51 protein-coding genes (1 of these 51 running past the window's edge) are annotated in these 57,671 nt (G+C 60.2%); 21 read left to right on the top strand and 30 right to left on the bottom strand.

The genetic code is table 11. The features are described 5' to 3' along the window. The first annotated feature begins 280 nt into the window (after nucleotides 1-280). From purC to GQF03_RS00790, 7 genes are read left to right on the top strand one after another with little or no spacing between them, the layout of a single operon-like run. Entirely contained in the window at nucleotides 281-1,045 is a 765-nt protein-coding gene (gene purC, locus GQF03_RS00820; RefSeq protein ID WP_161337292.1) for a phosphoribosylaminoimidazolesuccinocarboxamide synthase, read from the top strand. A 43-nt stretch (nucleotides 1,046-1,088) separates the two neighbouring features. Next, complete coding sequence (purS, locus tag GQF03_RS00815) at nucleotides 1,089-1,331, top strand: phosphoribosylformylglycinamidine synthase subunit PurS (RefSeq protein ID WP_161337291.1); 243 nt, start codon at nucleotides 1,089-1,091, stop codon at nucleotides 1,329-1,331. 21 nt (nucleotides 1,332-1,352) lie between these two features. After that, nucleotides 1,353-2,042 (top strand): phosphoribosylformylglycinamidine synthase subunit PurQ, encoded by a 690-nt coding sequence (gene purQ / locus GQF03_RS00810; RefSeq protein WP_161337290.1) that lies wholly within the window; start codon nucleotides 1,353-1,355, stop codon nucleotides 2,040-2,042. A gap of 4 nt (nucleotides 2,043-2,046) precedes the next feature. After that, nucleotides 2,047-4,248, top strand: coding sequence for a phosphoribosylformylglycinamidine synthase subunit PurL (gene purL / locus GQF03_RS00805; RefSeq protein ID WP_161337289.1), 2,202 nt, complete (start codon nucleotides 2,047-2,049; stop codon nucleotides 4,246-4,248). A gap of 12 nt (nucleotides 4,249-4,260) precedes the next feature. Beyond that, nucleotides 4,261-4,500, top strand: coding sequence for a BolA family protein (locus GQF03_RS00800; protein WP_161337288.1), 240 nt, complete (start codon nucleotides 4,261-4,263; stop codon nucleotides 4,498-4,500). A 29-nt stretch (nucleotides 4,501-4,529) separates the two neighbouring features. Continuing rightward, on the top strand, nucleotides 4,530-4,868 hold the full coding sequence (gene grxD, locus GQF03_RS00795; protein WP_161337287.1) for a Grx4 family monothiol glutaredoxin: 339 nt from the start codon (nucleotides 4,530-4,532) through the stop codon (nucleotides 4,866-4,868). 40 nt (nucleotides 4,869-4,908) lie between these two features. Further along, nucleotides 4,909-5,937, top strand: a complete 1,029-nt coding sequence (locus GQF03_RS00790) for an alpha/beta hydrolase (protein ID WP_161337286.1) — start codon at nucleotides 4,909-4,911, stop codon at nucleotides 5,935-5,937. A 4-nt stretch (nucleotides 5,938-5,941) separates the two neighbouring features. On the opposite strand, the gene prfB is transcribed toward GQF03_RS00790, so the two are convergent. The 3 genes from prfB to GQF03_RS00775 form a co-directional block, all read right to left on the bottom strand. After that, a protein-coding gene (prfB, locus tag GQF03_RS00785) for a peptide chain release factor 2 (protein WP_161337285.1) occupies nucleotides 5,942-7,058 on the bottom strand; the annotation gives its coding sequence in 2 pieces (ribosomal slippage) (nucleotides 5,942-6,988 and nucleotides 6,990-7,058; 1,116 coding nt in all). A gap of 55 nt (nucleotides 7,059-7,113) precedes the next feature. Beyond that, nucleotides 7,114-9,552 carry a penicillin-binding protein 1A gene (locus GQF03_RS00780; RefSeq protein ID WP_161337284.1) on the bottom strand — a complete coding sequence of 813 codons (2,439 nt, stop codon included), beginning with the start codon at nucleotides 9,550-9,552 and terminating at the stop codon, nucleotides 7,114-7,116. A 111-nt stretch (nucleotides 9,553-9,663) separates the two neighbouring features. Further along, nucleotides 9,664-10,863 carry an N-acetylmuramoyl-L-alanine amidase gene (locus GQF03_RS00775; RefSeq protein ID WP_161337283.1) on the bottom strand — a complete coding sequence of 400 codons (1,200 nt, stop codon included), beginning with the start codon at nucleotides 10,861-10,863 and terminating at the stop codon, nucleotides 9,664-9,666. A 507-nt stretch (nucleotides 10,864-11,370) separates the two neighbouring features. On the opposite strand from GQF03_RS00775, the gene GQF03_RS00770 reads away from it, so the two are divergent. After that, nucleotides 11,371-14,040 (top strand): Rne/Rng family ribonuclease, encoded by a 2,670-nt coding sequence (locus GQF03_RS00770; protein ID WP_161337282.1) that lies wholly within the window; start codon nucleotides 11,371-11,373, stop codon nucleotides 14,038-14,040. Between the two features lie 35 nt (nucleotides 14,041-14,075). Here GQF03_RS00770 and GQF03_RS00765 read toward each other — a convergent pair whose 3' ends face one another. Both GQF03_RS00765 and GQF03_RS00760 read right to left on the bottom strand, forming a co-directional pair. Then, entirely contained in the window at nucleotides 14,076-15,236 is a 1,161-nt protein-coding gene (locus tag GQF03_RS00765) for a pyridoxal phosphate-dependent aminotransferase (RefSeq protein WP_161337281.1), read from the bottom strand. A 24-nt stretch (nucleotides 15,237-15,260) separates the two neighbouring features. After that, nucleotides 15,261-16,640 (bottom strand): gamma-glutamyltransferase, encoded by a 1,380-nt coding sequence (locus GQF03_RS00760; protein ID WP_161337280.1) that lies wholly within the window; start codon nucleotides 16,638-16,640, stop codon nucleotides 15,261-15,263. A gap of 124 nt (nucleotides 16,641-16,764) precedes the next feature. Between GQF03_RS00760 and GQF03_RS00755 the strand changes: the two genes are divergently transcribed. Next, on the top strand, nucleotides 16,765-18,123 hold the full coding sequence (locus tag GQF03_RS00755) for a M48 family metalloprotease (RefSeq protein ID WP_161337279.1): 1,359 nt from the start codon (nucleotides 16,765-16,767) through the stop codon (nucleotides 18,121-18,123). Nucleotides 18,124-18,153: 30 nt separating this feature from the next. Here GQF03_RS00755 and mscL read toward each other — a convergent pair whose 3' ends face one another. After that, nucleotides 18,154-18,573, bottom strand: coding sequence for a large-conductance mechanosensitive channel protein MscL (gene mscL, locus GQF03_RS00750; RefSeq protein ID WP_161337278.1), 420 nt, complete (start codon nucleotides 18,571-18,573; stop codon nucleotides 18,154-18,156). Nucleotides 18,574-18,804: 231 nt separating this feature from the next. Here mscL and GQF03_RS00745 point away from each other — a divergent pair, with 231 nt between their 5' ends. Continuing rightward, nucleotides 18,805-19,590: a DsbA family protein gene (locus GQF03_RS00745; protein ID WP_161337277.1), complete on the top strand. Its 786-nt coding sequence runs from the start codon at nucleotides 18,805-18,807 to the stop codon at nucleotides 19,588-19,590. A gap of 12 nt (nucleotides 19,591-19,602) precedes the next feature. On the opposite strand, the gene hppD is transcribed toward GQF03_RS00745, so the two are convergent. Continuing rightward, on the bottom strand, nucleotides 19,603-20,661 hold the full coding sequence (gene hppD / locus GQF03_RS00740) for a 4-hydroxyphenylpyruvate dioxygenase (RefSeq protein WP_161337276.1): 1,059 nt from the start codon (nucleotides 20,659-20,661) through the stop codon (nucleotides 19,603-19,605). 87 nt (nucleotides 20,662-20,748) lie between these two features. Here hppD and GQF03_RS00735 point away from each other — a divergent pair, with 87 nt between their 5' ends. Next, nucleotides 20,749-21,201 (top strand): MarR family winged helix-turn-helix transcriptional regulator, encoded by a 453-nt coding sequence (locus GQF03_RS00735; RefSeq protein ID WP_161337275.1) that lies wholly within the window; start codon nucleotides 20,749-20,751, stop codon nucleotides 21,199-21,201. A 13-nt stretch (nucleotides 21,202-21,214) separates the two neighbouring features. Here the strand turns inward: GQF03_RS00735 and GQF03_RS00730 are convergent, their stop codons facing one another. Continuing rightward, nucleotides 21,215-21,970: a DUF3750 domain-containing protein gene (locus tag GQF03_RS00730; protein WP_161337274.1), complete on the bottom strand. Its 756-nt coding sequence runs from the start codon at nucleotides 21,968-21,970 to the stop codon at nucleotides 21,215-21,217. A gap of 230 nt (nucleotides 21,971-22,200) precedes the next feature. Between GQF03_RS00730 and aroQ the strand changes: the two genes are divergently transcribed. The 4 genes from aroQ to aat are packed head-to-tail and all read left to right on the top strand — an operon-like array spanning nucleotide 22,201 to nucleotide 25,128. Next, nucleotides 22,201-22,638, top strand: a complete 438-nt coding sequence (gene aroQ, locus GQF03_RS00725) for a type II 3-dehydroquinate dehydratase (RefSeq protein WP_161337273.1) — start codon at nucleotides 22,201-22,203, stop codon at nucleotides 22,636-22,638. A gap of 21 nt (nucleotides 22,639-22,659) precedes the next feature. Beyond that, complete coding sequence (gene accB / locus GQF03_RS00720; RefSeq protein WP_161337272.1) at nucleotides 22,660-23,115, top strand: acetyl-CoA carboxylase biotin carboxyl carrier protein; 456 nt, start codon at nucleotides 22,660-22,662, stop codon at nucleotides 23,113-23,115. Nucleotides 23,116-23,130: 15 nt separating this feature from the next. Next, nucleotides 23,131-24,471 (top strand): acetyl-CoA carboxylase biotin carboxylase subunit, encoded by a 1,341-nt coding sequence (accC, locus tag GQF03_RS00715; protein WP_161337271.1) that lies wholly within the window; start codon nucleotides 23,131-23,133, stop codon nucleotides 24,469-24,471. A 6-nt stretch (nucleotides 24,472-24,477) separates the two neighbouring features. Further along, complete coding sequence (aat, locus tag GQF03_RS00710) at nucleotides 24,478-25,128, top strand: leucyl/phenylalanyl-tRNA--protein transferase (RefSeq protein ID WP_161337270.1); 651 nt, start codon at nucleotides 24,478-24,480, stop codon at nucleotides 25,126-25,128. Here aat and GQF03_RS00705 read toward each other — a convergent pair. From GQF03_RS00705 to GQF03_RS00695, 3 genes are read right to left on the bottom strand one after another with little or no spacing between them, the layout of a single operon-like run. Next, nucleotides 25,065-25,505 carry a DUF2155 domain-containing protein gene (locus tag GQF03_RS00705; RefSeq protein WP_206376057.1) on the bottom strand — a complete coding sequence of 147 codons (441 nt, stop codon included), beginning with the start codon at nucleotides 25,503-25,505 and terminating at the stop codon, nucleotides 25,065-25,067. The genes aat and GQF03_RS00705 overlap by 64 nt on opposite strands. A gap of 15 nt (nucleotides 25,506-25,520) precedes the next feature. After that, nucleotides 25,521-25,979 carry an outer membrane lipid asymmetry maintenance protein MlaD gene (gene mlaD / locus GQF03_RS00700; RefSeq protein ID WP_161337269.1) on the bottom strand — a complete coding sequence of 153 codons (459 nt, stop codon included), beginning with the start codon at nucleotides 25,977-25,979 and terminating at the stop codon, nucleotides 25,521-25,523. A 51-nt stretch (nucleotides 25,980-26,030) separates the two neighbouring features. Continuing rightward, nucleotides 26,031-26,393: an NADH:ubiquinone oxidoreductase subunit NDUFA12 gene (locus tag GQF03_RS00695; protein WP_161337268.1), complete on the bottom strand. Its 363-nt coding sequence runs from the start codon at nucleotides 26,391-26,393 to the stop codon at nucleotides 26,031-26,033. Between the two features lie 458 nt (nucleotides 26,394-26,851). On the opposite strand from GQF03_RS00695, the gene GQF03_RS00690 reads away from it, so the two are divergent. Further along, nucleotides 26,852-30,511 (top strand): vitamin B12-dependent ribonucleotide reductase, encoded by a 3,660-nt coding sequence (locus GQF03_RS00690; RefSeq protein WP_161337267.1) that lies wholly within the window; start codon nucleotides 26,852-26,854, stop codon nucleotides 30,509-30,511. A gap of 235 nt (nucleotides 30,512-30,746) precedes the next feature. Here GQF03_RS00690 and GQF03_RS19075 read toward each other — a convergent pair whose 3' ends face one another. Next, nucleotides 30,747-32,426 (bottom strand): EAL domain-containing protein, encoded by a 1,680-nt coding sequence (locus tag GQF03_RS19075; protein ID WP_161337266.1) that lies wholly within the window; start codon nucleotides 32,424-32,426, stop codon nucleotides 30,747-30,749. Between the two features lie 131 nt (nucleotides 32,427-32,557). Next, nucleotides 32,558-34,342, bottom strand: a complete 1,785-nt coding sequence (gene aspS / locus GQF03_RS00680) for an aspartate--tRNA ligase (RefSeq protein ID WP_161337265.1) — start codon at nucleotides 34,340-34,342, stop codon at nucleotides 32,558-32,560. A 202-nt stretch (nucleotides 34,343-34,544) separates the two neighbouring features. Between aspS and rnd the strand changes: the two genes are divergently transcribed. Further along, nucleotides 34,545-35,696 (top strand): ribonuclease D, encoded by a 1,152-nt coding sequence (gene rnd, locus GQF03_RS00675; RefSeq protein ID WP_161337264.1) that lies wholly within the window; start codon nucleotides 34,545-34,547, stop codon nucleotides 35,694-35,696. Here the strand turns inward: rnd and GQF03_RS00670 are convergent. The 8 genes from GQF03_RS00670 to GQF03_RS00635 form a co-directional block, all read right to left on the bottom strand. After that, entirely contained in the window at nucleotides 35,674-37,194 is a 1,521-nt protein-coding gene (locus tag GQF03_RS00670; RefSeq protein ID WP_161337263.1) for a Ppx/GppA family phosphatase, read from the bottom strand. The genes rnd and GQF03_RS00670 overlap by 23 nt on opposite strands. Nucleotides 37,195-37,230: 36 nt before the next feature. After that, nucleotides 37,231-39,378, bottom strand: coding sequence for an RNA degradosome polyphosphate kinase (locus GQF03_RS00665; RefSeq protein WP_161337262.1), 2,148 nt, complete (start codon nucleotides 39,376-39,378; stop codon nucleotides 37,231-37,233). Between the two features lie 128 nt (nucleotides 39,379-39,506). Beyond that, entirely contained in the window at nucleotides 39,507-39,938 is a 432-nt protein-coding gene (locus tag GQF03_RS00660) for a DUF2147 domain-containing protein (RefSeq protein ID WP_161337261.1), read from the bottom strand. Nucleotides 39,939-39,962: 24 nt separating this feature from the next. Beyond that, a complete protein-coding gene (locus GQF03_RS00655) occupies nucleotides 39,963-40,742 on the bottom strand; it encodes an SDR family oxidoreductase (RefSeq protein WP_161337260.1) in 780 nt (259 codons plus the stop codon). A 3-nt stretch (nucleotides 40,743-40,745) separates the two neighbouring features. Next, a complete protein-coding gene (locus GQF03_RS00650) occupies nucleotides 40,746-41,354 on the bottom strand; it encodes an HdaA/DnaA family protein (RefSeq protein WP_206376055.1) in 609 nt (202 codons plus the stop codon). A gap of 67 nt (nucleotides 41,355-41,421) precedes the next feature. Then, on the bottom strand, nucleotides 41,422-42,513 hold the full coding sequence (locus tag GQF03_RS00645; protein WP_161337258.1) for an AI-2E family transporter: 1,092 nt from the start codon (nucleotides 42,511-42,513) through the stop codon (nucleotides 41,422-41,424). 15 nt (nucleotides 42,514-42,528) lie between these two features. Then, nucleotides 42,529-43,056 carry a CDP-alcohol phosphatidyltransferase family protein gene (locus tag GQF03_RS00640; protein ID WP_161337257.1) on the bottom strand — a complete coding sequence of 176 codons (528 nt, stop codon included), beginning with the start codon at nucleotides 43,054-43,056 and terminating at the stop codon, nucleotides 42,529-42,531. 50 nt (nucleotides 43,057-43,106) lie between these two features. Further along, on the bottom strand, nucleotides 43,107-44,252 hold the full coding sequence (locus tag GQF03_RS00635) for a DUF2066 domain-containing protein (RefSeq protein ID WP_161337256.1): 1,146 nt from the start codon (nucleotides 44,250-44,252) through the stop codon (nucleotides 43,107-43,109). Nucleotides 44,253-44,318: 66 nt separating this feature from the next. On the opposite strand from GQF03_RS00635, the gene purM reads away from it, so the two are divergent. Genes purM through GQF03_RS00615 form a run of 4 tightly spaced genes read left to right on the top strand, consistent with a single transcriptional unit; the run spans nucleotide 44,319 to nucleotide 47,585 of the window. Continuing rightward, nucleotides 44,319-45,401 (top strand): phosphoribosylformylglycinamidine cyclo-ligase, encoded by a 1,083-nt coding sequence (purM, locus tag GQF03_RS00630; protein WP_161337255.1) that lies wholly within the window; start codon nucleotides 44,319-44,321, stop codon nucleotides 45,399-45,401. Beyond that, nucleotides 45,389-46,048 (top strand): phosphoribosylglycinamide formyltransferase, encoded by a 660-nt coding sequence (purN, locus tag GQF03_RS00625; RefSeq protein WP_161337254.1) that lies wholly within the window; start codon nucleotides 45,389-45,391, stop codon nucleotides 46,046-46,048. Before purM ends, purN begins: the two co-directional genes overlap by 13 nt. 13 nt (nucleotides 46,049-46,061) lie before the next feature. Then, on the top strand, nucleotides 46,062-47,228 hold the full coding sequence (locus tag GQF03_RS00620; RefSeq protein ID WP_161337253.1) for an ABC transporter substrate-binding protein: 1,167 nt from the start codon (nucleotides 46,062-46,064) through the stop codon (nucleotides 47,226-47,228). A 42-nt stretch (nucleotides 47,229-47,270) separates the two neighbouring features. Next, the gene (locus GQF03_RS00615) at nucleotides 47,271-47,585 is read left to right on the top strand and encodes a DUF202 domain-containing protein (RefSeq protein WP_161337252.1); all 315 of its coding nucleotides are present in this window, start codon (nucleotides 47,271-47,273) and stop codon (nucleotides 47,583-47,585) included. Between the two features lie 72 nt (nucleotides 47,586-47,657). Here GQF03_RS00615 and rpsD read toward each other — a convergent pair whose 3' ends face one another. From rpsD to GQF03_RS00570, 9 genes are all read right to left on the bottom strand, one after another. Further along, nucleotides 47,658-48,275, bottom strand: coding sequence for a 30S ribosomal protein S4 (gene rpsD / locus GQF03_RS00610; RefSeq protein WP_161337251.1), 618 nt, complete (start codon nucleotides 48,273-48,275; stop codon nucleotides 47,658-47,660). 94 nt (nucleotides 48,276-48,369) lie between these two features. Continuing rightward, nucleotides 48,370-49,278: an alpha/beta fold hydrolase gene (locus GQF03_RS00605; RefSeq protein ID WP_161337250.1), complete on the bottom strand. Its 909-nt coding sequence runs from the start codon at nucleotides 49,276-49,278 to the stop codon at nucleotides 48,370-48,372. After that, nucleotides 49,259-50,020, bottom strand: a complete 762-nt coding sequence (locus GQF03_RS00600; protein ID WP_161337249.1) for an RNA methyltransferase — start codon at nucleotides 50,018-50,020, stop codon at nucleotides 49,259-49,261. The genes GQF03_RS00605 and GQF03_RS00600 overlap by 20 nt, the downstream gene beginning before the upstream one ends. A gap of 6 nt (nucleotides 50,021-50,026) precedes the next feature. Further along, nucleotides 50,027-51,634, bottom strand: a complete 1,608-nt coding sequence (gene cimA / locus GQF03_RS00595; protein WP_161337248.1) for a citramalate synthase — start codon at nucleotides 51,632-51,634, stop codon at nucleotides 50,027-50,029. Continuing rightward, complete coding sequence (cysS, locus tag GQF03_RS00590; protein WP_161337247.1) at nucleotides 51,634-53,064, bottom strand: cysteine--tRNA ligase; 1,431 nt, start codon at nucleotides 53,062-53,064, stop codon at nucleotides 51,634-51,636. The genes cimA and cysS overlap by 1 nt, the downstream gene beginning before the upstream one ends. Before the next feature lie 16 nt (nucleotides 53,065-53,080). Further along, a complete protein-coding gene (gltX, locus tag GQF03_RS00585) occupies nucleotides 53,081-54,412 on the bottom strand; it encodes a glutamate--tRNA ligase (protein WP_161337246.1) in 1,332 nt (443 codons plus the stop codon). Continuing rightward, nucleotides 54,409-56,073 (bottom strand): NAD+ synthase, encoded by a 1,665-nt coding sequence (locus GQF03_RS00580; protein WP_161337245.1) that lies wholly within the window; start codon nucleotides 56,071-56,073, stop codon nucleotides 54,409-54,411. The genes gltX and GQF03_RS00580 overlap by 4 nt, the downstream gene beginning before the upstream one ends. An 82-nt stretch (nucleotides 56,074-56,155) precedes the next feature. Further along, a complete protein-coding gene (locus tag GQF03_RS00575; RefSeq protein WP_161337244.1) occupies nucleotides 56,156-57,493 on the bottom strand; it encodes an MFS transporter in 1,338 nt (445 codons plus the stop codon). A gap of 101 nt (nucleotides 57,494-57,594) precedes the next feature. Then, nucleotides 57,595-57,671, bottom strand: partial view of a nicotinate phosphoribosyltransferase gene (locus tag GQF03_RS00570; RefSeq protein ID WP_161337243.1) — the final stretch only. The gene runs 1,078 nt beyond the window's last position; the window shows 77 of its 1,155 coding nt (coding positions 1,079-1,155); the start codon falls outside the window, past its right edge; its stop codon occupies nucleotides 57,595-57,597.

Here is a 57,671-nt window from a genome sequence, read left to right as displayed (position 1 = left end):
AGTCCCTAATCTTGTTTCCAATCACCAATCCGAACACCGGCAATGCCTTATACCTAAGATGGTGTGCGTCGCCTAGCCTCGCAAGTGATTTTCTCGAGAATATACAACAAAAGCGTGACAGGAAATGTTGTCTTTACAGGATTTCTGCATTATGTTCCGCTTGCTTTTGCGGCGACGCTCTGGCAATAGGCCCTGACAGCACTTTCGATATCCGAACTGCGGCTGTTTAGATATTTTTCTCTGGCGGCTGGCCGCCTTTTCGACGAGTTGGAGTTTATCCATGACCCGACGTAGACGAGTCTACGAAGGCAAGGCAAAAGTTCTCTTTGAAGGTCCGGAACCGGGCACTCTCGTGCAGTATTTCAAGGATGACGCCACCGCATTCAATGGCGAGAAGAAAGCAACAGTCACCGGCAAGGGCGTTCTGAACAACCGGATCTCGGAACATCTGATGCTCAAGCTCGCGGAAATCGGCATCCAGAACCATTTCATCCGCCGCCTCAACATGCGCGAGCAGCTGATCAAGGAAGTCGAGATCATCCCGGTCGAGGTGATTATCCGCAATATCGCCGCGGGCTCGATCTGCAAGCGACTTGGCATATCGGAGGGAACGCCCCTGCCCCGGCCGATCATCGAATATTGCTTCAAGTCCGACGAGCTGAACGACCCGCTGGTCTCGGAAGAACATATCACCGCCTTCGGCTGGGCCAACCCGCTCGAGCTTGATGACATCATGAGCCAGTCGCTGCGCGTCAACGACTTCCTGCTCGGTCTCTTCTCCGGGATCGGCATCCGGCTGGTTGATTTCAAGCTGGAATTCGGCCGCTATTATGAGGGCGACGAGATGCAGATCATTCTCGCCGACGAGATCAGCCCGGATAATTGCCGGCTGTGGGATGCGGCGACCAACAAGAAGCTCGACAAGGACCGTTTCCGCCGGGATCTCGGCGGCGTCGAGGATGCCTATCAGGAAGTCGCGCGGCGGCTTGGCATTATTCCCGAAGGTGGCCCGGGCGACTTGCAGGGGACAAACGCGATTCAGTAAAGGCGCATTGGCGCCTTTTTTTTACGTAGGTAAAGAGGATTAGATGAAAGCACGTGTCTATATTTCCCTGAAAAACGGGGTCCTCGACCCGCAGGGCAAGGCGATTTCCCATTCGCTTCAGGGTCTGGGATTCAAGAATGTTCTCGACGCCCGGCAGGGCAAGACCATCGATCTCGACCTCAAGGACATGGATCGCGCGGCGGCCGAGGCGGAAGTCGAGAAAATGTGTCAGCAGCTTCTCGCCAACACGGTGATCGAAAACTATACCATCGAAATGCTGGATTGACCGGACAGGGAGTTTTGGACAATGAAGGCCGCTGTTATCGTATTTCCCGCCTCCAATTGTGACCGTGACCTGAAGGTCGCCCTGGCCCAGGCCATGGGACGTGATCCGGATATGGTCTGGCATGGCGATAGCGAGCTTCCCGAGACGGACCTGATTGCCATTCCGGGCGGCTTCTCCTATGGCGACTATCTTCGCGCCGGCGCCATGGCCGCCAATTCGCCGATCATGCGCGAGGTGGTGAAAAAGGCGCAGGCCGGCACGCCGGTCCTCGCAATCTGCAACGGCTTTCAGATCGCCACGGAAACCGGCATGCTTCCCGGCGCGCTGCTGCGCAATGCCGGTCAGAAATTCGTCTGCAGGGATGTCGATCTTCTCATCACCGCGCGGAATGAACGCTTCGTCGGCGGGTTCGAGCAGGGCGAAGTCGTCCGCTTTCCCGTCGCCCATCATGACGGCAATTATTATGCCGATGAGGAGACCCTTCACGAACTGGAGGGTGAAGGCCAGGTGGCGTTCAAATATGCCAGCGCGGAGGGCGAGCTAACCGACGCCGCCAATCCCAACGGCTCGCTCAACAATATCGCCGGGATCTACAACAAGGCGGGCAATGTCCTCGGCCTGATGCCGCATCCCGAGCGGCTGATCTCCGAAGAGCTCGGCGGCACCGACGGCAAGCGCTTTTTCGATCATCTCGTAAATTCCATCGTTTGAAAATATGACTGAAATTACCAAAGAAATCGTTGCCGAGCATGGCCTGACCGAAGGCGAGTATGAAGAGGTCCTCAGGATTCTCGGCCGGACGCCGAACCTGACGGAACTCGGAATCTTCTCCGTGATGTGGAGTGAGCATTGCTCCTATAAATCCTCCAAAAAATGGCTGAAAACCCTGCCCACAGAGGCACCCTGGGTGATTTGCGGGCCCGGCGAGAATGCCGGCGTCATCGATATCGGTGATGGGCAGGCAGCGATTTTCAAGATGGAAAGCCATAACCACCCCTCCTTCATCGAGCCCTACCAGGGCGCGGCGACCGGGGTTGGCGGGATCATGCGCGATGTCTTCACCATGGGCGCGCGCCCCATCGCCAATATGAACGCGCTGCGCTTCGGGCGGCCGGATCATCCGAAAACCGGGCATCTTGTCTCCGGCGTTATTGCCGGGATCGCGGGGTATGGGAACTGCATGGGTGTGCCGACGGTCGGCGGCGAGACGAATTTCCATGCCGCCTATGATGGCAATATCCTCGTGAACGCGATGACGGTGGGCCTTGCCGAGACGAAAAAGATCTTCTATTCCGCCGCCGCCGGTGTCGGCAATCCGGTTGTCTATGTCGGCTCCAAGACCGGGCGGGACGGTATCCACGGCGCGACCATGGCCTCCGCCGAGTTTGACGATGACAGCGAGGAAAAGCGCCCCACGGTTCAGGTGGGCGATCCGTTCACGGAAAAGCTCCTGCTCGAGGCCTGTCTCGAGCTCATGGCGACCGATGCGATCGTCGCGATCCAGGATATGGGCGCGGCGGGCCTCACCTCCTCATCCTTCGAGATGGCGGACAAGGGCGGCGTCGGCATCGAGCTCAACCTCGATCATGTGCCGATGCGCGAGGAAGGCATGACTCCCTATGAAATCATGCTCTCCGAAAGCCAGGAGCGGATGCTGATGGTCCTGAAACCGGGCCGCGAAGAGGAAGCGCGCAAGATTTTCGAGAAATGGGAGCTCGATTTCGCGGTCATCGGCAAGGTGACCGATACGGGCCGGATGGTGCTCACCATGAACGGTGAAGTGGCCGCCGATCTTCCCGTCGCGCCGCTTGCCGATGCGGCGCCGGAATATGACCGGCCCTGGACAAAAACCGAGCCGCCCGCCGTCATCAGGGCAGAGGATGTCGCCGCGCCCAATGATCTTGGCGAGGTTCTGCTCAAGCTCATGGGCTCCTCCGAGATTGCCAGCCGCAAATGGATCTGGGAGCAGTATGACCATATGGTCATGGGCGATACCATCCAGCGGCCCGGCGGCGATGCGGCCGTGGTCCGTGTCCATGGCACCAAGAAGGCACTTGCCATCACCACCGACTGTACCCCGCGCTATTGCTATGCCGATCCGGAGACCGGCGGCGCGCAGGCCGTGGCGGAGGCCTGGCGGAATATCACGGCGACCGGCGGACAGCCGCTTGCCATCACCGACTGCATGAATTTCGGCAACCCGCAGCGGCCCGAGATCATGGGCCAGTTCGTCGGCTGCATCAACGGCATGCGCCGCGCCTGCACGACGCTCGATTTCCCGGTGATTTCCGGCAATGTCTCGCTCTATAACGAGACCAACGGCACCGGCATTCATCCGACCCCGGCCATCGGCGGCGTCGGCATCCTCGCGGATTATGCGAAGATGACCACCCTCGCCTTCAAGTCGGAGGGGGATGTGGTGCTGCTGCTCGGCGATCTTTCCGGCGAGATGGGCCAGTCGCTGTATCTTCGGGAAATCGAGGGGCGTGAGGAAGGGGCGCCGCCACGGGTCGACCTTGAAAAGGAACGCAAGCATGGCGACTATCTCCGCGAGATGATTAACCGCGGGCATGTGACCGCCGCCCATGATATGTCCGACGGCGGCCTTGGCGTTGCGCTTGCCGAAATGGCGATTGCCGGCAATATCGGCGCGTCGATCCGGCTCGAGACAGCCATTCCGCCACACGCGGCCCTGTTCGCCGAGGATCAGGCCTGTTATGTCATCACCGTCAAACCGGAGAATGTCGAACTGGTCCGGGGATTGGCCCTTGCCGACGATATTCCCCTACACATTATTGGAACGATCGGTCATACTGAATTGAAAATCGAGGGCTGCCTTACCATATCCGTAAATGACTTACGGGATGTACATGCAGGATGGCTGCCTGCCCTCATGTCTCGTCCGGGCAGCGAATAGGAGTTTTGGTCCATGGCAATGGATGCGAGTGAAATTGAACGGCTCATCAAGGAAGGCATTCCTGATGCAACAGTGGAAATCACGGATTTGCGCGGCGATGGCGATCATTACGCGGCCATGGTGACCTCCGCGAGTTTTGCCGGTCTGCCACGGGTCCGCCAGCACCAGATGGTCTATGACGCGCTGAAAGGGAATATGGGCGGGAAGCTGCATGCGCTCGCCCTGCAAACCTCCGTGCCGGACGGCCAATAGTCAGTTCTAACATTAAAAAGGATCGATAAATGCTTGATCAAGTAACCAAAGATCGAATTTCCCAGGAAATCGGCGGCAATGATGTCGTCCTGTTCATGAAGGGATCGGCCATCTTCCCGCAATGCGGATTCTCCGCAACGGCGGTTCAGATCCTCTCCCATCTCGATGTCAAATTCAAAGGCATCGATGTATTGAGCGATCCCGCCATCCGCGAAGGCATCAAGGAATACAGCCAGTGGCCGACCATTCCGCAGCTTTATGTCAAGGGTGAGTTCGTTGGCGGTTGCGACATCATGCGCGAAATGTTCGAAACCGGCGAATTGCAGGGAATTCTCGACGAGAAGCAGGTCGCCCGCGCCTCCGCGTGAGCGGTCGCCCGGTTCACCTTCCGGCTTGTTGTGAGGCCTGATGATGCAGCGGTTGCTAATCGCGCTCATCGCCCTGTTGCCCGAATCCTTTTTCCGCCTCTGCTACGGATTGAAACCCGTGGTCATCGACGGGCAGCGGCTCGACAGCAAGGCCCGGCTGCTCTGCGATATCGATCGCAAGACGGCGACGCCGGTCCGCGACACCCCGGTCGAGACTACCCGCGCCAATATGGAGCGTCTGGCGGGCGCCCTCGCGGGCAAGCAACCCCCGCTCCAGTCCACTGAGGATATTGAAATTCCGACCGCCGCAGGCCCTCTTCCCGCGCGGCTCTACCGGCCCACGGCGGACCCGTCCCTTCCCGTTCTTGTCTATTATCACGGCGGTGGCTATATCCGCGGCTCGATCGCCAGCCATGACGGGCTCTGTGCGCGGCTGGCGCGGTATGGCGGCTTTGCGGTCCTCTCCGTTGATTACCGGTTGGCACCGGAACATAAGTTTCCTGCCGCCGTTGACGACGCGATAACGGCTTTTGACTGGGCCGTCCAGTATGGCGCGGACCATGGCCTTGATCCCGAAAAGGTTGCTGTGGGCGGCGATAGCTCGGGCGGATGTCTCGCGGCGGCGGTGGCGCAGCAGGCCAAGGCGCGGGGCGGCGCCCTGCCCGTCTTCCAGATGCTGCTCTATCCGACGCTGGATGCGCATTTGTCCGCCGACAGCTACAAGCTGTTCGAAGAGGGCTATTTCCTGACCTACGACCGTATTCGCGATTACCGGGACATGTATCTCAATACTGCGGCGGAACGGGATGATGTTCGTGCCTCCCCGCTCCTTAATCCGGACCTGGCGGGATTGCCGCCGTCCCTGATCATCACCGCCGGCTTCGATCCCTTGCGCGACGAGGCCGAAAGCTATGGCCGGGCGTTGCAGGCGGCGGGCGTGCGCGTCGGCGCCGTCCGGTACCCGAGCATGGTGCATGGCTTCATGTCGATGACGGCGCTGCTGCCGCAGGCCGACAAGGCGCTGCGTCAGGCGGCGGAGGCATTGCGTCACGCCGTCAGCGGCGAGTAATTAATCAGGCCGCATCCTCTTCGCCGCCGACCCGCTGGGCCAGCGCCGCCGCGAGATAGTCATCAAGATCGCCATCGAGCACGCCCTGCGCATTGCCCTTCTCGACCCCGGTGCGGAGGTCCTTCACCATCTGGTAGGGATGCAGCACATAGGAGCGGATCTGGTGGCCCCAGCCGATATCCGTCTGGCTGTCGCGGGTTTCCTGCGCCTCGGCCTCGCGCTTTTGCAGCTCCAGCTCATAGAGGCGCGATTTCAGCATCTTCATCGCCTCCGCCTTGTTCTTGTGCTGGGAACGGTCGTTCTGGCACTGGACGACGACATTCGTCGGGATATGGGTGATGCGGACCGCCGATTCCGTCCGGTTGACATGCTGTCCGCCGGCGCCGGAAGCGCGATAGACATCGATGCGGAGGTCCTTGTCGTCAATCTCGATATCGATATCGTCATCGATCACCGGATAGACGCCGACGGAGCAGAAGCTGGTATGTCGGCGGGCGTTGGAATCAAACGGCGAGATGCGCACGAGGCGGTGCACGCCGCTTTCCGTCTTGAGCCAGCCATAGGCATTTTCGCCCGCCACCTCGATGGTGACGGACTTGATCCCTGCCTCTTCCCCGGCGCTTTCCTCCAGCACCTTGACCTTGTAGCCATGCTGGTCGGCCCAGCGCATATACATGCGCAGCAGCATTTGCGCCCAGTCCTGCGATTCCGTGCCGCCCGCGCCGGAATGGATTTCGAGATAGCAATCATTGGCATCCACCTCGCCCGAAAGCATGCTCTCCAGGCGGCGGCGGTTCACTTCAGTGAGTAAGGATTTGAGCGCGGCTTCGGCATCGGCGAGGGTTTCCTCATCCTCCTCCTCCTCGGCGAGGTCGATAAGGTCGCAATTATCGGTCAGTTCCTGCTCGATCCGGTTATAGGCCGCGAGCGCGCCGTCAAGGCTGGTCCGCTCGCGCATCATCGCCTGCGCCTTGGCGGCGTTGTTCCACAGATCAGGATCCTCGACGAGGGCGTTCAGCTCCTCCAGGCGGCGGGTTGCGTTGTCCCAGTCAAAGATACCTCCTCAGCAAGGCCATGCCCTGCTTGATCTCATCAACTAACGACTGGTGTTCTGCACGCATTCTTCGCTCCAACGACTGTAAAAATTCTGGCGGGAAGGTAATCCGAAAAAGCCGATCAGTAAAGACCGCCCGTGCCGGAGCGGATCGTCTTGTCGGGAACGGTGCCGGTGGCGGCCGGCGCGAAGCTGCTGTCGGATCCGTCCAGCACGCCATTGCTGGTCAGGCGGCTGGTCGAGGTCTTGAAGGCCTCGAGGATGACATTCCTGTCGCCCCGCTGGGCCGGCTCGCCCGTTTGCTGGTTGACACGGACAAGGCGGATGCCCTCGGGCACACGGAACGGGGTCGCCGGCTGATCCTTCAGGGCCTCCATCATGAAGTCGCGGAAGATCGGAACGGCGACGGAAGAGCCGGTTTCCTTCTTGCCGAGGCTGCGCGGCGTATCGAAACCGACATAGACACCGACGGCAAGGTCCGGCGAGAAGCCCATGAACCAGGTGTCCTGGCTGTCGTTGGTCGTGCCCGTCTTGCCGCCGATGGGCTTGCCGATCGCATTGATGCGCACGCCGGTGCCGCGCTTGACGACCCCTTCCAGCATTGAGACGATCTGGTAGGCGGTGGTCGCCGGCAGGATCTGCTCGCGGTCATCGGGAAGCTGCGGCTCTTCCTGATTGTTCCAGGCCTCCACATTGCAGGCCTCGCAGGCCCGCTCGTCATGGCGGTAGATGGTCTTGCCGCGCCGGTCCTGCACGCGGTCGATCATGGTCGGCGTGATCTTCTTGCCGCCGTTCACCAGTTCCGCATAGGCTGTCGTCAGCTTGAGCAGCGTCGTCTCCCCCGCCCCGAGCGCCATGGAGAGCGTCGGCATCAGGTTGTCGGTAATGCCGAAGCGATGCGCATAGTCCACCACCGGTTCCATGCCGATGGCACGGGCCAGGCGCACGGTCATCAGGTTCCGCGATTTCTCGATGCCGAGGCGGAGCGTGCTCGGCCCGTAAAAGCGGTTCGAATAGTTCGACGGTTTCCAGCGCTCGCCATTCGGCTGGGTCAGCACGAAAGGCCCGTCCATCACCTTGTCGGCGGGCGTGAATCCGTTATCGAGGGCGGCGGCATAGACGAAGGGCTTGAAGGCCGATCCCGGCTGGCGGTAGGCCTGCACGGCGCGGTTAAACTCCGAGGCTTCCGGGCTCCAGCCGCCGACGATCGCATGCACGCGCCCCGTATGCGGGTCCATCGCGACGAGACCGCCGGAAATCTCCGGGATCTGTTCAAGGGAGAACAGCTTGTCCGTGGCTTTCGCGTCCTCTTTCGGGGAGACAGCGATGATATCGCCGATTTTCAGCACGTCCGACGGCTTTTTAATGGCCGGACCCCGCTCGTCCACATCGATATAGGCGCGCGCCCATGTCAGATCCTCCAGCAGGATGCGCCCGGTGGAGGTGTCGGAAAAGCCGATGGTCGCCGCCTCGTCATCGAGTTCCAGCACGACAGCCATATACCAGTCGCCCAGCCCTTTCGGGCGGGGAAACTTGATCATCTTGACGGTCCAGTCCTCGCCCACCTCAATCGAGGAGAGCGGGCCGCGCCAGCCATGGCGGCGGTCATAGTCGCGCAGTCCCTCGCGGAGGATGCGCTCGCCGAGCTGCTGCAACGTCGTGTTCATGGTCGTTCGGACCGAAAGGCCGCCGTCATAGAGCGCCTTCTCGCCGTAAAGATCATAGAGCTCGCGGCGGACCTGTTCGACGAACCATTCGGCGCTGATCACCTCGGCGTCCCCACCCTTGCGCGCCAGCAGCGGCATCGCCAGCGCCTCGTCGGCCTGCTCCTTCGTGATGTAGCCATCCTCCAGCATGCGGCCGATCACATAATTCCGCCTATCGACGGCCCGCTCGGGATACTTAAAGGGATTGTAGTTGTTCGGCGCCTTCGGCAGGGCCCCGAGGTAGGCGGCCTCGGCGACCGTCAGCTTGTCGAGCGGCTTGTCGAAATAATAAAGCGCCGCCGCCGCCACGCCATAGGCGCGATGGCCAAGATAGATCTCATTGAGATAGAGCTCCAGCACCTGATCCTTGGTCAGCGCCCGGTTGATCCGGAGCGCGAGGATCGCCTCCTTCGCCTTGCGCTCATAGGAGACTTCGTTCGTCAGCAGCATGTTCTTGGCGACCTGCTGGGTAATGGTCGAGGCGCCGACCGGCCGCCGCCCGCGGCCGAGATTTTTCAGATTGGTGACAACGGCGCGGGCAATACCCTGAAAATCGACGCCGGGATGCTGGTAGTAATTCTGGTCTTCCGCCGCGATGAAGGCCTGCTTGACGATTTCGGGAATCGTCTCGATCGGCACGAACAGGCGGCGCTGATGGGCATATTCCGCGATCAGGCTGCCATCGGCGGCATGCACCCGCGTCATCACCGGCGGCTCGTATTTCGTCAGCTGGTCATATTCGGGCAGTCCGCGGCCGAAATGATACAGGCCATAGCCGATGGCTCCGACCCCGATGACCCCGAAAAAAATCCCGAGAGCGAGACAGAGAAAAAGAAATTTTGCGAAACGCTTCATAAGCTGACTAATCTCAAATTACATATTCAAATTGTGAATATAGAACAGAATTGGCAAATTTCAGGCAGAAATATTCGTTTTTTCCAATGGGCGGCCGATCGCGCCCCCGTTTTACGGATCGACCGTTTTAAAATACTTGTCCACCGCCGTGACGATCGCCTGCGCCAGCCGTTGCTGACCCTTGGCTGATTTCAGGATTTTCTCATCCTCGCGGTTGGACAGATAGCCAAGCTCCACCAGCACCGAGGGGACATCCGGCGCCTTCAGCACCCGAAATCCTGCGAAACGGTGCGACCGGCCACGGGTTTTCATGCCCGACTTGGCAATCTCCGGGGTGATCATCTCGGCGAATTTGACCGAGAAATTCATGGTTTCGCGCTGCGCCAGATCGATCAGGATGCCCTGCACGGTATCGTCCTGCGAGCTCAGGTCGACCCCGGCGATAAGGTCGGATTTATTCTCGCTCTTTGCCAGTTCCGCCGCCTCGTCGTCGGAGGCGTTCTCGGACAGGGTATAGACCGTGGCGCCGCGGAAATCCGGCCGGCTGATCGAATCGGCATGGATCGAGATGAAGAGATCCGCCGCCGCATGCCGGCCCACCGCAACGCGTTCGCGCAGGCTGAGGAAGGTATCGTCATCGCGCGTCATGATGACGTTGTACTTGTCGTTGCGGGCGAGGAGATCGCGGATTTTCTGTGCCACCTCAAGGGTGATTTTCTTCTCATAAACGCCGCTCTTGCCGATGGCGCCGGGATCGATGCCGCCATGCCCAGCATCGACAACAATCGTGTACTTCCGGCTCTCGGCGGGTGGCGGCGGCGCGACAAGGGCGATTTTCTGCGTTGCCGCCTGTTCCTTGCGTCGTTCCGCCAGTTCCTTGCGGAAGGTCCCGAAATCGGTTTCCTGGATATCGATAAAGAAGCGATAGGGCTTGCCCGACGAGGGCGGCAGCACGACGGTACGCAGGATTTTCACCGGCCCGCCGACATCGAGGACGACGCGGGAAGTATCCTTCTTGAACAGGCCCCAGCGGTAATTCTCGACGATGCCCTTCTTCCGGTTGTCGCTCTCCCCGGCAACCCAGTTGAGCTCCGGCAGGTCGATGACGATGCGGTAGGGATCGGCGAGCAGGAAAATATCGAATTCCGGCGCCGCGCTCATCTCCATGACGAAGCGCGTCCTGTTGTCATGCTGGCCAAGCCGCACGGAAGACACGTCAATGACGGGCGCCGCGATCGCCGCTGCCGACAAAAAAAGCCCCGCCGTCACCAGGCAGACCGTCAGGGCGGGTCGGAAAAAGCGATTGAACATATCCATATCCGGATCACAAATTTTCTACGCTACGAATTTTACGGCCCAGGGCCGCCGAACGGGCCTAAATTAGCGGCTTCGCGTCCGGTAATCAATGCGCGTGGTCCGAATAGTGTGAATATTTTTGACAGGGCGTCATTATTCACTTGGTATGTCGGAGAGAATGGCGCTATCATATACGCGTGAGTTCCTGTGGTCAGTTCCATGCTCATATATATGAGACAGGGCGGCGCCGTTTCCGACAGCTTTTGTAGGCATTGAAAGATTTTCAATCCCCGGAGCGTCAGGCAGCAGCGCTTAAGACAATGCAGTGAAAATAGGTGAAACAGAAATCGTTCTCTGTCGTCAATGTCGATGACAGGTTCCGGCAGCCAGAAGCTCAGACCGCAAAAAAGAGGTCTGGAAAACGTTTTGTTCAGAAAAACGGGCGGCGCCGACGATTTCCACAGAAATAGGCTGTTACCCTTTATAACTCATACGGAGGGTATGCAGTCACGGAGCTGAAGTATGGCTACGCGTATGCTGATCGACGCGTCTCACGAAGAAGAGACTCGCGTCGTAATAGTAAGAGGTACCCGTCTCGAGGAATTTGATTACGAGACGGCATCAAGAAAACAACTCAAAGGCAACATATATCTTGCAAAAGTGACACGGGTCGAACCCTCGTTGCAGGCGGCCTTTGTTGAATATGGCGGTAATCGCCACGGCTTTCTCCCCTTCAATGAAATCCATCCCGACTATTACCAGGTGCCGATTTCCGACCGCGAGGTCCTGATCGAGCAGGAAGCCGCCGCCGAACGGGAGGCAAGCGACCGCGAGGAAGCGGAGATCGCGAAAAAATCCGGCAAGAAATCCGATGCTACCGCCGAAGACGAGGCAGACGCCGAACTGATGACCGACGCCGTCACGTCCGGTGACGAGGACGAGGAAGACGGTGTCGTTGACGACGTCGAGGATGCCGACGGCGGGCTCGAGGTTGTCGACAGCAGCGTCGATGATTATGTCGAGGCGATCGGCGGCGAGGACGATGTCGAGGATCGCCGCGCGGCACAGCCCCGGCGCAACTACAAAATCCAGGAAGTCATCAAGCGCCGGCAGATTCTGCTGGTGCAGGTGGTGAAAGAGGAACGCGGCAACAAGGGCGCGGCGCTGACCACCTATATCTCCCTTCCCGGCCGCTACAGCGTGCTGATGCCGAATACCGGCCGTGGCGGCGGGATCAGCCGCAAGATCAGCAACCCGGCGGACCGCAAGCGCCTCAAGAAGATTGCGGCGGAGCTGGACGTCCCGAAAGGGATTGGTGTGATTATCCGCACGGCCGGCCTCAGCCGCACCAAGGTCGAGATCAAGCGCGACTATGAATTCCTGATGCGGCTGTGGGATGATATCCGCGAGCTGACGCTCAAATCCATCGCGCCGTTCTGCGTCTATGAGGAAGCGAACCTCATCAAGCGCTGCATCCGCGATCTCTACAACAAGGAAGTCGGCGAAATCCTGGTCGAGGGCGATGAAGGCTACAAGGTGGCGAAAGACTTCATGCGCAAGCTGATGCCGAGCCATGCCAAGAAGGTGCAGCCCTACAAGGACAAGATCCCCCTCTTCCACCGCTTCCAGGTCGAGCAGCAGTTCGCCTCGATGTATAATCCGGAAGTGCAGTTGAAATCGGGCGGCTACATCGTCATCAACCCGACGGAGGCCCTTGTTTCCATCGACGTCAACTCCGGCAAGGCAACGCGCGAGCGTAATGTCGAGGATACGGCGACCAAGACCAATCTGGAGGCGGCGGAGGAAATTGCCCGGCAATTGCGCCTGCGCGATCTTGCGGGCTTGATCGTCATCGACTTTATCGATATGGATGATAACCGCAACAATCGCGCCGTCGAACGACGGATGAAGGACTGCCTGAAATCCGACCGGGCCCGCATCCAGGTCGGGCGGATCAGCCCCTTCGGCCTGATGGAAATGTCGCGTCAGCGTCTGCGGCCGAGCTTCCTGGAAACCAGCACCAATGTCTGCCATACCTGTGGCGGCTCAGGCTTTGTGCGCTCGATTGAATCGACGGCTCTTTTGATTATCCGCACCCTGGAAGAGGAGGGCGTTCGCGAACGCGTCGCCAAGATCACGGTAACGGTCCATACGGATGTGGCGATTTACCTGCTTAACCAGAAGCGCGCGGTCATTCAGGAGCTTGAGAATCTCTATGGCATGGCCATCGTCATCCTGGCGGATCCGACGATAAATCTCAATGATCACGTGATCGAGCGCGAGAAAGGCAAGCCCGGCGATCTTACACCTGTCTCCCGTGACGTGGCGGCCAGCTACAGCCCGACCAATATCGAGGACGAGGATGAAGAGGACGAGCGTCCGGCAAGAAGCGCCGACGAGGACGACGAAGGAACCGAGCGCAAGCGCCGCCGCCGTCGCCGCCGGCGCAAGCCTCGCGATGAAAATGCACCGCAGCAGGAGGCCACGCCGGCGGATAAATCCGAGGGCGAGCAGCCCTCCGAAAATGGCGAGGACGGCGAATCCGGTGAACCCAAACGCCGCCGCCGGGGCAAGCGCGGAGGCCGTCGCCGGTCCCGCAACGCCCATGCGGACGAGCAGCAAAGCTCGGAGGAGACGGATCGGCAGGATGAGGCCGCGGACAAGACCGAGGCCAGTGCAGATGCTGATACTGGTACCGAAACCGATACCGATGCCGGTACCGATGCGGTTGTTATCCCGATCGCCGTGAAAGACGGTGAGACGGCGGAACTGACGCAGGATGCTGAGGCGCCGGTTGCGGTGGACGCGGCCCCTGAGGAAGCCCCGGAAGTGGCAGAGAAGAAACCCCGCCGGTCCCGACGCAAGCCGAAGGCGGATGAGGCGGAGAGCGCTGAGGCAACCGCGGAAGAAGCGGCGGAAAAACCCAAGAGAGCGCCACGTCGCCGCAAGGCCGCAAAGACGGAAGAGGAAACGGCGGACGCCGCGCCCCAGCCTGAGGAAAAACCGGCCGACACTGACGAAAAGGCAGAAGAAACCCCTGCCCCGGCGGCGGAACCCGCTCCGGCTAACGCTCCGGCGGAGGCCCTCGCGGCGGACAAGCCCGTTTCCGTTACCCTGGTGACGGAAGAGGCGGCCGAGGAAGTCGTGACCGAGAAAAAGCCGAAGCGCAGCGGCTGGTGGCGGCGCGGCTAGGCACTTAATTTGAATGAGGTGGCGAAAAAGGGAGCTTAACGGCTCCCTTTTTTGAGGCCGGACCAGTCCTTGAGGCGGGCAATCGCGCCTTCAATGGTCGCCGTCGATCCGGCAAAGGAAAAGCGCACATAGCCATTGCCCCGATGCGGATCGAAATCAAGGCCGGGCGTCGCCGCAACGCCGGTCTCGTTCAGCATGCGGGTGCAGAAATCAACCGAATCATTGGTGAAGTCGCGGACATCCGCATAGACATAGAAGGCGCCGTCGGCGGCGGCAAACCGGGTGAGCCCGAGCTTCGGAAACTCCCGCAGCAGAATATCGCGGTTGCGGGCATAGACGCGGACATTCGCCTCCATCTCCTCCATGCAGTCAAAGGCGGCGACGGCCGCATACTGGCTGAGCGCGGGCGCCGAGATGAAGAGGTTCTGCGCGAGTTTCTCGATGCTGGCGACCAGATGCTCCGGCACGACCATCCAGCCGAGCCGCCAACCGGTCATCGAGAAGAATTTCGAGAAGGAATTGATGATGATGGCGTCATCGGTGAGCGCCAGCGCGGTGGTCGCCGGCTCCTCGTAACAGATGCCATGATAAATCTCGTCGGAAATGAACTGCAGTTTTCGCTCCGCGCAGTAATCGACAAGCGCCCCAAGCTCGTCATGGTGGATCATGGTGCCCGTCGGATTTGACGGGCTGGCGACCAGCAGGCCGTGGATGGGATCCTCGAGGCGGTCGATCAGCTCCGGCGTCGGCTGGAAATTCGTCTCCGCATGGCAAGGCAGGCCAACCGGCACGAGATCGAGCGACGTCAGGATATTGCGATAGGCCGGATAGCCCGGCTCGGCGAGGACAACCCCCTCCCCCTTATTGAAGGCGGACAGAAAGGTGAGCAGAAAGCCGACCGATGATCCGGTGGTGACGACGACGCGCTCCGGCGGCAGCTCGACGCCGTAAAAATCCTTGTAATGCCGGGCGATGGCGGCACGCAGCGGCGGAATGCCGAGGGCGTCCGTATAGCCGATCTGCTGGCGGTCCAGCGCCTCCTTCGCGGCGGCGATAACCTTCGAGGGCGCGCGCGTGCCCGGCTGCCCGACCTCCATATGGAAGACCTCCCCGCCCGCCTGCTCGCGCCTGTTGGCGGCCTTCAGGACTTCCATGGCGATGAAGGGACTGATCTCCCTGCCCTTGCTGCGGTTCATGCTCTTATCCTTGATCCGGGAATATCAGTTTTCGATCAGCGACAGGCCATAGCCGCGCGGATCATGGCGGGATCGGCAGTTATAGACCTTTCCGTCCCGGCAATAGATCGCATTGACCGAGGCGAGCCGGTCGACCTCCACCATGACCGGAAAGCTGCCTTTAAGCGCTGCCACATCCGCCGCCGGCATCGATGTTTCGTAGAGCAGCGGCAACTGGTTGCCCATGGTGAACAGGCGCGGCGCGTCGATGGCGGGTTCCAGGTTGCCGCCCTTGGCGAAGAGGCTGAGCCCCGTCGAGACCGACGCGACCGTTGCCGCCGCGCCGCCGGTCGCCGCGCTCGCGTAATAGAAGTCCTTGTTCGGAAGGTTGACCACCAACATGGGCGAGGTCATGAACTCGCGGTTTTCCGGCGCGAGGTTCCCCGCCATGACGATGCCGCTGATTTCCCCCATCTGGCCCGATCCGAAGGGAAAGCCGAGACCGACGACGCAGGCGACCGCGTTACCCTTGTTATCGGCAGTGACGAAGGAGGATATGCCGTGGCTGATGAAGGGGGAAATGGCCGTCTGCCGCGCAAAAACGGCGGCCGTTGCGGCGGCGATTTCGCTTTGCGGGATCGCCACATCGACGCCGAGGATGCCCTTGCCCTCGAACAGGGTTCGCCAGAGCTCGCGATAGACGTCGCCGGACGGCCCGGTGGAAACGCCGACCATATTGGTATCGACGCGGAATGTCTGGGCGTCGCGCCAGATCGGTTTGTAATTCAGCAGGTCCGACACCGTGATGGTTCCGCCGGCGATCCGCGCATCCTCGACGAAGGTGCGGGCCCAGTTGCCGTTATAAAAGGACGCCCCGCCCTCCGATCGTAGCGCTGAGAGCAGGCTGGCAAGCCGGATCTGGCGGATTTTTGCGCCCTCTGCCACAAACTCACCTTGTTTATCCATGAAAATGTTCTGGATGTTATAGTCGAGGATCAGCTGATCCTTGTTGAGGACCATGGCCATATGCTGGGCGCGCGAGAGCGGCTCGCCAAAGGCGGCAATCTGTTCCGCCGGGGCGAGAAGTTGGGACCATTCAAGCTTGCCGTAGCGGGCCTGCAGCGCGGCCATGCCGCGAATATTGCCGGGGATGGCGATGGCGCCGCCCGCGGCGGGAGCCTGATTGTAGAATTGCAGATTTTCGAGTTTGTTGGTCTCATTATGATAGACAATGCATTCCCCGCCGCCACCCATCGAGGCGGCCACCGGATAGGTCACGGCGAGCGTGAAATAGAGCGCCGCCGCCGCATCCGCCGCCGTGCCGCCGGAGGAAAGAATATCCTCCGCCACCAGGGTTGCGCGCGGTTCATCCGACGCCGCACCGCCGAGATTTCCCTCGACATTGCCGATTTCGCCAAGCGGCACGCTCGGCCCGCCGCACGCGGTAAGAAGGGCGGGCGCAATCACCGGGAGAAATAACAGGTGCCGTATCCATTGACGCGGCCCGCTACAGTTCCTAGTTTTAGGACGTGATAAAAGGAATTTTTTCTTGATTAAACGCATCTTAACGCCGGTATCCATATTTCTGGTCCTGTTACTCTCCCTGGAAGGGGCGGTTGCCAAACAGACGGCACCCTCCTTTATCCGTGACGCAGAAATTGAACATACCCTTCGCTCTTACGCAAGGCCTCTGTTCAGGGCGGCGGGACTGAATGGCGACGATGTCGAGATTTATATCATCAATAGCGGCGATTTAAACGCCTTTGTCGCGGGCGGCCAGCGGCTGTTCATGTTTCGCGGCCTGCTGGAGCGTGTCGAGACACCGGATCAGCTCAAGGGCGTGATCGCCCATGAAACGGGCCATATCGCCGGCGGTCATCTGGCGCGGACGCAGGATGCGCTTAAAAACGCCAATATCAAGAGCATCGTCGGCATGATTCTCGGCCTCGCGGCGGCGGCGGCCGGTGGCGGCGGCGCGGGCGCGGCGGTGGCCATCGGATCGCAGGACGCGGCAACGAAATCCTTCCTCAGCTACAGCCGGACGCAGGAATCCTCCGCCGACCAGGCGGCGATCACCTATCTCAACCGGACCGGCCAGTCCGGCCGCGGCATGGTCGAATTTCTCGATATCATCGGCCGGGGCGAATATCAGCCGCAGAACACCATCTCCTCCTACTACCGGAGCCATCCGGTCAGCAGCGAGCGTGTCGCCGCCCTCAGCCAGCGAGTCAATGCCTCCCCCTACAAGGACGTGCCGCCGAGCGATGAGGATGTCATTGCGCTCAAGCGCATGCAGGCAAAATTGTTCGGATTCACCCGGCCGCTTCAGAAAACGCTGCATAAATATCCGGTCAGCGATAACAGCGTCGAGGCGCGGTATGCCCGTGCCATCGGCTTCTTCCGCTATCCGGACCTGAAAAAGGCGCTTGCCGAGATCGACAGCCTGATCGCCGAATATCCGGCCGATCCCTATTTCCACGAGTTGCGGGGCCAGGCGCTTTATGAGAACGGCGATATCCTGGGCGCGCTTCCCTCGCTTGAGACGGCGGTGACGCTGGCACCGGGCGAGCCGCTGATCCTCTCCTTTTACGGGACGATCCTGAATGCGACGGGCGATCCGCTGGATTCGGAAAAGGCGATTGCGATCCTCAATGAAAGCCTGTCCTATGATCCCAACAACGGGCAGACCTGGGACCAGCTTGCCATTGCCTATAGCCGGACCGGCGATACCGGCATGCTCTCGCTGGCCAGTGCCGAGAGGTCATTGCTGGAGGGGGAATATCAGAAGGCGGCGTTCCATGCCGAACGGGCGCAGGATTTCTTCAAGATCGGCAGCCCCATATACCTGCGCACGCAGGATATCATCACGATCGCCAATCAGGCGGCGGCCGAAGCCGCCCGGAACTGATCCGGACGGCGTATTTCGGGAGCTTCCAGCCTATTTCTGGCTTTTCAGGAGATCGCGGATTTCTTCGAGGAGAACCTCCTCGCGCGGCGGTGCCGGCGGCTCTTTCGGTGCTTCCTCTTCCTTGGGCGTCAGGCGGTTGATCTGCTTGATCAGGAGGAAAACCGCAAAGGCGACAATTACGAAGCTGATCACCGTATTGATAAAGGCGCCGTAATTGAGGGTGACGGCCCCCGCCTCTTTCGCCGCGGCCAAGGTGGCATAGGTTCCGCCGGAAAGCGTGATGAAGAAATCGGTGAAATCGACACCGCCCAGCAACAGGCCGATCGGCGGCATGATAACGTCATCGACCAGTGATTTAACAATAGTGCTAAATGCAGCACCAATAATGATACCGACGGCCATGTCGACAACATTGCCGCGCATGGCGAATTCTTTAAATTCCTTCAGCATTGACTACCCCCAACTCTAATAAGTATATGCGCTTACTCCTACTATTTTACGGGATATTGCGCTGATCCCCGCTGAATTAACTATAATAGACTTTGAAAATTGCACAATCTTGTTTATTCAGGCGCCCTTCCTATGCCCGAAGGCGTCCGGAGCAAAGTTCACAGGAAAGTTTATTTGATTTCGCGATGCCATGCCCCATAATCGGCGAAATTATTCAAGGAAAGCAGGCAGATGTCCAAACCGCGAAAGCTCAGTACCGCCAGTATTCTCTCTCTTTGCGCCCTGATCGTGCTGATCGGTTTCGGCGCCTATCAGTATATGATGGCGAAGTCGGAGGTGACGGCGGATGAATTCGGCGCGCGGGTCCGCGCTTATCTGCTTGCCAATCCGCAGGTCCTGCGCGAGGTATTTGCGGAGCTCACCAAGCAGGAGAATGCGGCGGCGGAGAGGGATCGCAAGGAGCGGGTGGCGGCGCTTTCGGAGGATCTCAGGAATGACGGTTTCAGCTTCGTCGCCGGTAATCCCGATGGCGATGTGACGATCGTCGAATTCTTCGATTACCGTTGCGGCTATTGCAAGCGGAGCTTTCCCGATCTTATGAAAACCGTTGAGGAAGATGGCAATATCCGTCTGGTATTAAAGGAGTTTCCGGTCCTGGGCCCGGAATCGGTGCTGGCGGCGCAGGCGGCCATCGCCGCGGCCGGTCAGGACAAATACATGGAATTGCATCGCGCGATGATGAGCGTTCGAGGCGGCCTCACGCTTGAGCGGATCCTCAATATGGCGACGGATGTCGGGATCGATACAGAGAAACTGCAGACCGACATGGAGAGCGAGGAAACCCGCGCCGTCATCGAGAAGAACTACAGGCTTGCAAAAATACTGGATATCCAGGGAACGCCCGCCTTCGTCATCGGCGATGAATTCGTGCCGGGCGCGATTTCCCATACGGATATGCTCAAGTTCGTCGCGGCCGCCCGGGAGAAACCGGCGCCAGCCGCTGGCAGCGAGAGCTAGGGTTTTCGCCCCTCAGATCACGCCGCGGCGGATCTGGTCAAGCTCAATCGATTCGAAAAGGGCCTGGAAATTGCCCTCGCCGAAGCCCTCATTGCCCTTGCGCTGAATGATCTCGAAAAAGATCGGGCCGATGACATTCTGGGTGAAAATCTGCAGCAGCAGCCCCTGCCCCTCCGTCGGCGCGCCGTCGACGAGGATTTGCAGCTCTTTCAGCCGCGCCAGATCCTCCCCATGGTCCTTCACGCGCGCATCCACCTGCTCATAATAGGTGTCCGGCGTGCCCTGGAACAGCGTCCCGGCCGTCTTCATCTCGGCGACGGTCGTGTAGATATCATTGGTGCCGAGGGCGATATGCTGGATCCCCTCGCCATGATAGGCATTGAGATATTCCTGGATCTGCGACTTTTCGTCGGAACTTTCATTGATCGGGATGCGGATCTTGCCGCAGGGGCTGGTCATCGCCTTGCTCTTCAGCCCGGTCAGCTTGCCCTCGATATCGAAATAGCGGATTTCCCGGAAATTGAACAGGCGCTCGTAAAATTCCGACCATTCCGCCATGCGCCCGCGATGCACATTATGGGTCAGATGGTCGATATAGGTGAGGCCGGTGCCGTCCGGATGCCGCTCCTCCCCCTCGATGGGCAGGAAATCGACATCATAGATGGAGCCCTTGTCGCCATAGCGGTCGACGAGATAGATCAGGGAATCGCCGATCCCCTTGATGGCGGGGATATTGAGCTCCATCGGCCCAGCGTCGGACGCGACGACCCAGGCGCCAAGTTCCTCCGCCCGCTTGATCGCCTTGGCGGCGTTTTTCACCCGGAACGCCATGGCACAGGCGCAGGGCCCATGAATGCGGGCAAAGGACTGGGCGAAGCTGTTGGGTTCCGCATTGACGATGAAATTGACATCCCCCTGCCGGTAGAGCGTCACATCCTTGGAGCGATGCCGGGCCACCGGCCGAAATCCCATCGAGATAAAGAGTTTCCCCAAGGCCTCCGGGTCCGGCGCGGCATATTCGACAAATTCGAAGCCGTCCGTCTCCATCGGATTGTCCCATAAGTCAGCCATGTCGCTTACTCCCGTAAAAAAGTAGTTTCATTTGTAACTTTAATCCGTAAAATGGAACGGGTTCTGAACAAAGTCAAGGCCGTTTCGATGAATGACGTACAAAGAAATCTCCACCTGCCGAGGTTCCTGCCCTATCGGCTCACCAAGCTCTCGGGCGTCATCAGCCGCAGCCTCGCGGGGAAATATTCGGCGCTATTCGATCTGACGATCCATGAATGGCGGATCGTCGCGATCCTCGGCTCGGAACCGGGCCTGACGGCGCGGGAAATCGGCCCGCTTGCGTCCCTCGACAAGGTCAGCATCAGCCGCGCGGTCGAGAAGCTACACAAGGCGGGCCGGCTGGAAAAACGCACGCTCAAGGATGACCGCCGCTCCGCTGCGCTCTATCTCACCGCCAAGGGAAAGGCCGTTCTCGCGGACATCACCCCGCTCGCACAGAAATACGAGGATGACCTGCTTGCCGGTTTTACGCCGGAGGAGGTCGAGCAGCTCGATCATTTCCTCAACCGCCTCGATGCGGCGGCGGAGGCCCGGAAATAAGCCGCTTTTCCGTCTAGAAAGGCTCCAGCCGGCCGAATCCCGGAAGTTTCAACGCGAAATCATCGATATCAAAGCCGAGGGTGAGGCCGAGAAGATGGACCTCGACCCCCTCGACCGGGCTCAGGGCGAAGCCGCCCAGCCCGAGGATTGAAAACTGCACCCCCTGCCCGCTCACCGCGTTGCCGACGGGCATGCCGCCGGTGATGAAATCCTTGCCGATGGCGGTGGGCGGCAGGTCGAGCTCCAGTTCCGGCACCTCGCGGCCGATATGGGCGATGAAGCTGTTGGAATTGGGCCCCGGCCAGACGCGGTATTCATATTTATGCGGATACTCGGTGATCACCGTTTCGATGCGGGTGATCAGCGCCTCGGCCTCCGCGCCCGTCACCTCGGCGAGGATCTCCGGCGTATTGCCGAACCAGTGATTATCGGGCCGGCCGCGGCTTTGCACCAGCGCATTGCCGCCGTTCCGCGCGCGCCAGCCGATCACCTCAAAGCGCTCGTAAGCCGCCGCGCCCTCGCGTTTCATGGAAATCCATGTATGGATCGCGAAATTGCCGCGCCAGCCCCAGGTCCGCGCGCCGAACACCTGGATAATAGCCTCCGGATGGGTCTCGGGCGCGGGCGACAGTCCGCTCGCATCCCGCCGCGCTGATGACCAGTGCCGCCCCTCGGCGGCATTGCCGAACGCCACCGACAGCATCTGCGGCAGGCCGAACAGCACCACCGCGCAGAAAATTATGAGAATACCCCGTTTCGCCGCCTTCATACCACCCCTTATACCGCACCGCACAATCCGATACTATAAGGATAAGGCGTCTATCCGCGAAATCAATCCTGCGCGAGGCGTTAAAAAAAGAGCGTCAGACGACGGCAGAAAACACATTCATCGACTAATTTTCACGATTGCTTTAAACTCCTGTCATACTTCTGTATAAGGGGGCGGTCTGGCCGGTGGCGGGGGTGCTGCGGGCCGTGGGGAGAGTAGTTGGAGTGCCCATGGGGAAATCAGTCTTAGTCATCAACGGTCCGAACTTGAACCTGCTCGGCAAGCGCGAGCCGGAGATTTACGGATCCACGACACTCACGGATATCGAGGCGCTGACCCGCGCCCATGGCGGCGAGATCGGCCTCGAGATCGAGTTTTACCAGAGCAACAGCGAGGGCGAACTGGTCGATGCCATCCAGGGCGCCGCCGGACGTCATCACGGCGTCATTCTGAACGCCGCGGCCTATACCCATACCTCCGTCGCGATCCATGATGCGATCAAGGCCTCCGGCCTGCCGGTGATCGAGGTGCATCTCTCCAACGTCTTTTCGCGTGAAGAATTCCGCCATCACAGCTATATTTCGCCGGTTGCCGCTGGCGTTATCTGCGGATTTGGGGCAAAAGGCTATGTGCTAGCCCTCGATGCGCTTGCCGACATTATCAAATAGAGTAACCGAGACTTGGACATTATGAATAAACTCAATATCGACAAAAAGGCGATCCGCGAGCTTGCCGAGATCATGAACGAAACCGGCCTTGGCGAGATCGAGATCGAAAATGGTGATCACCGTCTGCGCGTCTCGCGCGGCTCCTCCGCCTCGCCCGTCGTAACCGAGACGGTCCAGGCGGTCATGCCTGCCGCCGCCGCGGCACCGGTCGCCGCCCCGGCCGCCCCCGACGCGGGCAGCCATCCGGGCGCCGTGAAGTCGCCGATGGTCGGCACGGTCTATCTCTCGCCGGAACCGGGGTCCGCGCCCTTCGTGCGGCCGGGCGACACGGTGAGTCAGGGGCAGACGCTGCTGATCGTCGAGGCGATGAAGACCATGAACCCGATCGCCGCCCCGAAGGCCGGCAAGGTCGTCGAGATCCTGGTCGACAACGAAGAGCCGGTGGAATACGGTCAACCGCTTGCCATTATTGAATAAGCGATAAATAGTCCGATGTTTGAAAAAATCCTGATTGCCAACCGCGGTGAAATCGCGCTCCGTATCCATCGCGCCTGCCGCGAGATGGGCATCAAGACGGTTGCCGTCCATTCCTCCGCCGATGCAGATGCCATGCATGTGCGCCTCGCCGACGAGAGCGTCTGTATCGGTCCGCCGAGTTCGGCCCAGAGCTATCTCAATATCCCCTCCATCATTGCGGCGGCGGAAGTGACCAACGCCGATGCCATTCATCCCGGCTACGGCTTCCTGTCGGAGAATGCGAAATTCGTCGATATCGTCACCGCGCATGGCATCAAGTTTATCGGCCCGTCGGCGGATCATATCCGCATGATGGGCGACAAGATCACCGCCAAGGAGACCATGCGCAAGCTCGGCGTTCCTTGCGTGCCGGGATCGGAGGGCGAGGTCGAGACCCTTGCCGATGCGGAACGCGAAGCCGAGAAAATGGGCTATCCCGTGATCATCAAGGCCTCTGCCGGCGGTGGCGGGCGCGGCATGAAGGTGGCGGTGGATAAGGACGCACTGTCGGAGGCTTTCTCTTCCGCCCGCTCCGAGGCCAATCTCGCCTTCGGCAACGATGCCGTCTATATGGAGAAATATCTCAGCGGCCCGCGCCATATCGAAATCCAGATCCTCGCCGACGGCAAGGGCAATGTGGTGCATCTTGGCGAGCGCGACTGCTCGCTGCAGCGGCGGCACCAGAAGGCGCTCGAGGAGAGCCCCTCGCCCGCGATCAATGACAAGCTGCGCAACCGCATCGGCAAGACAGTCTCCGACGCCATCCGCGACATGAAATATGAGGGCGTCGGCACCATCGAATTCCTGTTCGAGAATGACGAATTTTATTTCATCGAGATGAACACGCGCCTGCAGGTCGAGCATCCGGTGACCGAAATGATCACCGGCCTCGATCTCGTCCAGGCGCAGATCAATGTCGCGGCGGGCCATCCGCTGAAACTGAAGCAGGAGGATATCCGCTTCTCCGGTCATGCCATCGAATGCCGTGTGACGGCGGAAGACCCGAAAACATTCGCCGCGAGCCCGGGACCGATCAACGAGTTCCATGCGCCCGGCGGCCTTGGCGTTCGCGTCGACAGCGCGCTCTATACCGGTTACAACATCCCGCCCTATTACGACAGCCTGATCGCCAAGCTGATCATCCATGCGGGAAGCCGGGAGGAATGCCTGCTCCGGCTCAACCGCGCGCTCGAGGAATTCGTCGTGACCGGGATCAAGACGACGCTGCCGCTGCATCAGGAAATCATCCATGACCCGGACTTTATCCGCGGCAAGTATGATATCCACTGGCTGGAGAAATTCATCGCCTCGCGCTAGGCTGCCATGACCTCCCTGACCGCCGATACGATCCTCGCCGCCTACCGCATGGGCATTTTTCCGATGGCGGACAGCGCGGAGGATGACGAGCTTTTCTGGGTCGAGCCGGAGCGGCGCGGCATTTTCCCGCTCGATGACTTTCATGTGCCGAAGCGGCTTGCGAAAACCATCCGCCGGATGCCCTTCGAGGTGACGGTGAACACGGCCTTTCGCCGCGTCATGCGCGAATGCGCCGCGCCGCGGGGCGAGGATAACGGCACCTGGATCAATGACACCATCCTTGAGCTTTATGGCGAGCTGCATGACCGGGGCTTCGCCCATAGCGTCGAATGCTGGAAGGATGGCGAGCTTGTCGGCGGCCTATACGGCGTCGCCTTCGAGAGCGTGTTCTGCGGCGAGAGCATGTTCACCCGCGTCACCGACGCCAGCAAGATCGCCCTCGTCTATCTGGTCGCGCGGCTGATCCATGGCGGTTACACGCTGCTTGACGCGCAGTTCATCACCCCGCATCTGGCGACCTTCGGCGCACGCGAGATCAGCCGCGCAGAATATCTCGTCCGCCTGAAGAATGCGCTGCAAAGCGAGGGGAATTTCTATTCCTTGCCGGCGGGTTTGACCGGTTCGGAGATTCTGCAGTCGATCACCCAGACGTCATAGACCGGATGCTCGAGCGCGTTGATCGCCGGGCTTGAGGCGAACATCCAGCCGGTGAACAGGGTCAGGTTGTCGGCCCCCTGGTGAATCTCGCTAATCTCAAGAAAGGCGGAGGTTTCGGGCGTTTCCTCCGGCGGGCGCTTGAGGCATTTGCGCGGCCGGATCGCGATGGAGCCGAAGATCGCCGTCTCGTCGATCGGCACGAACAGATCCTTGGTCCGCGCCGTCACCTTGTCGAGCGCGCGGAGGACGACGATATCCCCCTCCAGCGGTTCCGCGGCGGCCGGCGCCACCGACATCAGCGGCACGGCGGCAAGCCCCGAGAGGGCCGCAAGGGCGGTCAGGAATAAATTCCGGGCAGAATGGCGGAGTAATGACAAAATGATCCCGGCCCGCTATTTCTTCGAACCGCCGCCGCTGCTGAAGATGGCCTGGGCGATCAGGTCCTGGATATTGACGGCCCCTTGCGTATAGGAAATGGTGCCACCGTCCTTTAGCATGTCTTCCGACCCGCCCGGCGTGAGCTGAAGATAGTTGTTGCCGAGCAGGCTGCTCGAGGTGATCTTGGCGGAGCTGTCTTCGGGCAGTTTGATATCCTCTTCCAGGCTGATCCGGAGGACCGCGCGGTAGGTCTTGGGATCGAGCGTCTGCGAGGTGACGGCGCCGACCTTGATTCCGCTCATCCGGACGTCGCTGCCGACGCTGAGCCCGTCCACATTGTCGAAGGAGGCGGTAAGCTGGATCCCGCCGCTTCCCGTATTGACGTCGGCCGTGCGATAGGCGAACACCAGGAAGATGGTGGCGAACGCCAGGACGACGGCGCCGATGACGGTTTCAACGATATTACTGCTCATTTAATCCTCCTCCGCCTCCGTCCGTGACCGGACGGGGAATTGGTTACGCTATCAGGGACGCCAGGCCTCGTAATCGCCGGTGCCTTTTTGCCGCTTGCCGCCCTTCACGATGGAGCCGCCGGGATGATAGGCGAAGTCCGTGCCGGTCAGGTTCGGCAGATGCTCCTCCTGCCAGGCGGCCGTCGGGAGGTCCTGCTGCTTGGGCAGTTCGTCCGTCGTGTAATGCAGCCAGATATGCCAGGCCGGCGGCACCTTCGAGGCTTCCGGACGCCCCTTATAGATGACCCAGCGGCGCTCGCGCCCGACCGGGCCGGTCGGCTTGCCTTTTTCCCGGTAATAACGGTTGCCGAACTGGTCCTCGCCGACCTGCTCGCCGCGCCACCATGTAAAAAGCCGTGTGCCAATCGTCGCCATGTCAATCTTCTCGCTGAGTAGAAACACAATTATTTGCCCGGAATATGGCATTGTGGGGGCCATTCGTCCAGTCTAACTTTCACCGCCCGGGCATATCCCGGCGGCCTTTGCGATGCGTCCGATTCTGATGATTCTGGCCGCCGGCGGATCGCGTAGTTGCTTTTGTGCAACCCGTCGGTAATTTTTCGTTAACCATACTGACGCCGATTTGTCATGAAACCGCCATATTTCGCGACATCTCGGGATATCTAAAATTTTAGCCACAAGATGTTGTGGATTTGCTGTTGACTTCGATTTTTGAGAACGACATGATCCTAGGCCGTGAGGGGGATTTGTCTACTATATATAGTAGGCGCTGGAGCTGAGGGGCCCGTTGCTGACCCTGCGTTTTCCGGCGTTTTAGACCAAATTCCCTCCCTGAAGATGACAAGACTGAACTTGCGAATGGAAGGTTTGAGATGCGTATTGAGCGACGGTTTACTAATAAAGATTCTTCTCCCTACGCGAGCGTCAAATTCAGGCAGACCACCAGTGAAATAAGAAACCCGGACGGATCTGTCGTTTTCAAGCTGGAAGGCATCGATGTTCCCGCCGAATGGTCGCAGGTCGCCTGTGACATTATCGCCCAGAAATATTTCCGCAAAGCCGGCGTCCCGGCCCGCCTGAAACCAGTGGCCGAAAAGGACGTGCCGGACTGGCTGTGGCGGCAGACCCCGGATGAAGAGGCGCTCGGCGCCCTGCCCGAGGATGAGCGCTATATTGGCGAAACCTCCTCGACGGAAGTTTTCGACCGGCTCGCCGGGACCTGGACCTACTGGGGCTGGAAAGGCGGCTATTTCGACACCGAAGAGGACGCCCGCGCCTATTTCGATGAAATGCGCTACATGCTGGCCCGCCAGATGGGCGCGCCCAACTCCCCGCAATGGTTCAACACCGGCCTGCATTGGGCCTATGGGATCGAAGGACCGGCGCAAGGCCATTCCTATGTCGATTTCAAGACCGGCAAGCTGAAGAAATCCGTCAATTCCTACGAGCATCCGCAGCCCCATGCCTGCTTCATCCAGTCGGTGGATGATGATCTGGTCAACGAGGGCGGGATCATGGACCTCTGGGTCCGCGAGGCGCGGCTCTTTAAATACGGCTCCGGCACCGGCACCAATTTCTCGAGCCTCCGGAGTGAGGGCGAGAGCCTTTCCGGCGGCGGCAAGTCCTCGGGCCTGATGAGCTTCCTCAAGATCGGCGACCGGGCGGCGGGCGCGATCAAGTCGGGCGGCACCACCCGGCGCGCGGCGAAGATGGTCACGCTCGATATCGACCATCCGGACATCGAGGAATATATCGGCTGGAAAGCCGTTGAGGAACAGAAGGTTGCCTCCCTCGTCGCCGGATCGAAGCTGTGCAATATTCATCTCAACAACGTCATCAAGGCCTGCCACGAGATCAAGGGCGACGAGGCCTTTATCCCGGCCGAAAATCCGTCGCTGAAAAAAGCCATCATCGGCGCGCGCAAGGCGATGGTGCCGGAAAACTATATCCAGCGGGTTATCCAGTTCGCGAAGCAGGGCTATACCGAGGTTGAATTCCCGACCTATGACACGGACTGGGATTCGGATGCCTATCTCACGGTGTCGGGGCAGAACTCGAACAATTCCGTGCGCGTCACCGACGCCTTTATCGAGGCGGTGCTGAAGGATGGCGACTGGAAGCTGATCCGCCGCACCGACGGCAGGGTCGCGAAGACGGTGAAGGCCCGTGACCTCTGGGAACAGATCGGCGAGAGCGCCTGGCAGTCCGCCGATCCGGGCCTGCAATATGACACCACCATCAATGACTGGCACACCTGCCCCGAAGATGGCCGGATCAATGCATCGAACCCCTGCTCGGAATATATGTTCCTCGATGATACGGCCTGCAATCTCGCCTCGCTGAACCTGATGACCTTCCGCCGCGCCGACAAGAGCTTCGATATCGAGGCGTTCGAGCATGCGGTCCGCATCTGGACGATCACGCTGGAGATTTCGGTGCTGATGGCGCAGTTCCCGTCGGAGGAAATCGCCAAACTCAGCTATAAATTCCGCACCCTCGGCCTCGGCTACGCCAATATCGGCGGGCTGCTGATGGCGCGCGGCCTGTCCTATGATTCGGATGAAGGCCGGGCGCTCTGCGGCGCGATCACCGCGGTCATGACCGGTACCGCCTACAAGACGAGCGCGGAAATGGCCGAGGAACTCGGCGCCTTCCCGGGCTACAAGAAGAACGCAAAGCATATGCTGCGGGTCATCCGCAACCACCGCAATGCGGCCTATGGCCTGACCGATGGCTATGAGGGACTCAATGTCATTCCGGTCGCCCTCGATGCCATCAACTGCCCGGAACCGGGGCTGACCGAAGCGGCGAAGAATGCCTGGGACGCGGCGCTCGACCTTGGCAAGAAGCACGGTTATCGCAACGCGCAGACGACGGTTATCGCGCCGACCGGCACCATCGGCCTTGTCATGGACTGCGATACCACCGGGATCGAGCCCGATTTCGCCATCGTCAAGTTCAAGAAGCTGGCCGGCGGCGGTTATTTCAAGATCATCAACCGTACGGTGCCCGAGGCGCTCAACCATCTCGGCTATAATCGCGGCGAGGTCAAGGCGATCATCGATTATGCGGTCGGTCACGGGACCCTGGAAAACGCGCCCGGCGTCAATCACGAGGCGTTGCGCGGCAAGGGCTTCACCGACGATATCCTCGAACGGATCGAGGCGGACCTCGGCACCAGCTTCGATATCAAGTTCGTGTTCAACAAATATTCGGTCGGCGAGGACTTCTGCACCGAGGTGCTGAAATTGAAGACCGAGGACATCAACGACTATAATTTCGACATGCTCGCGGCCCTCGGCTTCACCAAGAAAGAGATCGAGGCGGCGAATACCTATTGCTGCGGCGCCATGACTTTGGAAGGCGCGCCGCATCTGAAGGACGAGCATCTTTCCGTCTTTGACTGCGCCAATCCCTGCGGGCGGATCGGCAAGCGGATGCTCTCGGTCGAGAGCCATATCAAAATGATGGCGGCGGCGCAGCCCTTCATTTCCGGCGCGATCTCGAAAACGATCAATATGGCCAACAGCGCCACCGTTGAGGATTGCAAGGACGCCTATCTTCTTTCCTGGAAGCTCGGCCTCAAGGCCAATGCGCTCTATCGCGACGGCTCCAAGCTGAGCCAGCCCCTCTCCGCCCTCACCTTCGATGAGGACGACTTCGACGAGGTGCAGGAGGAAATCCAGTCCTCCCCGGCGGCGGCGAGCAACGTCATCGCCGAGCGGATCGTCGAGCGCATCGTCTCGGAGCGCAAGAAACTGCCGACCCGGCGCAAGGGCTACACCCAGAAGGCGGTTGTCGGCGGGCACAAGGTTTACCTGCGCACCGGCGAATATGACGATGGCGGCCTTGGCGAGATTTTCATCGACATGCATAAGGAGGGCGCCGCCTTCCGCAGCCTGATGAACAACTTCGCCATCGCCATTTCCATCGGCCTGCAATATGGCGTACCGCTGGAGGAATTCGTCGAGGCCTATACCTTCACCCGGTTCGAGCCGTCGGGCATCGTCGAGGGCAATGACGCCATCAAGATGTCGACCTCGATCCTCGATTACCTGTTCCGGGAGCTGGCGATCTCCTATCTCGGGCGCAACGATCTTGCCCATGTCGCGCTTGATGATTTGCATAATGACAGCCTCGGCACCGGGGACGATCAGGCGAAGATCACCGAGGATGAATATTCCGAGAACAGGGCCACGATCAACAATGTGATCAATCTTGCCTCGACAGGTTATGTCCGGGCGAACAATTTCGAGGTGTTGCAGGGCGGCCTGTCCGCCATGTCGGCAAGCCTGGGTCAGGGTCAGGTGAGCGCCGCCGCCGCAAGCGTCGGGGCCGGTGGCTCCGTCGCCGCGGCCAGCGTCTCTGTCGGCGGCGCCCCCGGCGGACCGGACAAGCTGAGCCGCGCCATGGAAGCGCGGATGAAGGGATATGAGGGCGACAGCTGCGGCGAGTGCGGTAATTTCACCCTTGTGCGGAACGGCACCTGCATGAAATGCGATACCTGCGGCGCCACCAGTGGATGTTCCTAAAAATTAACGTGTTCAGTTGATTGCCCAGTTTATTTCATCTGGCAGATCAGGAGTTTTGTTGCGTACCCCGTAGAGTAAAAGAGTAGCGTACCCCGTAGCGTAAGACGTAAATTTACGTTGAGTAACAAGGTTGGAAAGTGCGGCGTTTTGGCACTTTCAGGATTGCTAAACCTTTTTGTCTTACTCCCTATAAAAAGAGCATGTTTCCGGAGACATGCTCTTTTTTTTCTTGGGATCAGGCCCAGGTCGTCGCAAATCCCTTGCGCTTGAGATTCTTGGTGATCGAACGCGACTTGCGCTTGGTCTCGATATCCGGCTGCGGTTTGCCGAAATACCAGCCCTGCCCGTAATTGACGCCGAGCACATTCAGCACATGCAGCTGTTCCTTGGTTTCGACCATCTCCGCGATCGTGCCGATATCGAGTTCTTGGCAGAGACGCGACAGCGCCTTCAGGATCGCCGCATCGCGCTTGTTGGTGAGGACTTCCTTGATATAGGTGCCGTCGATCTTGATGTAATCGACCGTCATCGCGCGGATATACTGGAAGGAGGCGGAGCCCGAGCCCATGTCGTCGAGGCTGACCTCCATGCCGCTCGCGCGGATCTGCTGGATCACCTTCTCGGCGCGCTCCAGGTCATTGATGCGGCTGGTTTCGGTGATTTCCAGGCCGACATTCTCGCGGATTTCGTCGTTATCCTGATACATCGCGAGCAGGCTGTCGATAAAGCTATCGGACTCCAGCGAATAGCCGGACACATTGATCGCCAGTTTCGGCAGTACATCGCCGCGCTTCTGGATTTCGGTCAGCTTGTCCTTCACCTTCTGGGCAACGCCGAGATCGAGATCCTGGATGATTCCCGTCTCCTCGGCGAAGGTTACGGTCTCGTACGGGGATTCACCATCCTTGAAGCGTGAGAGCACTTCGTAATGATGCACTTCCTTGTCCGAGATGCGGACGATCGGCTGATAAACCAGCTTGAATTTGTAGTTCTGGAACACCGATTTGAGGGCTAGCATACGGTTCATCGTCTTTTCGAGGCGGTTGTCCATGCCTTCGGCCAGCGACTTGATGTTGAATTCTTCCGTATCGCTCGCAACGAAGCGGTTGATGACATACATCAGGGCCTGCGTCGCATGATTGGCGGAAAGCTGCCCTTTCAGGAGGTCCACCGTGCTTCGCTGCACGGAAAATCCGTTTTTCGATTCATCGCCCGTCAGCGAGGTGATCTTGTCTTCCAGCAATTTACCGTCGATGGACGGGCTGTGCATGACGCCGTATTTATCCTCGTCGAGGCGGCCCGCACTGTCGCCGCCCAGCGAATAGCGGCGCAGAATGACCCCGACCCGGTCCATGAAATTCGCCATGCCGTCTTCGCCGAGATGTTCCTGAAGCGTGCTCAGGCCGTTGAGATGCAGGAGCGTGAGTTCCGTCCGCTGCCCGGCGTCCGAGGCCATGGCCATCTGCCGGTCGGCGAGTTTCAGGAAATCCTTGCGGTCAAGAAGGCCGGTATCCGTATCGCGATATTCGGCGTTGGACCGCGCCGCCGCCATGCTCGAAATATTGAGGGCCAGGAAGACATGCTCATGATTGCGCGGCAGCTTGCAGGCGCCGACGATCACGGACACCTTGGTTTTCTCCATGCGCGCCACGACCGGCGTAATGCGGTCGCCGACCTTCATGCTGGCGAGGATATGTTCGATGACCGCCTTGTCCTGCTGCGCCACCAGTTCGACGAAGGACGCGCCCTTAAGGTCCGCCATCTCGACACCGGTCAGCCCCTTGGCCGCGCCGGAGGCGAAAATAACCACACCCTTGTTATCAAGTTCGATGAGCAAGTCCGCGGCAGCGAAGGAAAATGCGACGAAGCGCTCCTTCTCGGTCCGCAGACTGTCTAATTTGCTTTCTTCTGTCACCTTGCAACCTTTTGGTTAATCTGCGGGTAACAATAACTGCCCATTTCTTAACAAATCAGAAAAATACGGAAAAAAATGACAAAAAACCCGCCGGGTGGCGGGCTTTTTCTCTCAGGCCGGATTAGGCCGCGTTATTCGCCGGTTTTCGGCTGCGGCAGGACCGTGCGGATATGCAATTCGCGCAGGTTTTTCAGCGGAACTTCCGCCGGCGCCTGCATCATCAAATCCTGCGCCTGCTGGTTCATCGGGAAGAGGATGACCTCGCGGATATTCGGCTCGTCCGCCAGCAGCATGACAATGCGGTCGACCCCCGGCGCAATACCGCCATGGGGCGGCGCGCCGTAGCGGAAGGCGTTCAGCATGCCGCCGAAGCGATCTTCGACCACCGCGGCGTCATATCCGGCAATTTCGAAGGCCTTGACCATGATGTCCGGGCGGTGGTTCCGGATGGCGCCGGACGACAGCTCGATCCCGTTGCAGACGATATCATACTGGTATCCCTTGATGTCCAGCGGATCCATGGTCTCTAGGGCTTCAAGCCCGCCCTGCGGCATCGAGAAAGGGTTATGGCTGAAATCGATCTTCTTTTCCGCCTCGTCATATTCGAACATGGGAAAATCGATGACCCAGCAGAAGCGGAAGACGTCCTTCTCGATGATGTCCAGCTCCTCGCCGATGCGGGTGCGGGCCTTGCCGGCGAGTTCCGCCGCGCCTGCCGCCTTGTCGCAGGCGAAGAAGACCGCATCCCCCTCACCCACGCCGGTGATCTCGCGGATTTTGGCGATGCGCGCATCATCAAGGTTCTTGGCGATCGGGCCCTTGGCCTCGCCATCCTTGAAAATGATGTAGCCAAGGCCGCCCGCGCCTTCTTTGCGGGCCCAGTCGTTCATCTTGTCATAGAAGCTGCGCGGCCGGTCGGCAGCGCCGGGTGCCGGGATTGCGCGAACGATGGAGCCCGCGGTAATCGCCTTGGCGAACAGTCCGAAACCGGAGTCCGTGAAGGGCTCGGTCACGTCGCTGATGAGGATGGGATTGCGAAGGTCCGGCTTATCGGAGCCGTATTTCAGCATCGCCTCATCGAAGGGGATCCGCTCGAACGGTGTCACGACTTTACGGTCGCCCGCGAACTTCTTGAAAACATTGGTCAATACCGGCTCGACGGCGGCGAAAACATCTTCCTGTGTCACGAAGGCCATCTCGATATCGAGCTGATAGAATTCGCCCGGGCTGCGGTCGGCGCGCGCATCCTCGTCGCGGAAACAGGGCGCGATCTGGAAATAACGGTCGAAGCCCGACATCATGATCAGCTGCTTGAACTGCTGCGGCGCCTGCGGCAGCGCATAGAACTTGCCCGGATGCAGGCGGCTCGGCACCAGGAAATCCCGCGCCCCCTCCGGCGAGGAGGCGGTCAGGATCGGCGTCTGGAACTCCATGAAACCCTGTTCGCGCATCTGATCGCGCAAGGAGGCTATGATATCGGACCGCAGGACAATATTTTTATGCAGCCGCTCGCGCCGGAGATCGAGATAGCGATGACGCAGGCGGATATCCTCCGGATATTCCTGCTCACCGAATACCGGCATCGGCAGTTCCTCCGCCGCCGATTGCAGCGCGAAGTCGGTGATATCCACCTCGATCCGGCCCGTCGGCAGGTTCGGGTTGATCGTCTCGTCGCTGCGGGCGACGACATTCCCGGTAATCGTGATCACGCTTTCCGAGCGCACGCTCTCCACCGCTTCGAAATTGGCGACATCATGCTCGATCACGCATTGGGTGATGCCGTAGTGATCGCGCAGGTCGACAAACAGGAGGTTGCCATGATCGCGCTTGCGATGAACCCAGCCCGACAGGCGGACGGTTTTGCCAACATCACTCTCGCGCAGCTCGGCGCAAGTATGGGTTCGGTAGCTATGCATCGATACTCTCTATAAATCTTCTGGACCCCGCCGGGGCCGATTTGGACAATGAGCGCCTGTATTACATGGTTTTTCGCCCGCCGCCAACCTTCCTTTATGGAGAAATATCGGCTATTGTGCGCAAAGAGAAGCTTTGTAACATAACAGCCAGCGTTTGGGTGCCCCAAGTCGCGTATCTGTCCGGAAAGGGCACAGTAAATCAATGCAGATAATTACGACAACCGCGGCCCTTGAAGATCTGGTATCAAGGTTCGAGGCCCATCCCTATTTCACCATCGATACGGAGTTCCTGCGCGAGAGCACTTTCTGGCCGATCCTCTGTCTCGTCCAACTGGCGACGGAGGATGAATCGGCGATTGTCGATCCCATGGCGAAGGGCATCGATCTGGCCCCCCTCTTCCGCCTTCTGCAGAACGAGAAGATACTCAAGGTCTTTCACGCCGGGCGCCAGGACCTTGAAATCTTTCATCATCTGAACGGCGAGGTGCCGCGGCCGATTTTCGACACGCAGGTTGCGGCGATGGTCTGCGGTTTCGGCGACTCCGTCGGCTATGACACGCTGGTCTCCAAGATCACCGGCAAGGGCATCGACAAATCCTCGCGCTTCACCGACTGGTCGCGCCGCCCCCTCTCCGACCGCCAGCTCACCTATGCGGAGGCGGACGTCACCCATCTGCGCGACGTTTACAAACATCTCGCGAAGAAGCTGAAGGAGCGCGGCCGCGAGGAATGGGTGACCTCGGAGATGGAGATCCTGCTCTCCCCCGACACCTATTTTATGCCGCCGGAAAACGCCTGGACGCGGATCAAGGCGCGCAACCATCATCCGAAATTCCTCGGCATCCTGCAGGCCGTCGCCGCCTGGCGCGAGCGGCAGGCGCATCGCCAGGATATTCCGCGCAACCGCATCCTGCGGGACGAGGCGCTGATCGAGATCGCCTCAAACCCGCCGAAAGATCCCGAAACGCTCTCCCATGTGCGCGGGATTGGCCATAAATTCGCGGAGGGCAAGATGGGGCAAGGCCTTCTTGAGGCCGTGCAGGAAGGCGTCGCGCTGCCCGCGGATCAGGCGCCGCGCCTGCCCCGGAAAGCGCCGCCCTCCAAGGGAACGGGGCCGCTGATGGAATTGCTCCGGGTGCTGCTCAAGCTGCGCTGCGAGGAGAATGAAGTGGCGCAGAAGCTGGTCTGCAACATGGCGGATCTGGAGCGCATCGCCGCCGATGATACGGCGGATGTACCGGCGCTGAAGGGCTGGCGCCGCCGCGTCTTCGGCGAGGATGCGCTGAAACTCAAGCATGGCAAAATCGCCCTCTCCTCCGAGGACGGCAAGATCAGGATAATCGACTTGGCGTAACCTCAATCTCGGATTTCAGATCGAGCGCCGCCGCGAGATCTTCCAGCTGTTTGATGACATGCTGCCCGACAAGCGCCGACAGCGACGTCGGGATTCGCAAGGTTACCGTGGTCGAGGAAACCTCCAGCCGGGTTTTCGAGAGAATGCCGATGGTGCCGCCGCTCAAGGTATGCGACAGCCGAAGCGCGAGGCCGATGGTGAGGGCGTTTTTCGCTTCCGCCTCGCTCAGCAGGCGGAGGCTGTCATCGGGCGCCGGGCCGGAAAAATCGCCCTTGTAACGGGCATAGACCGACAGCGCGATCATGGCGCGGCCGCGATGGCCGATGCCGTTGAAGGGGGCGCGGAAAATCCGCCGGAAGGCCTGCGCCGCGCGGTAGTCGGAATTGGCCCACCAGGCGATATCGGAAAGCGTCGCGGCGGCCAGCGTCAGCCGCTTGCCCTTACGGTCGGCCATGCGGACCAGGTCCTTCAGCCAGTCGAAGATTTCCTCGCCATGCTCGGCGAACCGGCCCTCGCTGGCGGCCATGTCGCGACAGGCATCGAGAAGCGGGTCGCGCTTGCGCACGGATTTCTTGAGCTCCGAAAAGAGCATCCCCTCGCGCAGGCCGTTGCCGGAGAAAATCACGTTCTTCAGCGTCACCTTCTCCAGCAGTTCCTGCATGATGATGGCGGCGGTATGCATGGTGTTGGCGCGGGATTTCGGGATACCGTTGGCGTTGTACAGATCCTCGATCGACATCGCGAGGATTTCATCGATCAGCGCCGTAATCTCCTCCCCCGTCAGGCGATAGTTATGGATGATATTGAGCGGATGGTTGGTCTTGATGATGTGATAGCGAGCAAGCACACGCCAGGCGCCGCCGACCGCATAGAAATTCTTCGCCGTCATCTCCTCGAGCCAGGCCGCCTTGGCGAATTTCTTGTTGATGAACTTGCGGAGCTTCTTCTCCGGCATGTTCATATGGGAGAGGCGCAGCGCGCCGAGGGGGAGTGTTGCCGTTTCGTGAATTCGGAAATCCGAGATTTCCACCAGTTCCAGACTACCACCGCCGAGGTCTCCGGCAAGACCGTCGGCGTGGGGAATGCCTGAAAGGACACCCAAACCGGAATAGCGCGCCTCCTGCCGGCCACTCAAAACCTGGACATTGAGGTCGCATTGCTGCTCAATCTCGGAGACGAATTCGGAACCGTTGTCGGCCTCACGCACGGCGGCGGTGGCGGCCACCATCACCCGCTCGATCCCCATATGATGGACGAGCGCGGCATAGCGGCGGAGCGCGGCGAGCGCATCGGCCATGGCCTTCTCGCCAAGCCGTCCGGTCGTGCCGAGCTCCTGCCCGAGGCCGCAGAGGACTTTCTCGTTGAACTTGGGGAGCGGCACCCGCTGGGGGCCGTCGAAAACCACCAGACGAACGGAGTTTGAGCCGATATCTATCACGGCGGTAGACCGGTCGGACACTTTGACGACGGGGTCTAGCTCTCTATCCCGATCTTCCATTCTCTCCACGCACCTGCAACACGATAGGGCTCGATTTTAACTTGGCGGAACAAGTTTCGGTACAGGTTCCTTTACAAGCAAAGCCTTGCCGCGTCCAGATAAAGACGGGTTGGTCATAAAATAATTATGCGCCGAGAAGGGATCGCCATCGGGGACGATCCGCTCATACTCGCCATTCGCGAGGAGTTTCCAGCTCTGCTGGTTGTCCTTGAGGCAGACCACCATGATCTGGTCGAGAACCTGGCGATGGATGGTTTCGTTGGTAACGGGGACGAGCGCCTCCACCCGGCGGTCGAAACTGCGCTGCATCCAGTCGGCGGAGGAAATGAAGACCCGCGCCTCGTCCGACGGCATTTTCTTGCCGTTGCCAAAGCAGACGATGCGCGAATGCTCGAGAAAGCGGCCGACGATGCTGGTCACCTGGATATTCTCCGACAGGCCCTTGATCCCCGGGCGCAGGCAGCAGATGCCGCGGATCACCAGGCGGATATCGACGCCCGCGTTGCTCGCCCGGTAGAGCGTGTCGATAATGATCGGATCGACAAGGGCATTGAGCTTGGCCCAGATGGCAGCCGGCTTGCCCGCTTTCGCAAATTCGATTTCCTTCTCGATCATCTCGATCAGCGAACTACGAAGGCTGTAGGGCGAAAGCACGAGTTTCTGCAGGCCCTTCGGCTTGGCATAGCCGGTGATGTAATTGAACATCAGCGTCGCGTCGTTGGCCAGCGCCACATCCGTCGTGAACATGGAGAGGTCGGAATAGACCCGCGCATTGACCGGGTGATAGTTGCCGGTGCCGAAATGCATATAGGTCTTGAGGTTCCGTCCTTCGCGGCGGACCACCATCGATACCTTGGCATGGGTCTTGAGGTCGATGAAGCCATAGATGACCTGCGCCCCTGCCCGTTCCAGATCGCGCGCCCATTTGATGTTCGCCGCCTCGTCAAAGCGCGCCTTGAGCTCGATCAGCGCGGTGACCGACTTGCCCGATTCCGCGGCCTCGATCAGCGCGCTCACCACCGGCGAGTTGGCCGAGGTGCGATAGAGCGTATGCTTGATGGCGACCACATCGGGGTCCGCCGCCGCCTGACGGAGGAACTGGACGACGACATCGAAACTCTCATAGGGATGATGGACAATGAAGTCCTTGGTGCTGATCGCGGCGAAAATATCGCCGCCCGCGTCCCGCACCCGTTCGGGATAGCGCGGGGTATGCGGCTGGAAACAGAGGTCCGGCCGGTCGGCGGTGATCAGCTGCGAGGTGTCGGAGAGGCCGAGAAGGCCGTCAACGACAACCACGGCGCGGTTGTCGAGCCCCAGTTCGCGGCTGAGATACTCAACGAATTCCTCCGGCATTTCCTTGTCGACCTTGAGGCGGATGACGCTGCCGCGGCGACGGCGCTTGAGGGCGGATTCGAACAGGCGGACAAGATCCTCCGCCTCTTCCTCGACCTCGATATCGCTGTCGCGGACGATGCGGAACATGCCCTTGCTGGCCACGTCATAGCCCGGGAACAGATGGCCGAGAAACAGCATCACGATATTCTCGAGGCTGATGAAGCGGATTTTCGGACCGGGCAGCCGGATGAACCGATCGAGCGCCTGCGGCAACAAAAGCAGCGCCTTGAGATTGCGCTCCGATTGCTTGCCCACCAGCTCGAGGAACATGCCGAAGCCGAGATTCTGGATGAAGGGGAACGGATGCGCCGGGTCAAGCGCCATCGGCGTCAGGACCGGATAGATCTGCTGCATGAAATAGTCTTCCAGCCAGCCGCGTTCCTGTTTCGTCAGTTCCTTCGGCGCGAGGACCGCCACCCCGGCCTGGCGAAGCTCCGTGGTCAGCTTGTTCCATTGCCGCATCTGTTCGTTGATGAGCAGCGTCGCCTTGTGATCAACCTCCGCCAGCTGCTGCGCGGGCGTCAGGCCGTCATCGCTCATGGTCTTGATATTGGCCTTGATCTGACCGAGCAGCCCGGCGACGCGGACCATGTAGAATTCATCGAGATTGGTGGCGGAGATGGACAGGAACCGCAGACGCTCGAACAACGGATGGGAGATATTCGCCGATTCCTCGAGCACCCGCCAGTTAAAGGAGAGCCACGAGAGTTCGCGGTTGATAAAGCGGTCAGGACTGTCAATCAGGCCCGGTCCGGTGTCCCCTACGCTGTCAAATTTCGTCGACATCCTAATTTCTGCCCCATCCAAAAAAACGCGATCATCTTCCCAGTATATAGGGTCGGCATCATCGAATTATGACAAAACCGAAAAGATTGCGCCGATTTCCCGGAATTCTACAGGCAAATGGTAAAAAATCACTCTACCTTGGTCCAGGTCTGGCTCTTGCAGATGAAAAGAACGCAGCCCTTCACCTCAAGCTCCTTCGGATTGACCAGCGTCATTTCGGAAGAATAGGTCTTGCCGTCCTCCGGATTGTAGATTTCGCCGTCATCCCATTCGTTCTGGCCTTCGGGCACAAGGCCGCTCAGCAGCTCGAGCCCCAGGATCGGGCGGCTTCGCAGCGCCTCGTCGCTGTTGTTCTCGTCCGTCTTGGGCTTGCCCTCGGGCGTGTTCGGCTCCTTCAGCCAGATAATCTTGCCGCAGAGCTTGTCGCCGCAAGACTCTATTTTTACGTGGCTTTTCCCCTCCACCGTCGCCCAGACGCCGGTGATATCCGCCCGCGCCGGCGCGGCGGCGAGCAAGGTTGCGACGCAAAGGCCCAGAAAAGTCGCCAGAATCCGCATCATAGATCCTCCCATGGTTGCAATTTCCTACAAAGTACCCGGGAAGGCGCCGCCATCCAACAGGATATTCTGTCCCGTGATATAGCCCGCCTTGTCGCCGCAGAGAAAGGCGCAGGCCGCGCCGAATTCTTCCGCCGTGCCGAACCGGCCCGCCGGGTTGCTGGCCGCGCGTTCTTTGCGGATTTCCTCGATCGGCCGACCGCTTGATTTCGCCACCGCCTCGAAATTGCCGCGCAGCCGGTCGGTATCGAAGGGGCCCGGCAGCAGCGCGTTGATGGTCACATTATCGACGACGGTTTTCCGCGCGATCCCGGCAACGAAGCCGGTCAGCCCGGCCCGCGCGCCGTTGGAAAGGCCGAGAATATCGATCGGCGCCTTCACCGCGCTCGAGGTGATATTGACGATGCGGCCAAACTTGCGCGCCCGCATGCCATCGACCGTCGCCTTGATCAGCTCGATCGGGGTCAGCATATTGGCGTTGAGCGCCTTCTGCCAGTCCTCGATCGTCCAGTTATGGAAATCACCGGGCGGCGGACCTCCGGCGTTATTGATGAGGATATCGGGCTCGGGGCAGGCCTTCAGCACATCGGCGCGCCCTTCCGGCGTCGTGATGTCGCCGGCGACGGCGATCACCTTGACCGGGGATTGCGCCCGGATATGCTCCGCCGTTTCCTCAAGCGTCGCCTTGGTGCGCGCGGTCACCACAAGATTGACGCCTTCCGCCGCCAGCGCCTCTGCGCAGCCGCGGCCAAGCCCCTTGCTGGAGGCGCAGACAATCGCCCATTTTCCCGAAATTCCCAAATCCATGTTCTATCCCTCTTCTTCCCTGAAGACTTCGCGGATCAGCGAAACCGTTATTTTTCTTTTTCTGGCGAGCGCGCTCCGGTCGAGTTTCGTAACGAAGCGTCCCGCCTCCTGGAACGACCGTTCGAGCCGCTGCACGATATATTGGACGACATCCGGCGTGACGGCAAGCTGGCGGTCGGAAAAAAGCTTGATGACCAGCGCCGCGAACAACTCGTCATCCGGCTCGCGGATGCGGGCGATCGGCACGGTGCCAAGGCGGGAGGACAGGTCGGAGAGCGCGAGCCGCCAGGTGGCCGGAGCCGATCGGGCCGTGATCAGCAGGCTGCCGCCCTTCTCCTGCACCAGATTATAGAGATGAAAGAGGATTTTCTCATCGACCCCCTCGCCCGTATCCTCGATAATCAGCGCCCCGGCGGCAAGGTCGTTCAGCGTCTCGATCCCGAGGTTGGACAGATCGCCCGCCGCCAGCGATTGCGCCCCGCTTGTCGCCTGCCAGACCTGCGCGAGATGGGTCTTTCCCGATCCCGCCGGGCCGACCAGCAGCAGCGAGCGCGCGGGCCAGTCGGGCCAGCGGTCGATCCAGGCGACCGCCTCCTCATTCGCGGAGGTCACCAGAAAGTCATCCCTTTCCCTCGCCGCCCGAAAGGAAAAATTCATTGGAATTTGAGAGGGTTGCATATCAATCCTCAAGCAGTCTTTCCTGATCTTCCGGCGGCGGCGCGCCATAGAGCGGGCTCTGGAGATACTGGTCGATGGCAAAGCGGCTGAGAACGCCGATCACGGCGGCCATGGGCACGGCGATGAGAACACCGACAAAGCCGAACAGGCTGCCGCCCGCCAGCAGGCCGAACATCACCCAGACCGGATGCAGCCCGACCTTCTCGCCAACGAGATTGGGGACAAGGACATAACCTTCGAGAATCTGGCCGACGACGAAAATCCCGCCGACAATGCCGATAATGATGAAATCGGGCCAGAACTGGATCGTTGCCACGCCGACCGAGGCGATAAAGCCGATAATCGCGCCGACGAAGGGAATGAAGGAAATCAGGCCCGTGACAATGCCGATGACCAGCCCGAATTCAAGCCCGATCACCATCAGGGCGATCCCGTAATAGGCGGCGAGCAGCAGGCAGACCGTCGACTGCCCGCGAACGAATCCGGCCAGCACGTCGTCAATATGCTTTGCCAGCATGCGGACCTGGCCCGCGTTCTTCTTCGGCAGCCAGCTGTCGATCCGCGCGACGATATGGTCCCAGTCGCGCAGCAGATAGAAGGCGACCACCGGTGAGATGACAAGCAGCATCACCATATTCACCAGCGCCAGCCCGCCGCCGACGATGTTTTTCGAGATCGAGCCGAGGCTCTTCACCGCCTCGCCGACATATTGCCCGACCGTCTGCTTGAATTCGGCGCTCTGTTGCAACGCCGGGATATCGACGAAGCGGTCGATGAACGGCAGCAGGAAGTCATGCAGGCTCTGGTAATAACCCGGCAGGTTATTGAGAAGCCCGACAAACTGGTCGATGATGACCGGCACCAGCAGGATCACCGCAAGGATGACCAGCACCAGGAAAAGCCCGATAATGATCGCCGTCGCCGTCGTCCGGTTGATCCCCGCCGCCTCCATCCGGTCGGCCACCGGATCGAGGAAATAGGCGACCGCCATGCCGAGAACAAACGGCAGCAGGATATCGCTCAACAGAACGAGGAAAAGGACAAAGGCCACCAGCGCGATGACCCAGAATTTCATTTGCTGCTTAAGCGTCATGGTTTCCTCCCGTCCCTAGCTGTTTTGCCGTGACCATTGCAGGATATAGGTGAGCCCCGAGAGCACCGTGGTCACCGATACGATATAGACGAAGAGCTCGATCAATCCGCTGAACCCCATATCCAGGCCGAGATCGCCGAGCACGATGGCGGCGAGGCTGATCTGGCAGAAGGTGTTCAGCTTGCTGAGCTTCGAGGGCACGATGGCGATATTGAGCTCAAGCAGGAAGGTCAGGAGAATCGCCCCGACGATCAGGATATCGCGGCTGACCACCAGGATCACCAGCCAGCTCGGCAGGTCCTGCTGCACGCCCAGTGTCACATAGATGGAGACCAGCAGGATCTTGTCGGCCAGCGGATCGAGATAGGTGCCGAGCGGCGTGACCAGGTCGAACTGCTTGGCGATCAGCCCGTCAAGCGCATCCGACGCCCCGGCCAGCAGAAAGGCGAGGAAAGCGGCATACATTTGCTCGGCCAGGATCAGCCAGACAATGATGGGCACCATAATCATGCGGATCAATGTAATCGAGTTGGGAATATTCAAGACCGCTTCCAAACCTTATGTTATCTCGTGATTTCAATAGATTATGGTAATTATTTAAGATCCAGCGTCCAGTAGCCGTCGCGTTCGACAAGCAGGAGGTCCCGCTGGGCGAGCGCGCCGGTCAGCTGGTCGATGCTGCCGACAAAGGTGAGATGCCAGAAGGCCTGACTGACCGACAGCTCCTTGACGCGGGTTGCCGTCACCGCGGACAGGCCCTCGACCTTTTGCTGAATGGCGAGCCAGTCTGCGAGGCTCTTGATATTGGTGGTGACCGCAAGGGTATTCTCGATACTGAAATCAAGGACATTCTGGCGTTTCCAGTCTTCCTGTATCTTGGCGACCAGGTCGAAGACGACGCTTTGCATCAGCTCCTCCTCATTCGCGCTGCCCTTGTAGGTCTGGACGACCGCGGCGTTGAGCTGCCCGGCGACATTCTGCGTGATATCGAGGAGCAGCGTGCCGTCCGCTTCGGTGCGCTCGCTCGCCGTGATTACCTGCACTTCCGCCGCGCCGTAGCTTTCCTTGAGGGCATTGAGCGCCGCCTCGTCGAGACTGACTGCCTGCTCCGCGTTGATCGCCTTGAAATCCGACAGATCGCCCGCCGGAACGATTATCGGCCGCAACAGGGATTGCGCCCAGTCATCGCGGAGGGCGTCCGGTTCCTGCGGGCGGAGGCCGTAATCAATAATATCGATCCAGACCGTGCGCCAGGGATTGGGATACTCCCAGAGATAGGCCCGATCCTCCTGCAGGAAGACGGGCAGAACGACCACGGGTTTGCCGAAAGATTCGGAAAAAGGCAGCATGTTGACGCGCAGAAGCCGGCGGATTTCGTCGCGCTTGAACTCGAAGGTCAGGTCGGCGAGATAGCGTTTTGCGGAGGTCCGTTCATTGGCGACCTGGAAGGACGCGACGAGCGGCGTGATCGTTGCCTCATCGAGATCGGGCAGGCTGTTGTGGAACGGCACCGGCACCAGACGGCGGAGCAACGCATTGATGGCGCGCTCCTGCCCTTTGCGCACGGCGATGGTGCGGGCATCGGAGGCCGAGGCGGCCGTTTCATCGACGGCAATGTCGCGCACGACGTAGATATTCTCCGCCGCCGGCACCGCCGCTACAATTCCTGCAAGGCAGAAAATGAGAACGGCCAGTCCCACGATGCGCGAAAAGATTGAAGTTGGTTGTGTTTCCGTCATTGCAAACCACTGGAAAAAAAGTATGTTGGCCCGATCATAGTCATAAACTCGGGTGCAGCATAACTTATGAACAGCGATAGCTCCAAAAAAAGTTACAGCTACAAGGATGCAGGGGTCGATATTGTGGCCGGAAACTCACTGGTTGAGGCCATAAAACCCCTCGCGGCTAGCACCCGGCGCGCCGGCGCCGACGCGGATCTCGGCGGGTTTGGCGCGATTTTCGACCCCCGCGCGGCGGGCTTCAAGGACCCGCTTCTCATTTCCGCGACCGATGGCGTCGGCACCAAGCTGAAAGTCGCCATCGACATGAACCGCCATGATACGGTCGGCATCGATCTGGTCGCCATGTGCGTCAACGATCTGGTCGTGCAGGGCGCGGAACCGCTCTTTTTCCTCGATTATTTCGCGACCGGCGGCCTCGATGTCTCCGCGGCGCGCGATATCATCAAGGGAATCGCTGAGGGGTGCCGTCAGGCCGGCTGCGCGCTGATCGGCGGCGAGACGGCGGAAATGCCGGGCATGTATGCGAAGGGCGATTATGACCTCGCGGGCTTCACCGTCGGCGCGGTGGAGCGTGATGATCTTCTGAAGGCCGACAGCCTCGATGACGGGAACGTCCTCCTTGGTCTCGCCTCCTCGGGTCTGCACTCGAACGGCTTTTCTCTGGTCCGCAAGATTGTCGGCGATTTCAAGCTCGATTACGCGGCCCCGGCGCCCTTCGATTCCTCGATCACGCTCGGCGATGCGCTGATCGCGCCGACCCGCATCTATGTGAAAAGCTGCCTTGAGGCGGTCCGCGCGAAACATATCCTCGCGCTCTCGCATATCACCGGCGGCGGGCTTTACGAGAATATCCCGCGCGTGCTGCCGAAACATCTCGCGGCGCGGCTCGATGCCAAAAGCTGGCCGCTGCCGCCTCTCTTCCGCTGGCTTGCGGAGCTGGGTAATATCGAGGCGAAGGAGCTCGCCACCACTTTCAACTGCGGCCTTGGCATGGTTGTCGTCGTCCCGGCAGAAAAGGCGGAGGCCGCCACGAAGATGCTGACCGCCGCCGGGGAGACGGTCTACCGGATCGGCGAGCTGGTCGCGCGTGAGGGGGATGCGGCGCAGGTGATCATCAACAGGTTGGAAGAAAATTGGCAAAGCTGAAAGTCGCCGTATTCATCTCGTCCCGCGGGACGAACATGCAGTCGCTGGTGAAGGCCTGCCGGGCGCCGGATTTTCCCGCCGAAATCTGCTGCGTGCTGTCGAACAACCTTGAGGCGGCGGGCCTCAAATTCGCCGCCGAGAACAGCATCCCGACCCGCACCATCGATCATCGCGACTTCGAAAGCCGGGAGGCGTTCGAGGCCGAGATCACCAGTTACCTTGAGGATTTGAGCATCGATCTCATCTGCCTTGCCGGATTCATGCGGCTGCTGACGGCGGAGTTCGTCAACCGCTGGCGCGACCGTATTCTCAACATCCATCCGTCGCTGCTCCCCGCCTTTAAGGGGTTGCATGTGCATGAGCGGGCAATTGAATCTGGCGCGCGCTTCGCCGGCTGCACGGTGCATTTCGTGCGGCCCGAAATGGACAACGGGCCGATCATCGCCCAGGCCGTCGTGCCGATCCTGGAGGCGGACACCGCGGACAGCCTCGCCGCCCGCATTCTCGAGCAGGAGCATCGCATCTATCCGCTCTCGCTCCGGCTTGTTGCCGAAAACCGCGTCAAGATCCATGGCTCGCGCGTGCTGATCGAACGCGCCGAGGAGGAAACGGGCGCCCTGATCAATCCGAAACTTGAAAATTTCTGAAAGACGCGTAGATATGATTGGCAAATCAACCAGCAGGATATTCCGCCTCGCCGCCATTCTCGTCGGGGCGACCCTTGTCGCAACCGCCTGTCAGGGAGGGGACCCGTCAATGACCATCGGCGCCATCTATAATCTCAGCGGAGATCAGAAATCTCTCGATATCCCGTCCTCCCACGGCGCCCGGCTCGCCATTGACGAAATCAATGCGGCGGGCGGCATCCTTGGCCGGCAGGCGACGCTGCTGATCGAGGATGGCGAGACCGACCCCGCCGTAATCGCGCAGAAAACTGCCGCGATGATTGCCGCCAACTCCGATATGCCGGTGATGATCGGCATGTCGGATACGGATGTGGTGCTGGCGGCGGCCAAGGTCGCCGCCCGGGACAAGCGGATTTTCATCACCTCCGGCGCGACATCGCCGCGGCTGCCCAAAGAAGTACCGGGATATCTCTTCCTCGCCTGCTACGGCGATAATGTGCAGGCCGCCGCCGCCGCCACCTTCGCCCATGACGAGCTGAAGCTTAAAAAGGTCGCGGTGCTCTATAAGGAGCAGATGTCCTATACGGAGCTGCTGCGCGGCTATTTCGAGGAGAGCTTCCAGGCCCTCGGCGGGGAGGTCATTTTCAGCCGGGGCTATACGAAAGCCAACTTCACTGACGCCGTCGCCTCCCTGCCCGCCGCCGATTTCATCTATCTCTCCGCTTCCCCCGACGAGGTGGTGAGCGCGGTCAGGGCGTTGCGCGATGCCGGGTTCACCGTCCCGATCCTGAGCGGCGACGGTTTCGATATCGGCATGGACTGGGCGAATCTGCCCGATGAATCGAACGTCTATTTCACGACCCATGCGGATGTCAGCGCCAATGACAAAAACGCGGAGGTCATTGCCTTCCGCGCCGCCTTCAAGAAGAAATTTCCGGACGCTGAGCCGGATGCCTTCGCCGCGCTCGGCTATGATACGGTGAAGCTGGTGGCCGCCGCCATCGACAAGGCGGGCAGCAGCGATGTGAACGCCGTCAAGGCCGCCCTCTCGACCCTCACGGGTTTCAAGGGCATCACCGGCGAGATCAGTTTCACGGACGGCAGCCAGATCCCGACCAAGTCGGTGACGATCATGAAGGTGGTGAAGGGCGACGAGACGTTCGTGCGGACGATCCTGCCGACGGACGTGCCTGCGCCCTGATCGCGCCGGTTCCGCCTTCAGCGGAGTTGAACGGAAAATTTTTTGCTCTACTATCACAGCATCATGACAGAGCAAAAGAATATCAACCAGAATGAGCGGCGGAATGTCGATACATTCAAGCTGGCCGTGCACCGGACCGAGCTCGCGAACCGTCGTACACTGATGGCCTATGTCCGGACGACGATCGCCCTCGTTGCCGGATCAATCGCGCTGACAAAGCTGGTCGAGGATCAATGGCTTAACGTCGTCGGCTGGGGGCTCCTGCCGATTGCCGTCATCAGCCTGTTGATCGGCATCGATGATTATCACCGCGTTAAAAAATCCATCAATGAGGAAAAGCAGGACGGCGGGCTGTAGGCTCCGTCCACCTCGCCCATGAAAAAAGCCGGAGGCGCGAGGCGCTCCGGCTTTTGTTCGGGATCTCAGCGCTTAGCGTGAGTAGAATTCGACGATCAGGTTCGGCTCCATCATCACCGGATAAGGCACGTCGGCCAGCTTCGGGATGGCATTGAAGGTGCCCTTCATGGCCTTGTGGTCGACGTCGATATATTCGGGGACGTCGCGCTCCGGGCTATCCACGGATTCGAGGACAAGCGCCATCTGCTTGGATTTCTGGCGGACCTCGATCACGTCACCGGGCTTCACCTGGTAGGAGGCGATGTTGACCTTCTTGCCGTTGACCATCACATGGCCGTGGTTGACGAACTGGCGGGCCGCGAAAACGGTCGGCACGAATTTCATGCGGTAGACGACGGCGTCAAGGCGCCGCTCCAGCAGGCCGATCAGGTTCTCGGAGGTATCGCCCTTCAGGCGTGTGGCTTCTTCGTACAGACGGCGGAAGCCCTTCTCGGTAATCGAGCCGTAATAGCCCTTAAGTTTCTGTTTCGCGCGGAGATGGATACCGAAGTCGGAGATCTTGCCCCGGCGGCCCTGGCCATGCTGGCCCGGTCCATATTCGCGGCGGTTAACCGGGCTTTTCGGGCGGCCCCAGAGGTTCTCGCCCATGCGGCGATCGATTTTGTATTTCGCTTGAATGCGTTTGCTCATTTACTTGATCCAGTTTTCTATTCAGGAAAAAGGCACGCCGACGAGGCCTGCACAAGGCGCGCATCATAGAAACTAACGCCCGCTTGTCAAGCCTTTACGACGCTTTTTCGGGACGGATCCGGTCGATAAAGGCGAGGATCTCGGCGGACACGATCTCCGGCGCTTCATGGGTGACCCAATGGGTGATGCCTGGCAGCCGCTTGATGGTGAGATCATCGATGAAATTCTCGAGGCCGACAAGATTCTCTTTAATCAGGGCGTGATCCGCCTCCCCCCAGAGAACGAAGGTGGGGACATGCACCTTGAAGTCCTCGGGATTGAGGCCGAACCCTTTGCCCTTCGTCTCTTTCGTTGCCGGGACGAGCGGCGACGCGCGGTAATAGTTGACCATCGCCGTCATCGCGCCGGGCTGCGCCCAGGCCGCGCGGTAGGCGTCCGCGTCCTCCTCGGTCATCAGGCCCCTCTCGATAATCTCCCGAAAGGTCCAGTCCAGCAGCCATTGACCGTTATTCGCGAGCATTTCCGCCTCCGCGTTCGGATTGCGGAAATAGGCCATATACTGGCTGTTGGCGATCTGCTCGTCATTGTTGCTGAGCAGGTCCGCAAAGATATAGGGATGCGCGCCGTTCAGGATCATCAGCCCCTTGATCCGCTCCGGATGGGCGATGGCGACCGCATAGGCAATGGCCGCGCCCCAGTCATGGGCGACCAGATAGAAGCTTTCCTTGCCGAAATGATCCGCAAGCTCGATCATGTCCCGGACCAGAGGACCGATGCGGTAGGCCTTCACCCCCTCCGGCTTGTCAGAGAGGTTATAGCCGCGCATGTCCGGCGCGACCGCGTGATATTTCTCGCCGACGACAGGCAACTGGTCCTTCCAGCAATACCAGAATTCCGGAAAGCCATGGAGCATGAGGACGAGTTCGTCATTCTCCGCCCCGCATTCGGCATAATGCAGGCTGATATCCGTAAGCTCCGCCCGTTTATGATGGATCGCCGTCATCTTTCCTGTCCTTCAGCTTCATGGTGAGGCCCTTGATAATCCCCTGAAAGGCCCGCACATCCGATTCCATCAGGCCGAGCCGCTGGAACATATTGCGCATGTTGCGAAGGATAACATGCTTTCGCTGCTGGATCGGATCGAAATAGCCGCGGGCATCCAGCTCCCGCTCGATCCGCTCGAACAGATGCGACAGCTCCGCCTTGTTGGCCGGGCGTTCCTCATTCAGGATTTTGACCGGCGGCGTGTCATCGGCGGCCTGGAACCATTCATAGCCGACCAGCAGCACCGCCTGCGCGAGATTGATGGAGGAGAAATCGGGATTGAGCGGCACCGAGATGATGGCATCGGCGAGCGCCACATCCTCCCGCGAGAGGCCGACGCTTTCCTTGCCGAACAGAATGCCGGTCCGGGCGCCATGCCCCGCCTTTTTGCGAAGCTCAATGGCCGCCGCCTTCGGGGTCGCGACTTCCTTGATGACGTCGCGCGGCCGCGCCGTTGTCGCAAAGACATGGTTGAGGTCGGCAATCGCCGCCTCGGTCGTCTCAAAGACCCGTGTGTTCTCCAGCACGATCCGGGCGCCGGAGGCCATGGCGACCGCCCGATCGTTGGGCCAGCCGTCGCGAGGGTTCACAAGGCGGAGGTCCGTCAGGCCGAAATTCAGCATCGCCCGCGCCGCCGCACCGATATTCTCGCCCATTTGCGGCTCGACGAGGATGATCGCCGGCTGTGCAGCGCCTGACATGCAGATTTACTTCCCGCCCGACGGCGCGCCCGCCTGATACAGCTTGTAGGTGATGCTGTCGATCAGCGCGGCGAAGGAGGCATCGACGATATTGGGCGACACCCCGACGGTGAACCAGCGCTTGTTCGATTTGTCCGTGCTCTCGATCAGGACGCGCGTCACGGCCTCGGTGCCCGAGGTGAGGATCCGCACCTTGAAATCCACGAGGCGGAGATCATCGATATAGTCGGAAAATTTACCGAGATCCTTGCGCAGCGCCGCATCAAGGGCGTTGACCGGGCCGTTCCCCTCGCCCACGGAAAGATAGCGTTCCCCGTCGATGATCAGCTTGACTACGGCGTCGGAGACAGTGAGAAGCTGACCCTTGGCGTTATGGCGCCGCTCAACCTGTACGCGGAAGCTTTCCACGTCGAAATATTTCGGCACCTGCCCCAGCCGCCGCCGGGCCATCAGCTCGAAACTGGCGAGCGCGCCGTCATAGGAAAAGCCGTCGAACTCTCGCTCCTTCACTTCCTCGAGCAGGCGGTTGATCTTCGGGTCCTTCGGATCGACATCGAGGCCGAATTCGCGGAGCTGGGCAAGGATGTTGGACCGCCCCGCCTGATCGGAGATCAGCAGATGCCGCTTGTTGCCGACGACTTCCGGCTCAACATGCTCGTAGGTTTTGGGATCCTTCTCGACCGCGGAGACATGCAGGCCGCCCTTGTGGGCAAAGGCCGAGGCGCCGACATAGGCCTGATGGCGGTTCGGGGAGCGATTGAGGATCTCATCGAGAAGACGGGAGACCGAGGTGATGGATTTCAGCCCCTCCGCCGTGATGCCTGTCTCGACCATGGATTTGAACGGCTCCTTCAGGACCAGCGACGGGATCAGCGAGATGATATTGGCGTTACCGCACCGCTCCCCCAGGCCGTTTAACGTGCCCTGCACCTGACGCACGCCCGCCTTCACCGCCATCAGGGTATTGGCGACGGCGTTCTCCGTGTCGTTATGGGTATGGATGCCGAGATGGCTGCCGGGGATATGCTCGGTCACCTCGGTGACGATCCGCTCGACCTCGTCCGGCAGGGTGCCGCCGTTGGTATCGCAGAGCACCATCCAGCGGGCGCCCGCGCCATAGGCCGCCTTGAGGCAGGCGAGCGCGAAGTCCGGATTAGCCTTATAGCCATCGAAGAAATGCTCCGCGTCATACATCGCTTCGCGCCCCTGCCGGACGATCTCGGCGATGCTGTCGGCGATGAGCTCGAGATTTTCCTCGAGGCTGATCCCGAGCGCGACATCGACATGGAAATCCCAGCTCTTGCCGACGATGCAGACGGCGGGCGTCTTGGCGTCCAGAATTTCATTGAGGCCCGGATCGTTGGAGACGCTGCGGCCGGGCCGCCGGGTCATGCCGAAGGCGGTGAACTTGGCGTGCCGGAACTCCGGCGGATTGGCGAAAAAGGCCGTATCGCTCGGGTTGGCGCCGGGCCAGCCGCCCTCGATATAATCAATGCCGAGGCCGTCGAGCGCCTTCGCAATATTCGCCTTATCCTCGACACTGAAATCCACGCCCTGTGTCTGCGCCCCGTCGCGCAGCGTTGTGTCAAAAAGATAAAGTCTCTCGCGTGCCATTACGCCCTCTTCCATGTGGTGCCGTTCGGACCATCCTCTAGGATGATCCCTTCAGCTTTCAAGTTATCGCGGATTTCATCTGCCCGCGCATAATTCCTTTGTTTCTTTGCTTCATCGCGCTCGGCGATTAAGGCTTCAATATTTTCTTTTGAAATTACAGATGTCAGTACCGGTGATCCAAGTTCTGATCTTGCTTCTATTGAATCTGCCTTCAAATGAACCGTCCCGCCTTGGAACCATTCTTTTGGCGTTTGTTGTAATAGACCCAAAAGCGCGCCGGAGCCAAGCAATTGTCCCTTGATGCGCGCTTTCGCCGCGTCATCCGTCGCCTTGTTGGCCTCCCCGCCGAGGGCGAAGAGCGCGGCGAGCGCCTGCGGCGTGTTGAGATCATCCTCAAGCGCGGCGATCACATCGGGCGCGGGCTCCAGCGGTCCGGCCTCGACGCCTTCCAGATGCTGGAGCGCGGTATAGAGCCGGTCGAGATTGGTCTTGGCGCGCTTGACCCCTTCCGCCGTCCAGTCGAGCGGCTGGCGGTAATGGGTGGAGAGCATGTTGAGGCGCAGGGCTTCCCCCGGCGCTTCCGCCAACAGCTCCCGCACGGTGCGGAAATTACCGAGGGATTTCGACATCTTGTCGCCCTCGACCGTGAGAAAACCGTTATGCACCCAGTAGCGGGCAAATTCCGCCCCGTCATGGGCGCAGCAGCTTTGCGCCACCTCATTTTCATGATGCGGGAAGATCAGGTCGCGCCCGCCGCCATGGATATCGAAGGTGATGCCAAGCGTCGCCTCGCTCATAACCGAGCATTCGATATGCCAGCCCGGCCGCCCGCGGCCCCAGGGGCTGTCCCATCCCGGCATGTCCTCGGTGGAGGGCTTCCAGAGCACGAAATCGGCGGGGTCCTTCTTATAGGGCGCAACCTCGACCCGGGCGCCGGCGATCATGTCGTCGCGGTTGCGGCCCGATAGCTTGCCGTAATCGGCCATGCTGGTCACATCGAAGAGGACATGGCCTTCCGCCTCATAAGCATGCCCCTTCTCGATCAGTGTCGAAATCATCTTGATCATGCCGTCGATATGCTCGGTCGCGCGGGGCTCAAGGTCCGGCGGCAGCGCATTCAGCGCCGCCATATCGTCGTGATAGGCCTTGGTTGTGCGCGTCGTCAGCGCCTCGATACTCTCGCCGTTTTTCGCCGCCGCCTCGATGATCTTGTCCTCGACATCGGTGATATTGCGGACATAGGTGAGATCATAACCCAGATGCCGCAAGAGACGCGCCAGCACATCGAAGATTACCACCGGGCGCGCATTGCCGATATGGGCCGTGTCATAGACCGTCGGCCCGCAGACATACATGCCGACCTTGCCCGGCTTCAGGGGCACGAATTCTTCTTTCCGTCGGTGGGCGGTATTGTAAAGATGCAGCGTCACGAGATCGTCCTTATTCTCAGCCAGCGCGGCCGGTCAGGCGCGCGAGTATATTTTCCCGGCCGATCAGGGGCAACAGATTGTTCATCTCCGGCCCGTGCGGCCGTCCGGTCAGCGCGAGACGGAGCGGCATGAACAGCGCCTTGCCTTTCGCGCCGGTCGTCTCCTTCACCGCCGTGGTCCAGGCTTTCCAGCTCTCCGGCGTGATCTCGCCGTCGGGCAACTGCTCCGCCGCGGCGCGCAGGAAATCGGCATTCTCAACGACCGGTGTCATCGGCCCCCTCACCACCTGCCACCAGTCTTTTGCATCGTCAAGTTTTGTGAGATTGCCGCGGACGGCGTTCCAGAAGGTTTCATCGGCCCCGGGGATGGCGAGCCGATCCTTCACCTCCGCCCAGTCCAGCTGATGTAGCAGTTTGGCGTTGAGGTTGGCAAGTTCCGCCGGGTCGAACTTGGCGGCGGCGCGGCTGAAATGATGGATATCGAACCCGGCGACAATCTCCTCAAGGGAATGGCAAATCTCGACATTTTCGGAGGTGCCGAGACGCGCGAGCAGGCTGTCCACCGCCATTGCCTCGATCCCATTTGCCCGCAACTCACGGAGGCTCTGGCTCCCCTCGCGCTTGGAAAGCGGCCCGCCGTCCGGCCCCATCAGCAGAGGGATATGGCCGAAGGTGGGAACGGAGGCGCCCAGGGCCTCGAAAATCTGGATATGCAGCGCCGTGTTGCTGACATGATCCTCGCCGCGAATGACATGGGTGATGGCAAAGTCGATATCATCGACGACGGAGGGCATGTGATAGAGCGGCCGCCCGTCGGAGCGGATCAGCACCGGGTCGGACATGCTCGCGCCATCGACCTCGACGGATCCGCGCACCATATCCTCCCAGCGGATGACGACCTGATCGAGCTTGAAGCGCCAATGGGGTTTCCGCCCCTCCGCTTCCAGCTTCGCCTTGTCCGCCTCCGTAAGCTCAAGCGCCGCGCGATCATAGACCGGCGGCAGCTTGCGGGCGAGCCGGCGCTTGCGCTTGTAATCCAGCTCCTCCCCCGTCTCATAGCAGGGATAGAGCCGGCCGGCGGCCTTCAGCGTCTCGAAGGCGCGCCGATAGGCCTCGCTGCGCTCCGATTGCTTTTTCAGTTCCGACCAGTCGAGGCCGAGCCATTTCAGATCCTCCTGAATGGCGGCGGCATATGCCTCGGTCGAGCGGTCCTCATCCGTATCGTCAAGGCGCAGGATCATCTCCCCGCCGTCTTTTTTGGCGGACAGCCAGTTAATCAGGGCGAGCCGGGCATTTCCTACATGGAGATATCCCGTAGGACTTGGCGCAAAGCGGTATCTGGTGCTCATCTTTTGTCCCTGAAGGCGTTGGTGATCGGATAGCGCCGGTCGCGCCCGAAATTCTTCGTCGAAATCTTGACGCCGGGCGGGGACTGGCGGCGTTTGTATTCGGCGATATAGAGCAGGTTCTGGATGCGGCTGACCGTCGCCGGCTCGAAGCCCGCCTCGACCAGTTCCTTGAAGGATTTCTCCTGCTCGACCAGACCATAGAGAATGCCGTCAAGAATATGATAGGGCGGCAGGCTGTCCTCGTCCTTCTGGTCCTCGCGCAGTTCCGCCGTCGGCGGCTTGGTGATCACATTCTGTGGCATCACCGCGCCCTCCGGCCCCTTGAAAAGCGGGGAGAAATGCGTGTTCCGCCAGGTGGAGAGTTTGAAACAGGTGCTCTTGTAGACATCCTTCAGCACCGAATAGCCGCCGCACATATCGCCGTACAGCGTCGCATAGCCGACCGACATCTCCGACTTGTTGCCGGTGGTCAGCACCATCGGCCCGAGCTTGTTGGAGAGCGCCATCAGGGTCATGCCACGAATGCGCGACTGGATATTTTCTTCCGTGATATCCGGCTCAAGCCCTGCGAAGGGCGCCTCTAGCATGGCATCGAAGGCCTCGACCGCCGGCGCGATGGAGATGGTATCGAGCCGCGTGCCGAGAAGCCGAGCGCATTCCGCCGCATCGTCGAGGCTCTCGGTTGAGGTATATTTCGAGGGCATCATGACGCAATGGACCCGCTCCGCCCCCAACGCATCGACGGCGACGGCGGCGCTCAAGGCACTGTCGATCCCGCCGGAGAGGCCAAGAACCACGCCCGGAAAGCGGTTCTTCTCGACATAATCCTTCAGCCCCAGCACCATGGCGTGATAGATCCGCTCCATCGGTTGGCCGGGATCGACAAGTTCCTCCGTCTCGCATTTCCAGCTGCCGTCCGCCTGCCGCCGCCAGTCGGTGACGACCAGGCTTTCCTTCCAGCTCGCCATCTGGACGGGCAGCGAGCGGTCGGCATTCATCACGAAGGAGGCGCCGTCGAAGACCAGCTCATCCTGCCCGCCGATCTGGTTGAGATAGACGAGCGGCAGGCCGGTCTCGGTCACCCGGTGGACGGCGTGATTGAGCCGCTCGTCGGATTTTGCATGATCGAAGGGACTGCCGTTCGGCACGATGAGCATTTCCGCGCCGGTTTCGGCGAGGCATTCGGCAACCTCCGGAAACCACATATCCTCGCAGATCATGACGCCGAGACGCACCCCCTTGAACGGGATCGGCCCGGGCAGCGGCCCCGCCTCGAATATACGGAGTTCATCGAAGACGCCATAGTTCGGCAGCTTGTTCTTGAAGCGCCGGGCCGACACCTTGCCCGCTTCGAGCAGGCAGACGGCATTATAGAGCTTGCCCTCCTCGACCATCGGCGCGCTCATCAGCATCGCCGGGCCGCCATCGAGGGTCATGTCGGCAAGATCCTCCATCGCCTTCCATGCGGCGCGCTGAAACGCCGGCTTCGTCACCAGGTCCTCCGGCGGATAGCCGGTGAGGAAAAGCTCGGGATAGACGACGATATCCGCCCCAAGCGCCTCCGCCTCCTCGCGGAAGGCGCGGGCGAGCGCGAAATTGCCCTCGATATCGCCGAGGGTCGGGTTCGCCTGCGCAAGCGCAATTTTCAACTGATCGGTCATGAAGGATATCTAACCCGCCTTGACGCCATCAGCAAGCATCGGGAGACGCTTTTAGGCGGAAAAAGATCGATTTTTTAGATGATTACTGATTTTGCGAGCCGAGCGCCGGTCCGTCATCGAGAATTTCCGGGATTTCCTCCTCCTCTCCCGCATCGGCGGTGGAAGGAGCGGCCTCTTCCTCCTCCTCCCATTCCTCGGTCTCCGGATTCATCTGGGCAACGCCGCTGCCGGTGCGCACGGGCATGGCGACGAAGGTGCCCTGCTCGTCCATCGGCGTCGCGGGCGCGCGATACATGCGGTAGATGGCGAAAATCCCGATGGCGATATGACCGAAGGCGATCCAGCCGAAGAAGACCATGCTGCCGACCAGCGACATCAGGGGACCGACGAGAATCGGGCCGAAGATGGCGCCGGCGCCGTTCACCAGGATCAGCCCGCTCGACGCCGCCACCATTTTGGAGGGTTCCAGATGGTCATTAGTATGGGCGATACAGAGGGAGTAAAGCGGCACGGAAAAGCCGCCGAACAGGGCCGCGGCGCACAGAAACAAGAGGAAATTCCCGCTCTCCCCGGCATAGAGAGCCAGCAATGCCGCCGCGCCGCTCAACATGGTGGTGACCATCAGCACCATGCGCCGGTCGAACTTGTCGGAGAGCCGCCCGACCGGCCATTGCAGGATGACGCCGCCCATGATCATGATACTGATGAAGCTCGAAATCTGCGCGACCGAAAGGCCGATATTGTCGCCATAGACCGCGGCCATGCCGTAGAAGGCGCCGCCGGTGATCCCTTGCGCGAACATGCCGACGATGCCGAGCGGGGAAATCTTGTAAAGTTCCTTCAGTTTCAGCCGCGTGCTCAGGGTGAAATTGGGCGCCGGATTGGCGGTCAGGGCCATCGGGATCAGGGCGAAGGAAATCAGCACCGAGATAAAGATGAAGAGCGTATAGCCGCCCGGATCGGCGAGGTTCAGGAACAGCTGCCCGATCGCCATGCCGCCCATCATGATGATCATATAGACGGAGAGAAGCTGGCCGCGCGTCTCGTTCGTAGCGGCGTCGTTGAGCCAGCTTTCACAGACGATATAGAGACCGGCGAAGGAAAATCCCGTCAGCAGGCGCATCGCGCCCCAGACGATCGGATCGACGAAGACGACATAGATCAGCGCCGCCGAGGAGGCGAGCGAGGCCAGCGCCGCGAACACCCGGACATGGCCGACATTGGCAAGAATCTTGGGGGTGACGATGGATCCGATAAGGAAGCCCGCGTAATATCCGGACATGACAAGGCCGGTGACGGCGGCGGGAAACCCCTCCAGCGACGCGCGGATACCGACAAGGCTGATCTGCAGGCCGTTGCCAAGCATCAGGAGGCCCAGTCCGAGGAGGAGTGGCCAGGAATTTTTAACCGCAGCGTACATGGCCATCCGTTCAGAAAGAGGCGATTATATCCAATCGCTTTTGATCATAATTGCCGCCCGATGCCAATCGCAATACGACATTAATTGTTCCAAAGCAGAAGTCAGGATTTTTCCTTGCGAAGCAGGAATTCCCGGCCGACCTTTACCGCCGGCACGCCGTCATAGGAAATGATGTCGG

It is taken from the genome of Sneathiella chungangensis (assembly GCF_009882935.1).
Taxonomy (GTDB): domain Bacteria; phylum Pseudomonadota; class Alphaproteobacteria; order Sneathiellales; family Sneathiellaceae; genus Sneathiella; species Sneathiella chungangensis.
The sequence above is the reverse complement of the archived record's forward strand: the minus strand, read 5'-3'. Positions and strand labels throughout refer to the sequence as shown.

Coding starts and splice junctions, on each gene's coding strand:
- purC (WP_161337292.1), top strand. CDS start 281: ATGACCCGACGTAGACGAGTCTACGAAGGCAAGGCAAAAGTTCTCTTT.
- purS (WP_161337291.1), top strand. CDS start 1,089: ATGAAAGCACGTGTCTATATTTCCCTGAAAAACGGGGTCCTCGACCCG.
- purQ (WP_161337290.1), top strand. CDS start 1,353: ATGAAGGCCGCTGTTATCGTATTTCCCGCCTCCAATTGTGACCGTGAC.
- purL (WP_161337289.1), top strand. CDS start 2,047: ATGACTGAAATTACCAAAGAAATCGTTGCCGAGCATGGCCTGACCGAA.
- GQF03_RS00800 (WP_161337288.1), top strand. CDS start 4,261: ATGGCAATGGATGCGAGTGAAATTGAACGGCTCATCAAGGAAGGCATT.
- grxD (WP_161337287.1), top strand. CDS start 4,530: ATGCTTGATCAAGTAACCAAAGATCGAATTTCCCAGGAAATCGGCGGC.
- GQF03_RS00790 (WP_161337286.1), top strand. CDS start 4,909: ATGATGCAGCGGTTGCTAATCGCGCTCATCGCCCTGTTGCCCGAATCC.
- GQF03_RS00780 (WP_161337284.1), bottom strand. CDS start 9,552: ATGAAGCGTTTCGCAAAATTTCTTTTTCTCTGTCTCGCTCTCGGGATT.
- GQF03_RS00775 (WP_161337283.1), bottom strand. CDS start 10,863: ATGTTCAATCGCTTTTTCCGACCCGCCCTGACGGTCTGCCTGGTGACG.
- GQF03_RS00770 (WP_161337282.1), top strand. CDS start 11,371: ATGGCTACGCGTATGCTGATCGACGCGTCTCACGAAGAAGAGACTCGC.
- GQF03_RS00765 (WP_161337281.1), bottom strand. CDS start 15,236: ATGAACCGCAGCAAGGGCAGGGAGATCAGTCCCTTCATCGCCATGGAA.
- mscL (WP_161337278.1), bottom strand. CDS start 18,573: ATGCTGAAGGAATTTAAAGAATTCGCCATGCGCGGCAATGTTGTCGAC.
- GQF03_RS00745 (WP_161337277.1), top strand. CDS start 18,805: ATGTCCAAACCGCGAAAGCTCAGTACCGCCAGTATTCTCTCTCTTTGC.
- hppD (WP_161337276.1), bottom strand. CDS start 20,661: ATGGCTGACTTATGGGACAATCCGATGGAGACGGACGGCTTCGAATTT.
- GQF03_RS00735 (WP_161337275.1), top strand. CDS start 20,749: ATGAATGACGTACAAAGAAATCTCCACCTGCCGAGGTTCCTGCCCTAT.
- GQF03_RS00730 (WP_161337274.1), bottom strand. CDS start 21,970: ATGAAGGCGGCGAAACGGGGTATTCTCATAATTTTCTGCGCGGTGGTG.
- aroQ (WP_161337273.1), top strand. CDS start 22,201: ATGGGGAAATCAGTCTTAGTCATCAACGGTCCGAACTTGAACCTGCTC.
- accB (WP_161337272.1), top strand. CDS start 22,660: ATGAATAAACTCAATATCGACAAAAAGGCGATCCGCGAGCTTGCCGAG.
- accC (WP_161337271.1), top strand. CDS start 23,131: ATGTTTGAAAAAATCCTGATTGCCAACCGCGGTGAAATCGCGCTCCGT.
- aat (WP_161337270.1), top strand. CDS start 24,478: ATGACCTCCCTGACCGCCGATACGATCCTCGCCGCCTACCGCATGGGC.
- mlaD (WP_161337269.1), bottom strand. CDS start 25,979: ATGAGCAGTAATATCGTTGAAACCGTCATCGGCGCCGTCGTCCTGGCG.
- GQF03_RS00695 (WP_161337268.1), bottom strand. CDS start 26,393: ATGGCGACGATTGGCACACGGCTTTTTACATGGTGGCGCGGCGAGCAG.
- GQF03_RS00690 (WP_161337267.1), top strand. CDS start 26,852: ATGCGTATTGAGCGACGGTTTACTAATAAAGATTCTTCTCCCTACGCG.
- aspS (WP_161337265.1), bottom strand. CDS start 34,342: ATGCATAGCTACCGAACCCATACTTGCGCCGAGCTGCGCGAGAGTGAT.
- rnd (WP_161337264.1), top strand. CDS start 34,545: ATGCAGATAATTACGACAACCGCGGCCCTTGAAGATCTGGTATCAAGG.
- GQF03_RS00670 (WP_161337263.1), bottom strand. CDS start 37,194: ATGGAAGATCGGGATAGAGAGCTAGACCCCGTCGTCAAAGTGTCCGAC.
- GQF03_RS00665 (WP_161337262.1), bottom strand. CDS start 39,378: ATGTCGACGAAATTTGACAGCGTAGGGGACACCGGACCGGGCCTGATT.
- GQF03_RS00660 (WP_161337261.1), bottom strand. CDS start 39,938: ATGATGCGGATTCTGGCGACTTTTCTGGGCCTTTGCGTCGCAACCTTG.
- GQF03_RS00655 (WP_161337260.1), bottom strand. CDS start 40,742: ATGGATTTGGGAATTTCGGGAAAATGGGCGATTGTCTGCGCCTCCAGC.
- GQF03_RS00645 (WP_161337258.1), bottom strand. CDS start 42,513: ATGACGCTTAAGCAGCAAATGAAATTCTGGGTCATCGCGCTGGTGGCC.
- GQF03_RS00635 (WP_161337256.1), bottom strand. CDS start 44,252: ATGACGGAAACACAACCAACTTCAATCTTTTCGCGCATCGTGGGACTG.
- purM (WP_161337255.1), top strand. CDS start 44,319: ATGAACAGCGATAGCTCCAAAAAAAGTTACAGCTACAAGGATGCAGGG.
- GQF03_RS00620 (WP_161337253.1), top strand. CDS start 46,062: ATGATTGGCAAATCAACCAGCAGGATATTCCGCCTCGCCGCCATTCTC.
- rpsD (WP_161337251.1), bottom strand. CDS start 48,275: ATGAGCAAACGCATTCAAGCGAAATACAAAATCGATCGCCGCATGGGC.
- GQF03_RS00605 (WP_161337250.1), bottom strand. CDS start 49,278: ATGACGGCGATCCATCATAAACGGGCGGAGCTTACGGATATCAGCCTG.
- GQF03_RS00600 (WP_161337249.1), bottom strand. CDS start 50,020: ATGTCAGGCGCTGCACAGCCGGCGATCATCCTCGTCGAGCCGCAAATG.
- cimA (WP_161337248.1), bottom strand. CDS start 51,634: ATGGCACGCGAGAGACTTTATCTTTTTGACACAACGCTGCGCGACGGG.
- gltX (WP_161337246.1), bottom strand. CDS start 54,412: ATGAGCACCAGATACCGCTTTGCGCCAAGTCCTACGGGATATCTCCAT.
- GQF03_RS00580 (WP_161337245.1), bottom strand. CDS start 56,073: ATGACCGATCAGTTGAAAATTGCGCTTGCGCAGGCGAACCCGACCCTC.
- GQF03_RS00575 (WP_161337244.1), bottom strand. CDS start 57,493: ATGTACGCTGCGGTTAAAAATTCCTGGCCACTCCTCCTCGGACTGGGC.